Here is a 56,559-nt window from a genome sequence, read left to right on the forward strand (position 1 = left end):
TTGTCTCGCCCCGACCCTTTGGGACCATTGAGGTGCCCCTGCTGCTACGTCATCTGCTCGACGCCGTCTCCGGCGGGAGGCAGCCCGCAGGCTAGTCCTCTTCGCGAAGCCAGGCAGGGATGTCTCTCTGGTCATGCAGCACGCGCCAGACATCGATGTGGTCGTCCTTATCGACGTAGAACAGCAGATAGGGGTAGCGCTTGACCGGCCATGACCGAAGGCCTGGCAGATCCAACGCGTGGACATGGCGCGTGGAGCCCGACGCGGGGTGACTAGCGACGTGCAGGAACGCCCGCTCCAGCGCATCGACAAACGCCAATGCGACTCTCTCGCCTGCCTCGCGCAGGTAGTAATCGACGGCTTCCCGGACGTCCTGATCGGCCCTCGTACGCAAGATGACCGGTTTGCGCTTCACCTCTACGGGTGCTGGTGGATATGCGTGCGCAGACCGTCGAAGTACGCCGCGTCCGCCTCACCGGCCGGAGCGGAAACCGCGCCCTCCAGCAGCAGCTCGCGCAGTCGCATGCGGTCCTGATCCTTGCGAATCAACTCGCGTACATACTCGCTGTTGGTGCCGTACCCGCGCGCGGACACCTGCTCGTCCACAAAGGACTTGAGTGAATCGGGGAGGGAAATGTTCATCGTGCTCATAACCTGATACTAGTCATCTTGGCAAAATTTGGCAAGATGCACCTATCCATGGGTCTGTCTCGATTGATATTCCGGGAGGCATCACCCAGCTTTTAGTGATGGAGGCGATACCATCATCCGGGGCAAATATCACATCCCGGTTGTTGCGGCTTGGTTACAGGACCCATTATTTTCATCATTACCGCCGCGAATTCGTGAAGACCCCCTTGTTGGAGAAAAACCCGCCAAGCTCGGTCAGGGCCCGATCTGGGACATCGGCCATCGGACAACCCTGTAGCAACTTCAACCCCGGCACACTACACTTGCCCTACCTGTTCAATAGCCAGACTGCCACAGCGGTCCGCTAACCTATCGCAAGAGATCCGCAATGCCGCGACACCCCAGGGCGCTGAAGGGAATTCAGGCCATTGCACTGGCCTTCTCGCTTTATCCCCTGACCGGCGGGAGCGCCCCCGCCGCCGCGACAGAACACGACCGGCGGAGCCTGTCCGACAGCCCGACCATTACCCTGGTAACGGCCCACCTGCTACCCTACAGCATCCAGGAGGGGCGGGAGCAAGGCTTCATGGTGGAGCTGGTGCGGGAGATCGAGCGGCGCCTGGGCAGCAACCGGCCGGTGCGCTTCCTGCCCTGGTCACGGGCGATCCGCAACACCCGGCTGTCTCCGAATCACGTCATCTTCCCCCTTACCCGCACCCCCGAACGGGAACCCCATTTCGACTGGGCCATTGAGGTGGCCCCGGTTCACCTGGTATTCGTCACCCTGAACGGCCGGCGCCTGGACCTGGCCCAAGCGCGCCGGCTCAGCGCCATCGCCGTGCAGCAGGACACCCCGTTCGAGCAGTATCTGCGGCAGCAGGGTTTCACCAACCTGGTGGTCACTTCCAGCGCCGCGCCGATCCCGATCCGCATGCTGCGGGCCGGCCGGGTGGAGGCCTGGTTCACCGCCCGTGACCTGGCCGCCTATTCGCTGCGCGAGCAGTTCGTCACGGAACCTGTCAGCTACAGCGACCCCATCACCTCGGGCAGCGTCTATATCGCCCTCTCCCGGGAGTTCCCGGCCGCGCTCCGGCGGGCCTACCGGGACACCTTCAGCGCCATGCGGCAGGAAGGCACCTACCAGCGCATCATGGATCGTTACCTGCGCAACTGATTCCCATCCGATAATCGCACCATCGGCGTTTCTTTACGCCGAAACCGCTTTTTTTACACCAAACCCCCGATTCAACTCCCGCAGCACCCACCACCGGCCCGGCCCGCGGCAATTTATCGTCGGCATATCATCGACTTACCGATAATACGCCAAGATCTGCCGCAACCAACCCGATTTGGCACAACCCTTGTAACCATTAAGGTGATAAACCGGTCACCCCTGCCGCGGGTGGAATAACACCTACACTCCACAGATCGGAAGTCTATCCCTATTCAGTGACGGAGAGATGCAATGCCGCTTGAACTCGATTTGGAACTCGATTTGCCCGGGACCTTCAATGCCGCGGACTATTTTGTGGACAGAAATGTACGCGAGGGCCACGGCGACAAGGTCGCTGTGCTCTGCGGCGACAGCCGCCTCAGCTATGCCGACATCCAGGCGGGGGTCAACCGCTTCGGCAACACCCTGGGAAGCCTCGGGGTGCGCATGGAGGAGCGCGTTGCCCTGCTGATGCTGGACACCGGCCTCTATCCCCAGGCGTTCTTCGGCACGATCAAGCTGGGCGCCGTTCCGGTCTGCCTCAACACCCTGATGCGCCCCAAGGATTACGAATACTTCCTCAACGACAGCCGCGCCCGGGTGCTGGTGATCGACGCCCACCTGTTGCCGAGCCTGGAGCCGATCCGCGGCAAGCTGCGCTTCGTGCAGCACGTCATCGTGGTCAACGGCGAGGCGCCGGCCGGGGACTTGGCCCTGGACGACCTGTGGGCGAACCAGCCGGAGCAGCTGGAGGCCGCCCCCACCACCCCGGACGACGCCTGTTTCTGGCTCTACAGCTCCGGCTCCACCGGACAGCCCAAGGGCACCGTGCACCTGCAGCGCGACATGGTCTACTCCTGCGAAACCTACGGCAAGCAGGTGCTGGGGGTGAAGGAGGGGGATGTCTGTTTCTCCGCCGCCAAGCTGTTCTTCGCCTACGGCCTGGGCAACGGACTCTACTTCCCGTTCAGCGTCGGCGCCACTGCGATCTATCTCCCGGAGCGTCCGACCCCGGAGGCGGTCTACCGGACCATCCAGGAACAGCAGCCGACCATTTTCTACGGTGTGCCCACCCTGTACGCCTCGATGCTGGAGGCCGAGGGGTCGCTGGAAGGGGTGCGCATCTGCGTCTCCGCCGGCGAGGCGCTGCCGGCCGACATCCTGAAACGCTGGCGCGAACGCTTCGGCGTCGACATCCTCGACGGTATCGGCTCCACCGAGCTGGTGCACATCTTCATCTCCAATTACCCGGACGATATCAACCCCGGCAGTACCGGGCGGCTGGTGCCCGGCCATGAAGCGAAGATCGTTGATGAAAACATGCAGGAGGTGCCTCAGGGCGAGGTCGGCACCCTGCTGGTGAACAGCGGCAGCGCCGCCGCCTATTACTGGAACAAGCGGGAGAAGACCCGCCAGACCATGCTCGGCCCCTGGCTCAACACCGGCGACAAGTTCTTCATGGATGAGAACGGGCTGTTCTTCTATGCCGGGCGCACCGACGACATGCTCAAGGTGGGCGGCATCTGGCTCTCGCCGATCGAGGTCGAGGCCTGCATCATCTCCCACCCGGCGGTGCTGGAGTGTGCCGTGGTGGCCGCCACCGACGTGGAGAACCTGGTCAAGCCCAAGGCCTACGTGGTGCTCAAGAGCGGCCAGCAGGAGAGCGACCAGCTGGCCGAGGAGATCAAGCTGTACGTGAAGAACACCCTGGCACCGTACAAATATCCCCGCTGGCTGGAGTTCATCGACGAACTGCCCAAGACCGCCACCGGCAAGATCAAACGCTTCGAACTGAGGAAGCTGGGGGACTCGTAACTTACCGATGATTTCGTAGGCAACTTGTAGGATGCCGGTGAGCTTGCGAACCGCATCGATCCGAAGGCCGGAGAACGATGCGGTTCGTACCTCACTGGCATCCTACCCCAGAAAACTAGGGGTAGGGGTCGGAGTCAAGCCATGCCATGGCAGAGTAAAAGGGTAAATGGCCGAGTGGCTTGACTCCGACCCCTGTAGATTAAACAGGCACTGAACACCCCGCGTGAGCGGACGTTTCCGGAACCACTCCGGTACGCCAACCACAGCACAAGGTAGCTTTTGCGCTGATGATAATCATAGAGAGGAGAAGCAGATGAGCGATCAGAAAAAACCCGGCATCAGCCGGCGCGACATTATCAAGGGCGGCGCGGCGGCCGCCGGGCTGGTGACGGCCTCCAGTCTCATCCCCACCCGCTTTGCCATCGGCAACACCGCCAAGGTGAAGGTCGGCATCCTGCTGCCCTATACCGGCACCTACGCCAAGCTCGGCAGCAATATCAAGGATGCCCTGCAGTTGCGCATCAACGAGGCTGGCGGCAAGCTGGGCGGACGCGAGGTGGAGTACATCAATATCGACAGCGAGGCGTCGCCCCCCAAGGCCCCCGAGCTGACCAACAAACTGCTGAAGAAGGAGCAGGTGGACTTCCTCATCGGCCCGGTCCACTCGGTGGTGGGCATGGCGATGGTCAAGCTGGCGCGCAACGCCGACGTGATCGCGGTGATCCCCAACGCCGGAGCCAACGGCCTGACCGGCTCGCTGTGCGCGCCCAACATCTTCCGCACCTCCTTCTCCAGCTACCAGCCCGGCTTCCCGGGCGGCACGGCGATGCTGGAGGACGGTCACAAGAACGTGGTGCTGATGTACTGGAACTACGGCTTCGGCAAGGAGACCGCGGCGGCCTTCAAGGAGTCGTTCCTGGCCGGCGGCGGCAACATCGTCAGGGAGATCCCCACCCCCTTCCCCAAGGTGGAGTTCCAGGCCTACCTGACCGAGGTGGCGGCGCTGAAACCGGATGCGGTGTTCACCTTCTACGCCGGCGGCGGCGCGGTGAAATTCGTCAAGGACTACGCCGCGGCGGGCCTGCACAAGAACATCCCGCTGTACGGGGCCGGCTTCCTCACCGAGGGGGTGACCGGCGCCCAGGGCGAGGCCGCCGAGGGCGTCCGCACCACCCTGCACTATGCCGACACCCTGGATCTGCCGGCCAACATCCGCTTCCGCGAGGCGTTCCTCAAGGCCACCGGTAGCCAGGCGGACGTGTACGCGGTGCAGGGCTACGACGCCGGCGATCTGCTGGTGCAGGGCATGGCCGCGGTGGAGGGCGATGTCCGCGCCAAGGCGGAGATGATCAAGGCGATGGAGAGCGCCACCATCGACAGCCCGCGCGGCAAGTTCACCTTCTCCAAGGCACACAACCCGATCCAGGACATCTACCTGCGGGAAGTGGTCAACGGCCAGAACCAGGTGATCCGTACCGTGCAGAAGGCGGTGGAGGACCCGGCCGAAGGGTGCAAGATGGGCTGATACCCGAATGGCACTTACTTAAGGCGAATTACAGGATTTTTTGTCATCCCGGCGCAGGCCGGAGGAGTGGTGCAGGAGGAGTGGTACAGGGATGTACCGTTTACGGACCTAAGGATGGCATCCAGACTGCTTAATGGTGGCGGTATTCCTGGATTCCGGCCTGCGCCGGAATGACGGTGGTTCTTGGCTTAAGTTAAGTACCATTCGGCTAATCTACGGCCGGTTTCATGATCCACCCAATACTTGGCGGCATGGCCGCCAGGCATGTTCCCCTTCACAACCACCAGAGGCCCCATGGAGATCTCTTTCTATCTCATCCAGCTGCTGAACGGGATTCAGTACGGCTTCCTGCTGTTTCTCATGGCCAGCGGGCTGACCCTGATCTTCGGTATCATGGGGATCATCAACCTGGCCCACGGCGCCTTCTACATGATCGGCGCCTATCTCTGTTACTGGCTGACCGGCATTACCGGCAACCTGTTCACCGGCATCCTGCTGGCGATCCCGGTGAGCATCCTGTTCGGTTACGCGGTTGAACGACTGGCCATCTCCTATCTGTACCAGCGCGACCACCTCTACCAGGTGCTGCTCACTTACGCGCTGATCCTGATCGCCAATGAGCTGCAGAGCATCTTCTGGGGCAACGACGTGCACAGCGTGCCGATCCCCGAGCTGCTGCGCGGCTCGATCCAGCTGACCGCGAACCAGGCCTACCCGGTCTACCGACTGTTCATCTCCGGCGCCTGCATCACCCTGGCGGTGGCCATGTACTGGGTGATCCAGAAGACCCGCCTGGGCATGACCATCCGCGCCGGTGCCAGCAACCGCGAGATGGTGCAGGCCCTGGGCATCAACATCAACTGGCTGTTCGCCATTGTCTTCAGCCTGGGCGCCACCCTGGCCGCCTTTGCCGGCATGCTGGCGGCGCCGGTAAACAGCGTCTATCCGGGCATCGGCGACAACATCCTGATCATCTCCTTCGTGGTGGTGGTGATCGGCGGTATCGGCTCGATCAAGGGGGCGTTTATCGGCGCCCTGCTGATCGGACTGGCCGACACCTTCGGCAAGGTGCTGTTACCTGATATGGCGAGCATGGTGGTCTACGCCCTGATGGCCGCGGTTCTGTTCTGGCGCCCGCAGGGGCTGTTCGGCAAGGTTTAGTGCTCCGTCAACGAGGTCATCCATGCATACCGTTACCCGCCCCATTATTGTTTTTCTCTGCCTCGGTCTGCTGCTGTTGCTGCTGTTTCCCGTGGTCGGCAGCTCGTTCTACACCGGCCTGGTGACCAAGATCATGATCCTCTCGATCTTCACCATCAGCCTGGATCTGCTGATCGGTTTCACCGGCCTGGTCAGTTTCGGCCACGCCGCCTTTTTCGGCATCGGCGCCTATCTGCTGGCGATCCTGTTCGGCGACCTGGAGCAGATCAACTACTGGTGGTCCCTGACCCTGACCCTGTCGCTGACCGGACTGGCCGCCCTGCTGGTGGGCTGGCTCTGCATCCGCACCTCCGGCATCTACTTCATCATGCTGACCCTGGCCTTCGCCCAGATGTTCTTCTACTTCTTCTTCGAGTCGCCGCACTTCGGCGGCGACGACGGCATCTTCATGATGAACAAGCCGCAGATTAACCTGGCCACCCGGCAACTGGTGGATCTGGACAACGAGCACCACTTCTACTACTTCGTGCTGGCCTGGCTGGTGGGGGTCTACCTGTTCCTCAGCATGATCCTGCGCGCCCCGTTCGGCCATGTGCTGATCGCCATCAAGGCCAACGAGCAGCGGGTGCGGGCGCTCGGCTACTCCACACCCCACTACAAACTGGTCAGCTTCGTCATCGCCGGCACCATCGCCGGGCTGGCTGGTTTCCTGGAGGCGGCGCACACCAGCTTCATCACCCCCGCCTACCTGGGCTGGCACGAGTCGGGCATGGCCATCATGATGGTCATCCTCGGCGGCATGGGGACCCTGTTCGGGCCGGTGATCGGCACCTTTATCGTGGTGCTGCTGCAGGATTTCCTGCCCGAGTTCACCGAACACTGGAAGCTGATCATGGGCGCCATCATCATCTTTGTGGTGCTGTTCCTGCCCAACGGCATCGCCGGACTCATCTACAGCATCAGCAACCGCTTCTCCTCCAGAGAGCCCGGCGGGAGGGAGGGATAACCATGCCTGAGATCATTCTGCGCACCGAGCACCTGTGCAAAAATTTCGGCGGCCTCAAGGCGACCGACGACGTCTCGCTGGAGTTCGAGCGCGGCAAGGTGCACGCCATTCTCGGTCCCAACGGTGCCGGCAAAACCACCCTGATCAACCTGCTCTCCGGCGAGCTGCAGCCGAGCAGCGGGCGCATCAGTTTCAAGGGCTATGACATCACCGATGCACGGCCGGAGAAAATCTCCCGGATCGGCATCGGCCGCAGCTTCCAGAAGACCAATATCCTGACGGGGTTCACCTGCTTCCAGAACTGCTGGATCGGCGCCCAGTCCTGCCTGATCACCTCGATGCGTTTCTTCCGTCCGGCCAGGCACCTGCGCAGGGTGCACCGGCGGGCCGATCACGCGCTGCAGCTGTGCGGCCTCGCCGCCAAGCGCAACCAGATCGCCGGCACCATGAGTTACGGCGAGCAGCGCCAGCTGGAGATCGCCATGATGCTGGCCACCGAGCCGGAACTGCTGCTGCTGGACGAACCGCTGGCCGGCATGGGCGCTGAGGAGTCGCAACAGGTCACCGCGCTGCTCAGGGAGCTGGCCAGGGAGCAGACCCTGATCCTGATCGAGCACGACATGGACGCGGTGTTCTCGCTGGCCGACCGGATCACGGTGATGGTGGACGGGGCCGAACTGGAGACCGGCAGCGTCGAACAGATACGCAACAGCCAGGCGGTGCAGGATGCCTACCTCGGCCATGACGATGAGGAGGACGCGGCATGACCATGGATTCCGCGGCACCCCTGCTGCAGGCCGAGGGGCTGCACACCTATTACGGCGACAGCCACATCCTGCGCGGTATCGATCTCACCATCGCGGCGGGGGAGACCATCAGCCTGATGGGCCGCAACGGCATGGGCAAGACCACCACCCTGCGCTCGCTGATCGGCCTGACGCCGCCGCGCGAGGGACGCATCCGCATCCGCGGCCGGGAGGCGACCGGACTCAAGCCGCACCAGATCATCCGCCAGGGGATCGCCTTCGTACCCGAGGACCGCGGTATCTTCCCCAACCTGAGCGTGCTGGAGAACCTCACCATGGCGGCGCGCACCGGCCCGGACGGCCGCGACGAATGGACCCTGAAGCGGGTCCTGGAGCTGTTTCCACGTCTCGGCCAACGGCTCACCCACATGGGCAACCAGCTCTCCGGCGGCGAGCAGCAGATGCTGACCATCGCCCGCGCCCTGATGACCAACCCGGACCTGATCATCCTGGACGAGGCCACCGAGGGACTGGCGCCGCTGATCCGCCTGGAGATCTGGGTGGTGATCCGCCACATCAAGTCGACCGGGATCGCCTCCATCATCGTCGACAAGGACATCAACGCCCTGCTGCCGATCTGCGACCGCAACTACATCATCAGCAAGGGCGAGGTGGTGTATCACGGCCGCTCGCGGGAGCTGATGGAGAATCCCGAGCTGCACAAGCAGTACCTGGGGGTGTGATCCAAGGGCCGGCGGCGCGTGTGATGCGGTTCGCAAGCTCACCGGCATCCTGTTTTCGATGTAGGATGCGGTGAGTGAAACGAACCGCATCGTTCGCGAAAGATGGGCACGCAAGCTTCGGCCCCGCTGCCGGTGGCGCGGCAAAAAAAAACCTGTGTAGAATGGCGGTACCGCTATGCACCCGATCAGCCGACTCTTCTCCACCATCACCCTGCGCAAGCCGTTCTGGCTGTGGGTGGCCATCTGCCTGCTGGTGGGGGTCAGCACCGCCGCCCTGATCGGCATCCTGCAGACCACCAATGCGGTCCGCCAGGAGGCGCAGCAGCGCTTCTTCGAACAGTACAACCACCAGCAGCTGATCCTGGCCGAGCAGGCGGCCCACTCCATCGAGGAGACCTTCGCCACCTTCCGCCGCAACCTGAGCCTGGTGGCCAGCCTGTTCGAGGAGGACGGGGTCACCCGGGAGCGGGCGCAACTGCTGAGTGGCAGCCTGCAGCGGATGTACGAGAGCCTGCAGGAGACCGACATCATCGACCTGGTGGTGTTTGACGAGTCGGGAACGGTGATCGCCATCCGCCCCGCCGATGAATACACCCTGGGGCGCAACTACGCCTGGCGCGACTACTTCCGCTGGGCGCGGGACGAGGGCCGGCCGGGCAAGATGTACCTGTCGCCCTTCATGCGCCTGGAAGGGGGGCAGAACCGGGGCGACAAGGCGCTGATCGTGGCCCAGGGGATCTTCAGCAGCCGCGGCACCTTCAACGGCGTGGCCATGTTCACCCTGAACTTCGACAAGCTGGCCCAGCGCCAGGTGCTGTCGGTCACCATCGGCGAGCACGGCTTTGCCTGGCTGGTGGACAATAATCAGCAGACGGTGCTGGTGGACCCGCTGGGCCGGGTCACCGACAAGGGCTTCGAGGAGACCTTCCTGCCGCGCTGGCCGAAACTCTACAACCTGCTGCTCTCCATGCAGGATGGCCAACCGGGGACCGGCAGCTACGATTTCGTCGACCCGGTGGATCCCGACAAGTCGGTCAGCAAACTGGTGGGCTACCAGCCGGTGCGCATCGAGGACCGGCTCTGGACCCTCGGCGTGGCCACTCCGACCCGGGAGGTGGAGTCCCTGCTCTCCTCCTTCATGCAGCAGCAGGAGCGCTACTCCGGTACCCTGGTGGTGATCATATTCACCGGCACCTTCATCCTGCTCAGTGCCCTGCTCTCGTGGAACCACATCCTGGCGATCCAGGTGGACCGCCGCACCCAGGACCTGGCCGACGCGCGCGGACGGCTGGAGTCGACCTTCGACGAACTGCTCTCGTCGCAGAAACTGGCCGCGGTCGGCCACCTGGCGCTCGGCCTGGCCCACGAGATCCGCAATCCCCTCTCGGCCATCCGCATGAATATCCAGATGATTCGCAAGCGCACCCGGCCGGAGGGGCCGCTGCAGGAGCATTTCAGCATTATCGAGGAGGAGATCCTGCGTCTCAACCGGCTGGTCAACGACGTCATGGATTTCGCCCGCGCCCGCCCCCTGCGGCTGGAACATACCAGCCTCAACCCGATCATCCAGCGGGTGATGCAGCTGTTCGCCCAGCGCTTCGAGGAGGCCGGGATCCACACCGAGCTGCAGCTCAGGGAGGAACTCACCGTGGTCTGTGACCCGGAGCAGATCGAGCAGGTGATCCTGAACCTGGTCTCCAATGCCATCGAGGCGCTGGAGGAGTGTGACGGTTTCCGCGAACTGACCCTGATCCTGCGCCGCCACCGCCCCTTCCTGTCATTGCAGGTGATCGATAACGGCCAGGGGATCGCCGCCGCCGACGTGGACAAGATTTTCGACCCCTTCTACACCACCAAGGTCTCCGGTGGCGGCCTGGGGCTGCCGACCCTGCAGGGGATCGTGCTGCGCCACCAGGGGACCATCACCGTGGACAGCGCGCCCGGCGAGAAGACCTGCTTTACCCTGTTGTTGCCCCTGGAAGGCCCACATGAGCGTGGTCCACACGAGCATGACCCACGCGAACGAGACGAGACAGCGAGATGAAAAAAGCCCTGATAGTGGACGATGACCGCGCCATCCGCCGCACCCTGGAACTGCACCTGATCGAGGAGGGTTTCGAGGTGCTGACGGCGGAGGATGGTCTGCGCGGCGTGGAGCTGGCGCTGCAGGAACCGGTGGATATGGTGCTGCTGGACCTGCGGCTGCCGAAACTGGACGGTTTCGAGGCGCTGCAGCGGATCAAGCGCAAAAAGCCGGGCCTGCCGGTGGTGATGATCACCGCCTATGACGATATGCATACCGCCATCGAGGCGATCCGGCTGGGGGCCATCGATCACCTGGGCAAACCGCTGGATCTGGACCAACTGGACGAGGTGATCACCAAGATCAGCGACATGGCCAGCCTGGCGAAGAGCGGCATTCCCTTCTGCGACACCACTGAGTGCACCTTTCAGCCCAACGTCATCGTCGGCCGCAGCAAGAGCATGAAGGCGGTCTACAAGACCATCGGCGCGGTGGCCGACAACCGCGCCTCGGTACTGCTCTATGGCGAGAGCGGCACCGGCAAGGAGATGGTGGCCCGGGCGATCCATTTCAACGGCCAGTACCGCAACCACCCGTTCATCCCCCTGGTCTGCTCCTCGCTCGCCCCCAACGTCCTGGAGAGCGAGCTGTTCGGGCACGAGAAGGGGGCCTTTACCGGCGCCATCAAACAGAAGCTGGGCAAGTTCGAACTGGCCCAGGGCGGCACCCTGTTCCTGGACGAGATCTCGGAGATCTCGCCGGATATCCAGCTCAAGCTGCTGCGCTTCCTGCAGGAGCGTGAATTCGAACGGGTGGGCGGCAACGAGACCATCAAGGCCGATGTGCGCATCATCACCGCCACCAACAAGGACCTGGCGACCCTGGTCAGTGAGGGCGCATTCCGCCAGGACCTCTACTACCGGCTCAAGGTGGTGACCATCGAGCTGCCCACCCTGCGCGAGCGCCAGGAGGATATCCCGCTGCTGGTGCAGTATTTTCTGGAGAAGATCCGCCGCGAGCTGGGGCGCTCGGTGGAGATGATCCCGGAAGAGACCATGCAGCAGTTGAAACGTTACCCCTGGCCGGGCAACGTCCGCGAGCTGGAGAATGCCCTGCGCCGGGCGGTGCTGCTGTCGCCCAGCGACATCCTGCTGCCGGAGACCCTGCAGCTGGAGGAGAGTTCACCGCAGAAACGGCTGCCGCTGCTGATCAAGAGTATCCAGGAGGTGGAGAAGGAGCACATCGAAAACATCCTCCACTTTACCGGTTATGAAAAGAAACGGGCGGCACAGATCCTGAATATATCCCGGCCCACACTGAATGCCCGGATCCGAAGTTATGGTATCGATGTGCCCTAGGAGTGAACCACGGATGGACACGGATAAACACGGATTTCCGGTTGAGTTTCGTGGGGTGGATAAGCCGGTAGGCGCATCCACCGTTGCTTTGCCAGGGATGGACTTATGCTGCGGAGGCTAAGGATGGCCGGGAGCGGCTCACCGCCGCCCCGTGCCGGCGATGTTCGGGAGCATAGGGCGGGCCGTGCCCGCCGACGGCGCCCACGGGACGCCCTATGACCGGTTTTCGGGGTAGGATGCTGGTGAGCTTGCGAACCGCATCATTGGCTGGCCGCCGGACCGATGCGGTTCGTTTTACTCACCGCATCCTACGGGTTGTAGTTTTGAGCCGCGGCCATGGAAGGCCGGGAGCGGTCGCGGAGGATGCGCTGTCGCTTACCCTTCACCCGACAAAAGTACGTTATCAAATTCAAATAGTACTCCGGACCGCCCGCAGCTCATCGCTCAGTTGCCGTTCATCGAGCTGCCGGTAATGCGCCTCGCCCAGCGGCACACAGCCGCCGGCCATCTCGTACCAGCCATAGCCGCCGCTCCATTCCGGCAGCTCCCTGCTGCCCTGGGAGGCGCGCGGCAGGCAGTAGAGCGTACCGGGATAGGCGATCAGGTTGTAGGGGACCTTGCGCCCGTGCAGCTCCCGAATATAGCGCCACGCCTCCTGCAGGTCATCGAACCGGGCGCAGGTCGCCGGATAGTCCTCCTGGCCACCGTTATGCGACCAGTGAGCGGCCGCGATCGGCAACGCCTCGTCGCGCACGAACAGGTGAAAATGGAGATGGTTGACCGAGGCGCAGGCACCGTAACTGTTGTAGCCGACCCCGACCCCGGGTAGCCCCGGCCGCAGCGCGGCCGCCACCCGCCAGATATATTCATGGTCGGCCTGCTGCAGGAACTGCGGCCGCCCCGCACGCGCCTCCGGTACCAACAGGCCCAGCAGCCGGACAAAGGGGAATTTGTTGTAAAGCAGTGACACATCCCGCCCCTCCAACGCACCGCGCCAGAAGATCTCCTTGCGCAGAAAGGGTTTGGCGAAATGGAACTCATCGGGATTGAATGGGGCGGAGAGCCCCGACACCCGACGCTCTGTCATACGCGGCGGGCGCAGCGCACGCAGCGGATTGAGCTGCAGCTCCCAGGGCCCCTCGCGGCGCAGCCGGATCGGCGTTATCGCATCGAACCCGATCTCCATCAACCGGGAAAACACCCGCCGGTCATCCTTCGCATCATCCAGGAAGCCCCCCTGCCGGGAATCGACATGCAGGGCGGAGAGCCGTTCAAACTTCTGTCGCAGCGGCCCGGACAACTCGTCCCAGATCAGCGGATCGATCATGGCATTGGCCAGCACCAGGATGAACACACCCAGTTCATCATAGCCGCTCAGCATCTCCCGCAGTCCGCTGCTGAAGGCCGCCTGGTAGTCCCGGGACGTGGCAAAAAAAGCGTTATTCATGAGGCTCGATAGGATTTGAGTAGAGTGTTAAGGGTTGCGTCCGGCTAACCGCAGCAGCTGCCGTCTTCCCGCACCTTGCCGCGCACCAGGTAACGGCGTAGCGGACGGATCGACAGCACCAGCAGAATCAGCAGACTCGGCATGGAGAGGGCCAGCGGAACGGTATCTTCGCCCTCACCCACCCGCGCGAGTCCGGAGAGCAGATCGACCCCCAGCCCGGCCACCGCCGCATCCAGCGTCAGCCCGAGCAGGATGCTGATACCGCCGATCCCGAACAGGTAGGCCGCCAGGGCCTTGCCGCCCAGCTCACGCCGCACCAGCACCAGTCCGGCTATATTACTGGCCGGCCCGGCCAACAGGAACACCAGCACGGTACCGGGGGAGCCCCCGGCGAACAGCATGGCGTGGGCCAGCGGGGTACTGGCGGTGGCGCAGACATACATCGGCACCGAGATCAGCAGGATCAGCAGCATGGCGAACAAGCCGCTGCCCCATCCGCTCAACAGATTGGGAGGCACCAGGGTCACCACCAGGGCGGCCGCCAGCAGCCCGAGCAACAGCCACAGCGCCAGATCGTCCAGCAGGTCGGTGAAGGCGTAGCGCAAGCCCTCAAGGGTCCGCCGCCAGGCCCCATCCCGCGGTGGCGTGAGCGCTTCCCCGGCCGCGTCCGGTTCAACGCTGCAGCCGCAGCAGGCGGGCGCCGCCGGGGCGGGCGGGATTGGCGGCTGGCTGTCCGCGCCCTCCAGACGACCCACCAGCAGTCCGGCGGTCACCGCCGAGACAATCGCCGCCAGCGGCCGGATGATCGCCAGCACGGGTCCGAGCAGCACCCAGGAGAGGGCCACCGAATCGACACCCGTCTCGGGGGTGGCGATGAGAAAGGAGGTGGTGGATGCCTTGGACGCACCGGCCCGGCGCAGCGACATCGCCGCCGGCAGGGTACTGCAGGAACAGAGGGGTAAGGGGGCACCCACCAGGGCCGCGCGCAGCACCGGGGCAAGCCCCCGGCCGCCCAACACCCGCCCCGCCAGATGCACCGGCAGCCAGGCACGAATCAACCCGGCAGCAATCAGGCCGAACAGGAGCCAGGGGGCTGACTCCAGGGCCAGGGCCAGGCTGTTATCGAAAAAGCTACTCATTACGCTGGATTATAACCCCGTTGCCCGCCCGGAACAGCACCAGAGTAACACCCCGCCCGCTGTTACCTTAGGTAACAAGTAACACCCCAAACACCACGCCGGAACGCTACCTGAGGTAACAGTAAGCCGCCTTTCAAGCGCCTCACCAATTACCCTGCCGTCACTATCCAATTGATAGAAATGGAAATTGTATTTTCTGGCTTGAATCATGCAGCATGAAGCGCGGTCGCCAGGGGAGGATTCCCAAATCTGTAAATCAGATGGAATTCGACCCATCGTGCCACGGTCAGGATGCATCCGTAGTTGACCGGGTCATGGGGGTCGAGCGAGCGCGTACTAAATTAATAATCCGGAGGACTTAAACAATGAGTACAGAAACCACGTCTGGCATGGCCTACTGGAAGGCCAACGTCAGACTCATCTCGATCTCTCTGGTGATCTGGGCCGTATGTTCGTACGGTTTCGGCATCATCCTTCGCCCCGCACTGTCCGGCATCAAGATCGGTGGCACTGACATTGGATTCTGGTTCGCACAACAGGGTTCCATGATCGTATTCCTGGTGTTGATCTTCTTCTACGCCTACAAAATGAATCAGCTGGACCGTCAGTTTGACGTTCACGAAGACTAATAAGGGGTTCGATTAATGGAACTGCAAACATTAACTTTTATCGTCGTCGGTCTGACCTTCGCGCTCTATATCGGCATCGCCATATGGGCCCGCGCAAGTACAACCGGTGAATTCTACGCGGCCGGCCGCGGCGTCCACCCGGTCGCCAACGGCATGGCCACCGCCGCGGACTGGATGTCGGCCGCCTCGTTCATCTCCATGGCGGGACTGATCGCCTTCCAGGGCTATGACGCCTCCCTGTTCCTCATGGGCTGGACCGGTGGCTACGTGCTGCTGGCCATGCTGCTGGCCCCCTACCTGCGTAAGTTCGGCAAGTTCACCGTGCCGGAGTTCATCGGTGACCGCTACTACTCCCAGACCGCGCGCATCGTGGCGGTGATCTGTCTGATCGTGGCTTCACTGACCTACGTAATCGGCCAGATGAAGGGTATCGGCGTGGCCTTCTCCCGCTTCCTCGAAGTGGACTTCGCCACCGGCCTGTTCACGGGTATGGCGATCGTCTTCTTCTACGCCGTACTTGGCGGCATGAAGGGTATCACCTACACCCAGATCGCCCAGTACTGCGTGCTGATCATGGCCTACACCATCCCGGCCATCTTCATCTCCCTGCACTTGACCGGTAACCCGATTCCGCAGTTGGGCATGTTCAGCAGCACCGTGGCCGACGGTACCCCGTTGCTGATGAAGCTGGACCAGACCATCGTGGACCTCGGCTTTACGCAATACACCGCGCAGAAGACCAATACCCTGAACATGGCGCTCTACACCTTCTCCCTGATGATCGGTACCGCGGGTCTGCCCCACGTCATTATCCGCTTCTTCACCGTACCCCGAGTCAAGGATGCCCGCTCATCCGCCGGCTGGGCGCTGGTGTTCATCAGCCTGCTCTATACCACCGCTCCGGCGGTCGGTTCCATGGCCATGCTGAACCTGGCCAACACGGTACAGCCCGGCCCGGTGGCGGCGGCTGACGGCTCCCTGGAGTACGAGAAGCGTCCACAGTGGTTCAAGAACTGGGAGAAGACCGGCTTGCTGAAGTTCGAGGACAAGAACAGCAACGGCCGCGTCGAGTATCGTGGTCCCAAGTTTGCGGGTACCGCAAACGAGCTGACGGTTGACCGCGACATTATGGTACTGGCCAACCCCGAGATCGCTGGTCTGCCGAACTGGGTAATCGCCCTGGTGGCAGCCGGTGGTCTGGCGGCGGCGCTCTCCACCGCGGCCGGCCTGCTGCTGGCCATCGCCTCCTCCATCTCCCATGACCTGTTGAAGGGTATTTTCAACCCCAACATCACGGAGAAGGGCGAGTTGATGGCGGCGCGTATCGCGATGGCGGGCGCCATCGGCGTGGCCGGTTACTTCGGCCTGCACCCCCCCGGCTTCGCGGCCCAGGTGGTGGCACTGGCCTTCGGTCTGGCCGCCTCGTCGATCTTCCCGGCGTTGATGATGGGTATCTTCAACAAGCGCGTCAATAACACCGGCGCGGTCACGGGCATGCTGGTCGGTCTGGGTAGCACGCTGCTCTACATCTTCTGGTTCAAGGGCTGGTTCTTCATCCCGGGCACCGCCATGGCGGCCAACACCGCGGACAACTGGTTCCTGGGCATCTCTCCGGAGGCGTTCGGCGCCGTCGGTGCCATGCTGAACTTCGCCTCGGCGATCCTGGTATCCAAGGTGACCGCGGAGCCACCCGAGCATATCCAGCACATGGTCGAGGACATCCGTACCCCCCGGGGTGCAGGTGCCGCTACTGACCACTAATCACATAAGTTAAATGTGATGTAAGATAGGGCCTGCCTCGTGCAGGCCCTTTTTTTTGTCCAGGGATGGATGTAGGGGCAACCCCCCGTGGTTGCCCGGAGAACAGTTTGCCGATGGAAAAGGGCAGGCACAGGGGCCTGCCCCTGCGTCGACAAGACAGGGTGGATAAGCGCAAACGCATCCACCAGTATTCGCTGACAATCTCCGCCAACCGAGATTGTGGAACGGGAGTAAACATGGAAATCGAACTGATAGAGATACGGGACTTCCTCTCCGCCCATCACCCCTTCAACCAACTGCCGGAACAGGCGATCAACCAGGTGCCGGCGCTGCTGCAGGTGCGTTATTTCCGGCGCGGCACCACCATCCCCGACTCCGGCAGTATCGATGATTTTCTCTACCTGGTGCGTAGCGGCGCGGTGGAGATCCACAACACCCAGGACGAACTGCTGGCCCGGCTGGGTGAAGGCGACCTGTTCGGTTACCGCGCCTCGCACATGGAGGGGCATGCGGAGTTCCAGGGCACCGCCATGGAGGACAGCCTGGTCTATCTGCTGCCGGCCGCGGAGGTGGACCGGTTCTGCAAGGAGCAGCCGCAGTTCTCCTACTTCTTCGAGCCGGCCGGCGGCGGCCGCCTGCGCGATGCCATCAGCAACACCGGTGAGGACGGCAGCTCCCACCTCGGCCTGATGACCACCCAGATCGGCGACATGATCAGCCGTGCGCCGATCAGCATGCCGCCCGACGCATCGATCCAGGATACCGCCACGGTGATGTCCGATGAACGGGTCTCCTCGATCCTGATCACCGAGGGGGAGCGGCTGGTGGGCATCGTCACCGACCGCGACCTGCGACGCCGCGTGGTGGCCAAGGGCCTCGACACCAGCCTGCCGATCAGCCACATCATGACCGCCGATCCGCATACCCTGGAGGCGAACAATTACGCCTTTGAGGCCATGCTGCACATGGCCCGGGACAACTTCCATCACCTGCCAATACTGCGGCAGGGCAAGGTGGCCGGCATGCTGACCGCCACCGATTTTGCCGAGCGTCATACCACCTCGGCGGTCTATCTGGTCAGCTCCGTCTACAAGCAGCATGAGGTGCAGGGACTGGCCTCCATCAGTAGCCGAATCCCCCAACTGCTGCAGAATCTCGCCGCCGCCGATGCCACCGCCAACAGCATCGGCCACGTCATCACTGCGGTGGTCGACGCCATCACCGTGCGTCTGCTGCAGCTGGCGGAGGAGCGGTTCGGCCCGCCGCCGGTACCCTATGCCTGGATCGCCGCCGGTTCCCAGGCGCGCAGCGAGCAGACCGCGAAATCCGACCAGGACAACTGCCTGGTGATGGATGACGCCTATGATCCGAAGGCACACGGCGAGTATTTCAAGGCGCTGACCGGCTTCGTCTGCGATGGCCTCAACGCCTGCGGCTATGTCTACTGCCCGGGGGAGATGATGGCCACCACCGACAAGTGGCGCCAGCCCCTGGCCGGCTGGAAGCGTTACTTCAACCACTGGATCGAGCAGCCGGAACCGAAGGCGCTGATGCTGACCTGCGTCTTTTTCGACCTGCGCTGCATCCATGGTGAAAAAAATCTGTTCCGTCAACTGCGCGAATACCTGCTCGCCAAGACCCGGGGCAACCAGATCTTCCTGGCCTACATGGCCGGCAACGCCCTGAGCTTCAAGCCACCCCTGGGATTCTTCCGCAATTTTGTCCTGATCAGTGGCGGCGAACATGACCACACCTTCGACCTGAAACACAACGGCATCGTACCCATTGTCGATCTGGCCCGGGTCTACGCCCTGGCGGCCGGCAGCCACGCCATCAACACCCAGGACCGGCTCAAGGAGGTCGCCAGCGGCGGCGAGGTCTCCCACGGCGGGGCCCATGACCTGCGCGATGCCCTGGAGTTCGTCGGCTCCCTGCGGATCCGTCATCAGGCCCGGCAGATCAAGGCGGGCGAGGCCCCCAACAACTACATGTCACCCGATGACCTCTCGCACTTCGAGCGCAGCCATCTGAAGGACGCCTTTTCGGTCGTCCGCACCATGCAGAATGTCCTCAGCCAGCGATACCTGAGGTAGTCGGTGTCGATCTGGAAGTACCTCTTCAACCTGGAGGAGCGCAGAAACTGGTGGACCCGCAAGATGCCGGATGGCCCGTTGCGCGACTACTACGCAACCCCCTTCCCCGACCGGGAGATCGACTGGCGCCAGGCGGACTACCTGGCGATCGATTTCGAAACCACCGGACTGGAGGCCAGCCAGGACCAGATCCTGAGTGTCGGCTACGCCACCGTCAGGGGCGACCGCCTGGTGTTGGGCGATGCCACACACATCCTGATCAGACCCACCGTGGACATCCCCGAGGCCTCGGCCGTGGTGCACGGCATCCTCGACGACGAGGCGGCCGAGGCCCAGCCGCTGGAGGAGGTGCTGCCGGTGATTCTGAACGCGCTCAAGGGCAAGGCGCTGCTGGCCCATCACGCCGCCATTGAGTATGAGTTCCTCAATCACGCCTGCCGCAATCTTTATGGGTACCCGTTTCTCTGCCCGGTGGTGGATACCCTGGCACTGGAGGTGCGGCAGTTCAGGATGCGCGACCAGGCGATCCGCTCAGGCGACCTGCGCCTGGCCAAGGCGCGGGCCCGCTACGGGCTGCCGCGCTATCCCGCGCATAACGCCCTGACCGACGCCCTGGCGGCGGGGGAGCTGTTTCTGGCCCAGGTGGCCTATCGCAGCAGCAGCAAACCGCCGCGCCTGAAGGATCTGATCGTAGTTAGCTAGGTCTACCCATTACTCATAAGTGGGCCGGACTGCATCCTGCACACGTCCCGGTCCCGGCCCGGGAAAGGTTCATTACTCTCGCCAAGACGCCAAGCACGCCAGGGTCAATCAGGACTCGGAATTTCGGATGGACGGACAATGTCAAGAAAGGCGTAGGGGCAACCCCCCGTGGTTGCCCGGATCGACGGGCCGCCGATCAGCCAAGGCAGGCACAGGGGCCTGCCCCTACGGCTGGCCATAGCAAGGTCATCAATTACGCCCCTTCCCCAGCGGCTTGCCGCGTTCCTCCTCCATCCCCAACTCCACGGCCAGCACGTTATCGACCATGCGGAACCCGGTACGCCGCGCGGCAAACAGCAGAAACAGGGTCTGGGTGCCGTACAGGAACAGGTAGATGCCGACGATCTGAAACGGGACACCTATGTTGATGATCCAGCCGATCAGGAAGAAGCCGAGGAAATAGAGGCTGAGGATATAGAGGTCCCGCAGCATGTCCCAATGAATCCGGGTATTCAGCACCACCGGCTTGGCGTTATGCCGCCGGTAGGTCTCGAACCACACTTCGGTCTGCACCTTACGGCTGAAGCCGGAATCCTTGACCCGCGGAAACCTGGCCTGCAGATCGTGTGACTCAAAGGGCTGCTTCCGGCTGGTCAGAAAGGCGTCGCTGGCAGGATGGGGATAGAGCTTGCGCGCATACAGCAGGCGATTCTTCCACACCTCCGGCAGGCGTTGCACCAGTACCGCCCCGACCACCGCGAGCAACACACAGACGACCGCCACATAACTGGCAGGAATGCGTACACTTCCAATATCCAAACTTATCTTATCCCAGAGCCCCAGGCTCTTGAGGAATACATCCGCCCCAAAGGGCAGCGTCAACACGAACAGATACAGGATAATGCCGTTAAGCGTGGCGAAAATAATCACCAGTGCAATATGGAACATGGAGAGAAATTTCATGAAGAGGAATTGTCCGCTGAATTTTATCGATATGTGGATCGGCCAAGCAGGCTATTTCACGTGATTTACCCGCAAATGGCAACCATTGGATCAATAACGACATATTAGAATCCACTGCTATTTTGATTGTGGTTCACAAGCGCGGATTTTTCGTTAGTATTGTTAGTGAATCGTGTCGAGACAACCATCACCGGAACCCCAACCGATAACCGGCACGATTTCAGAATGGGTGTAAACCGATGCGCGAGCACAGTTCTCACGGCGGCGGGGAGCCCGACGGGTACGCGATGCCTCAGGAGTAGCGGCATCAGACAATCTATATAGTATCGACAAGGAGTAGATCATGGGGCGAGTAGCATTGGTAACAGGCGGTACCAGGGGCATAGGTGAGGCAATCTGTGTCGCCATGAAAGAGAACGGCTACCAGGTGGTGGCCAACTATGGCGGCAACGAGCAGGCCGCCGCCGATTTCACCGAGCGTACCGGCATACCGGCCTTCAAATTCGATGTGAGCGACTTCGATCAGGTGGCCAGCGGTATCCGTGCGATCGAATCCTCGACCGGACCGGTCGAGGTGCTGGTCAACAACGCGGGCATTACCCGTGACGGCACCTTGCACAAGATGAGCTTTGAGCAGTGGGACAAGGTGGTACAGACCAATCTCGCCTCCTGTTTCAACACTTGCCGCTGTGTGATTGAAGGCATGCGCCAGCGCAATTTCGGACGCATTGTCAATATCGGCTCGGTGAACGGCCAGGCGGGCCAGTACGGACAGGTCAACTATGCCGCCGCCAAATCCGGCATCCACGGCTTCACCAAGGCGCTGGCCCTGGAGGGTGCGACCAAGGGGATTACCGTCAATGCCATCGCACCCGGCTACGTCGAGACCGACATGGTCCGGGCCGTGCCGGAAGAGGTACTGCAGAAGATCATCCGCACCATCCCGGTCGGCCGTCTGGGGCAGCCGGAAGATATCTCACGCGCGGTACTGTTCCTGGTCTCGGACGCCGCCGGTTTCGTCACCGGCTCGACCCTCTCCATCAATGGCGGCCAGCACATGTACTGACCTCCGGGAGTCTCCCACGGGCGCCTGGTGGTTCCAGACGCCCGTGGACACACCCTCCGCTACGGCGACCTGGTGTGATCGATGATCTCATGCACGGCCTGCTCCAACACCGGTGAGGGTGTGACCGTGATCTTGCGTTTGCCCACCTTGGCGCTGTAACGGCGTGCCTCAGCGGCACGCTCGTAGGCATCCCGGAGCTCTTCGATCAGCTGCTCGCTCTTTTCCGGTGTCAGGTGCCGTTCTTCGACCAGATTCTGAAAACTGCTCACCTTGCCGTCATGAATCCAGGCGATTCCGAAGCGCTTCGGCGGCTTGCCGATAAATACGAATGCCTCATGGTCAGCCGGAACCACCTCAAGCGGGTCCCGCACTTCGCCGACCAGCCCCTCCAGTTGCGGACTGATCTCCTCCAGGTGGTGTTGTGCCTCACTGTCCGCGGCCAGCGGCGGGTACTCCTTCATCCCGCCAAACCATCTATCCAACATACCCATATTCATCACTCCTGTGAGGAACCGGTACCTGAACCCGGACCCCACTCCAGTAATTCAGCATACACAGGTTACCCAAGCATAGACCAAACCAGTAAAACCGCGGTGGAACGCCTCCCCACAACAGCATATAAAGGAAAATGAGATGATTAGTACAAACATCCAATTATATTCGCGGATTTTTTCTTTTGCACCGCACAAAGCACGCATTTTCTGCTATGATCCGCGCACACCGCAGTTGTTACCAGGCAGTAAACTCTTCTTTTATCTAAAAAAACGGACTCCTAGAGACGGGGTAGAAATATGAGCTTGAACGCAAGTGAGCAGTACCTGAATGAGTGGAAGGAGCGCCAGAATCTGGCCGAGCAGATGATTCCACTAGTGGGGAAACTGTATCGTGACCAGGGTCTGGTGATCCTGATGTACGGCCGGCGTCTGATGAACGCCACCACCATCGACATCCTCAAGGCGCATCGCTACGCCCGCCAGATGGTCGGCGCGGAGCTGGACATCGCCAAGTCCTTCGAAATGCTCGAAGCGATCGCCGGCATGGACCTGGCACCGGCCCGCCTGGACCTCGGCAAACTCTGCAGCGCCTACCTGGAACACGCGGACCGCCTCGGCATGTCGGCGTTCCTTGAGCAGCAGCTGAGCGACATCAACACCGGCAGGAAGAGCCCCCTGCCCGGCCCCCAGGACGTGGTGCTGTACGGTTTCGGCCGCATCGGCCGGCTACTCGCCCGCCTGCTGATCGAACGCACCGGCGCCGGCAACAAGATGCGCCTGCGCGCCATCGTGGTACGCGGCGGCCGCGAGGGCGACTTGAAGAAACGCGCCAGCCTGCTGCGCCGCGACTCGGTACACGGCCCGTTCAACGGCTCCATCGTCATCGACGAAGAGCACAACGCGATCATCGCCAACGGCAACTACATCCAGGTGATCTACGCCGACTCTCCCGATTCCATCGACTACACCCGCTATGGCATCAACAACGCCCTGGTGGTCGACAACACCGGCATCTGGAAGGACGAGGCCGGCCTGGGGCTGCACCTCAAATCGAAAGGCACCGCCAAGGTGCTGCTGACCGCACCGGCCAAAGGCGAGATCAAAAACATCGTCTACGGTGTAAACCACGACGGGATCAGCCCGGACGACAAAATTCTCTGCGCCGCCTCCTGTACCACCAACGCCATCGTGCCGGTGCTCAAGGTGCTCAACGACACTCTGGGCATCAACAACGGCCACCTGGAAACCATCCACGCCTACACCAACGACCAGAACCTGATCGACAACTACCACAAGGCGGAGCGGCGCGGTCGCAGCGCCCCGCTCAACATGGTGATCACCTCCACCGGTGCCGCCAAGGCGGTAGCCAAGGCGCTGCCGGAGCTGTCTGGCAAGCTGACCGGCAACGCCATCCGCGTGCCCACACCCAACGTCTCCATGGCGCTGATGAACCTGAACCTGGGCCGCGAGACCAGTGTGGAAGAGCTGAACGGCCTGCTGCGGGATGCCTCGCTGAACTCGGCGCTGCGCGAGCAGATCGGCTTCACCACCTCCACCGAACTGGTCTCCAGTGACCTGGTCGGCTCCACCGAGGCCGGTATCGTCGACTCCGCCGCCACCATCGTGGAAGGCAACCGCGCGGTGCTCTATGTCTGGTACGACAACGAGGCCGGCTACAGCAACCAGGTAATCCGTGTGATGCAGGAGATGACCGGACTCAAGCTGATCAATTTACCCGCCTGATCCCCCGCTTCAGGCAACCCTGAGCCGGCCCCCGTGGCCGGCTTTTTTTGTCCAGGGAAGCAGTTATGCTGCGGAGGCCGGGAATGACCGGGAGCGGCTTTGTCCAGGAATGGAGGAGGTAGAGCGAGGCAGAAAGCCGGGGCGAGGGATGGCGGAAATGGCTCTGTCCAGGAATCGACTTATGCCACAATGCAGGAGCCCCACCCCGGGCCGAAATGCATTTGCGACGAAGGCGCAGTCCCTACGGAAAAACTCAATTTGCACAGACTCCTAGCGGTCAGTGGCGCCAACACTGATCTGCTGACATTGATCCCGTACGCGATTTGACGCCAGCCTGGTTGACACGCAGTGAACCGCAGCCATCACCGGCCATCGCGTTTTTCGGCACCGCCTCGAGTGTATAGGTGGTCGTGGTAGCGGTCCCGGCCACGAACTGGAGATCGTAATACTTCGTGCCACCGTCCTTGGGCGACTCAGTAAATGGCAACACCACCTGACTGTTGTCGGTGTTGACAAACCGTGAATTCACGGTAAAGAAGCGTTCCATAAACTGCGTGAGTTCAAGAAGAGCCGCCTGCGCATCGGCGCGCCGTGCCTTGCGCACATACTCCTGGTACGAAGGATAAGCAATAGCCGCGAGAATGCCGATGACCGCAACTACGATCATCAGTTCGATGAGAGTAAAACCACGCGGCAACCACCTTCGTATACTCATATTAAACACCCATGCAACCACTCCCGATCCTGCAACGTTCCGACAATTTCCGGTTTATCGTGGGGTTGCGCGACCATACAGGAGGCGCAGTCCAGCGGCGTTGTTCCCGTCATCGCGCTGACACCAGAACGCTTCCACATCATGACCACTGCCACTATCTTAACTGCCGCCACGACTGGCGACCGGCGGGACCGGAGGCATTGAGTCCGGAACCGATCCTGTCCTGACCGTCGTACATATGGTCCGAGTTCTGATCTTGGTCGCGAATGATGGTCAGCTCCTCACCACTTCCGCCGCTCCGGCCATTGATAATGACCACCCCGTTGACTCTGTCACTGGAGTCAAACTGCCCATCGGAATTGAGATCGAATACCGATTGACTGGTCCGCCCACCCGAACCCAGCAGAATATCCATGATAAAACCTGTACGGCCGGTCCCACAGGGATCATCCTCCGGGATCAGCGTGGTAAAGCGAACCCGATCCTGTATCGGCCCCGAGGGGAAGGTGGGGCTGCTGACCACCCGTTCACCCGCGGCATTGCCCCCGTAGATGAGGTCCAGATACCAACCCTTCTCATTATTGGTTCCGATAGCATTGTCGGAGATTTCGCGCAGAGTGAAGGTCTCTGTACCAAAGGCGTGCTGTCCCTGCCAGGTGATGGTTTGTTCCACCAGCACGACACTACGATCCCCGGTCACCGCCGTGCCATTGGCATCGATGATGCCGTAGAGGCTTTGCACCTGTTTGTTGCCACCGTCCGAACTCCTGAAGTAACTGCCGGTGCCGAACAGCACCATCAGACTGCCGGGATCATTGGGATTGATCGCCACTTCCGGACGGGCGGTAATGGGTTGCGGATCATCGTTTGGATCGCGTGCGGCAAACAAAACGACCCGATTACCGGCGTTGCCCCATTGGCTCGCGTTGCCGGAGGAGACGTCGAATCGCCACAAGTTCCCCTGCAGATCGCCAGCATAGATGGTGCGCGCCATCAGGTCGAGTGCAGGCCAATCGGTCACCTTGGGCACCCCCAGACCGTTTTCCACCGACGCATCGCCGACCCCGGTATCGATCTTGGCCAGCAGCGCGCCATCGCTCAATCGAACGATGAACAGCACCGCATGATGATTGTTGCTGTTATAGCCGTTGCCGAACACCGCAGCCCAATCACCGTTACGCATGCGCACGATAGCAGGCTGGTCAACGCCATAACCCAGATCATCATCGGTAAACTCCCACAGCACTTTACCAGCACCGAAGTTCTGCGGCGCGGTCACGTCCAGTGCAAACACAGTACGCCCGCCGGCGCCCATGGTGCCCACCAGAACTGATTTCCAGCCACTGGTGCTGTCTGCCCAGCTGTTGGCATGAGCATCGCCCACCGTCGCCGTACCATCCACAAAGTAGCGGTGGTAGTAGTCCTGCTGCATCAACCGGTTGACCGGAGCGAAGTCGCTGCCCGCCTCGGGCAACAGTAACTCACTGGGCATGTAAGCAAAGATCTCCGAACCCGTGTCGGCATTGAAGGCGTGTAGCATACCGTCGTTGGCGCCGAGATAAATCATGTCGGGTCGCAATTGATAATCAGAGCCGCTGGTGGTACGGAAGGTGGTATAGCTTGACCCCAGAGTGCTCAGCAGACTGTAGCCGAAGTCCCGTTTGCCCACGAATTGGGGGTTGGAGTTGACGATATCGCCCAGCAGTCGCGAAGTGCCACTGCCCGAGCGGCTGCGGAACGATGCATGCGCCGACTCATCTCCGCGCAACCATCCTATGCGGTTACTTCCGAGCGCGTCGTTGCTGCCGTCTGGGTGGTAATCGAGCGCGCCCTGCTGGGCCGGGCTCAGATCGCTTAACACCAGTGCCACGCCGTTGCCCGTCACACTGTTGCGGGTATAAATATTGCGAGAGGCGGGCGTCCGGGTGTTCAGCTCTGTCTCCGCGTTCCAGGCAGTGGCACCCACTGTTCCATCAGCATTCACATGCTTGGCGGTCAGCATGCCCGACCAGTCGCCGCTGCGGAAGCCCGAGGTAAAGAGCTTTGTATCGGTCTGCAACACCGCCGAACTGGTCGCCGCCGCTGTCGCGGAACTCTCCACCTGCGCCACGATGGCATCAAGGATATCCTGGAACGCGGACGCCAGCTGCGCCTCATTGCCCGCGACCAGGAACTTCCCGCCACTCTGATCCGCAGTATCCTGCATCAGGGGGTCGCTCTTAACCTGATCATCGGCGAAGCCGATCAAGTAGGTAGCGACATTGTTGATCGCCCCTTGCGGGTCGACCAAATCCGGCCGCAGGTCGATTTCATACAGCGCCTGGGCGACATCATCCAGATAGTCACTTCCTGATGACTCGTAATCCCTATTCGATTTCCGGTCGTAGGTAAGACATGCCGGACTGGCCCCATCGCAATCCCCGTCATAATCTGCCAGATGGTTACTGATATTGCGATCACTCTGCGGCCGCCCATCGGTCAGTAGCACGGCAAAACTCTTCTGGCAGGAGTATTGAATGGGGCTCGCAATGGTCTGGCCGCTGTTATTGGCGAAACTGTGATTATTGAACACCTGCGCTACTGTTGCCGTGCTCGGGGATGCCTGGTCAGGATGGAGCGTCAGATTGCCGGTATAGCCGGTGGCGAAATAATGGCCGATGTCGGATAGGGTTTCGGCCAGCGGAGTCGCCCCCGTTGCGGACAAGGCATCGATCTTGGCCTTGATATCCGTCTTCTTCGACGCGGTCAGCTCACCGAGGATCTCACGTAGTGAACCACCATTGCCGCTGTTGTAGCTGGACAATCCGACACGCATCCCACTGCCCATGGAATCGACCAGGCTCTTGCCCGCCGTTTGCGCGATCATCATGCGACTCTCGGTGCAGGGCTTCCTGCCGGAAGACCAGGTGTTGGTACATCCGCCGGGATCCGTTGCTGTTTTGAAATACCAGTTGAGATAGTTACCCGTGTATTGCGCCGCCAGATAGCTGCTGGTGCTGCCGCCGTTCGCGCCGTCGGCGTAGAGCTTGGCCTTGTAATCGGTTGAGGAGACGAAACAACGCTGCCCACTGTTGGTGCCAAACGCGTAATTAGTACCGCTGTAGCGGATCCGGGGATTACCGCTGACGATGCGGGTCTCTACCTGGGTACTGGCGGTCACTCGATTGGAAAAAGGACAACTGGCCAGATAGGTCGTATCGGGATCATAGGGTGAGTCGGGTACGATGTTCTGCATCGAACCCGAGTTGTCGAGCATGAGCATGACATTGGGTGATACGTTCGCCGTGACGAACAAGGGCAAATTGGCGATATCCACGCTGGCGTGGACAGTCGTGCCGACGCTCAGGCCCAGAACGAGGCCAAGGACCAACTCCTTTAGGCGGGATGGTGCGACTAAACCGGCCTGACCGGTGCGGTGGTTAGCTGTGGCATTCATGGCCTTATTCCTCGAAGCCTGGCAATACTCTGTTCCTTACCGGGGCATACCCCCCACATCAAGGCTCGAACATGGACTGGACGACCGTCACCGTCGTGCTCGTGCCGCCTACCCCACGCGCGGTGACCGGATAGATATAGCGAAACTCCGGCGGCGACAAGCCAATGCCGATACGCACCCGCTGGGGAGGGCCGACGTGATACACCGGATCGGAAGCCAGCGGCGGAGAAAAACCGGTCACCGAAGTCCCACCGGAACCATCCCAACCGGCCGGATCGGCCAATTCACTGGCCGCCTCCGCGGTGGCCGTATTGGCAGGCAGCCAGGCTTCCCCTCCGCGCAGTGCCGCCTCGGAGGCCTGAAAGGCGAGATTGAGATCACGCATATTACCGGCCATGCGTTCCTGTAGCAGGGTGGTCTGCATGGCGCTCACGCCAAGTATGGTAAGCAGGATAAGAAAGATCAGGCTGACCAGCAGCACGGCGCCGCCCTGCTGCGTATATTTGTAATGTATAGCCATGGCAAGCGTCCTCATGGCAACCGGTTGCGTAGGCTGACGATGGTGGTGAATACCTGGCGCAGTCGGCGGTCGGCGCCAGCACCGGAGTTGATCACCTCCCCGTCGAAGGTGATCTGCCGCGGGCCATCGGTCACATTATTCTCGATACTGCGCAGCAGCAGACTGACTCGCACGCTGACCACTTCGCCCCAGCGACTGGCCGCCTCGACCTGGCTACCGGACAAGTAGACATCGGTGACGCGATCACCGCTGGTGTCAACACCGTAGGCAAAGCGCATCCGCTCGATCCCCTCCACCAGCTCCTCGGCCGCGGCCAGGTTAACGCGGCGAAACAGCGCCGGCCCACCCCCCACGCCGTTGGCGATGAAGTAGGAACGGGTAGAGACACGCATCACGTCCGCGCCGACAAAATCGCGGCCCAGGGCTCGAGTAGCGTTGCCAGGGGTCCCCACGCCGGTATTGTGGGCCAGCGATCCCGAAGTGTCCGGGTTTGCCGTGGAGACCTGAAATACCGCCGCCGAGGTGCAATCGGCAACCGCCAGAATGTCGAATTGGTCCACGCCGTTGCCGGAGGAAACGCCTAAGGCCGCCGAACCCGGAGGGTTGCCACCAGGGTGGCTCGTAACCTTGACCACCCCCCCATCCATGCCACGCAGGGTTATGACATCACTTCCGCTCAATGCCGCGGCAAGCGCCGTGGGCAACGCGGGCGTCCAACCACTGCCGTTCCATTGATAACCCTGCAACCCGCTACCGAAGTCCCATTCATAGTTGCTGGAGTTATTCAGTGTCACCCGGAAGTAACCGGGCGCCAGATTACCGGTTCCCGTCGGGTTTTCCCGTTGCAGATTCCCGACACAACCCATATTGCCGGCCATGCGGATATCGCGGTTGAGGGCTTCGACCAGATAACGGCCGTTCTCCTGCACCCGGGAATACGCCTCTTGAAAGCGGTAGGTTTGCTTGCTGCCGACGAAGAGCTGGATTATTCCGGCTGTCAGCATCAGACCGAGGACCAGGGCCACCATCAGCTCGACCAGCGAGAGGCCCGCTTGGTGGAAGCATGAGGCACCCGTCGGGCGGCGGCGTTGACGGAAGGATGGCATGGAAGTCCCCAATAACCCGCGCCTGCGTACCGGGACGCTTACCTTTTTATTGGCTCGATTCATAGCTTGGTCGCCACGCAAAAGTCCTGCGGCGTCTCCACACCCCGGCTGTCATCCCAGCGCACGGTGACGGCCAGGATCCCGGCTACATCATTTTGCAGGCAATCCTTATTGATCTGTATGCGGGTATCCGCAGCAGGAAGCAGCCCAATCAAGCGATTACGCCAGGCACTCAGATCGGCCTGCGCGATGCTATCACTTACCGACGGCGCGGTACTCCAGGCAAGAGCGTATCCGCCCGCCAGCGCCACGTCGCGATTGGCGCGCATCGCATCGTCAATCTCATAGGCCAGATAGGTGGCTTGGGTGCGCAGGTAGGCGCTGTGGTTGTTGCGTACCGATACGCCCTGCAAGCCCGCCAGCCCGAGTAGCCCGATCGACAGCACCAGCACGGTGACAAGTACCTCGATCAGGGAGAAGCCACGGCAGGCGGAACACCCCTGCAACCGGGCATTACCGATGTCGAAGGTGCGCTGCGGGATTGTCATGTGCAATTCCCAGCCGTAACACTGGCGCGGCCGGTATTGGCGATATTGATGGTGCGCAGGCGATCCGCGGTGCCCGCCGAGCACCCATCCGGCTGGAGATCAATATTGACTACGCCGTTGGGGACACTCTTGCTACCCCGCGCATCGAAGGTAACGACCGTCACACCACCCGAATCGACGCTGATCTGGTTCATGGCCTCGAATTGCCGCAGGATATCGGTTCCGGCACAGGAGGCTCCCAGATGCACACACCAGCCATCCTCGAAACTGCTCCCCCCGGCCCGCAGAGTAGTGCTGACACCCCTCTTGATCGCCTCGCTGCGCGCCAGGTTTATGGCCGTGACCAACGCATTGGCCTGGGTCGTTAGCCGATTGGCCTGAAAGGCTGATTGGAAAGACGGCACCGCGATAGAGAGCGCGACCACCGCAACGGCCAGGGTGATCATCAGTTCCACCAGGGTGAATCCGTGTAGCAAGATAGTGCGCGTTTTCATGAGCAGGTCAATCCCTTCCCCCTTACCTCATCAGAAACACCGGCAACGATTCTGAAATTTATCCTTCCACTTCATCATTCGGATTAAGCTCCAAACTCTCTATTAAGCGGCATCGAGTCTGAAATCTTGAGGCAAATAAGTTTCCCCTGAAACAATCTTGCCCTTCAGATAAAAACCACCCTCTGTGGCATCCTGTATCCCGGCTAGTGCGAATACCCCAACAGACGAATGAGCGCGCGCCTGATACCGCTTCAAGTAATTACGGGATCAATGACAGCATCGTCCGATTCACAAAATGATAACGTTCGCTTGTTTCCCCAGAATCCTGATACATGTTCTTTGCGCATACAGGTTTTCTTTCGTACCTGATTCGCCGTTGCCGCGCGGACACATCAGAAGAACGATCCTACGTGAAAATGCCATATTCACACAGAATAATCAAGGATATATCTTCCCGGGCAGGAGAATTTGGCTATTCGTGCACAAAATTGAGATATGCCTCACGGCCATACGACGCCCCGGCCTTATTCGACGGCCTTGCAACCACAGACACAACGGTATATCGCCGTTATCTGATATACGCCGTGAACACGGGGATAAAGGGGATAGAGCGGAGCGGGAGCCAGAGCCGAGGATGGCCGAGAGCGGTTTTGTCCAGGGAAGCAGTTATGCCGCGGAGGTTGGGGATGGAAAAATATAAGCCACGAGGAGTGATGCAAGAGGAGTGGTACAGGGATGTACCGTTTACGGACCTAAGGATGGAATGAACGCAAATGAACGCGGATAATTCAATATACCCCCGGTCCGCAGATCCGCCAGGGCAGGCACTGGGGCCTGCCGCTACGACTGGCCATTCAAAATTCCGGGTGGACGGGCAATGCCGGGACGGGCGTAGGGGCAACCCCCCGTGGTTGCCCGGATCGACGGGCCGCCGATCGGTATCAGTGCTTGTGCCGGCACTCCGAGCCGGGCACCGGATCGTAGCCCCCCTCGTGGAACGGGTGGCAGCGCAGGATGCGCCGGGTGCCCAGCCACAGGCCGCGCAGCACGCCGTGGATCTCCACCGCCTCGCGGGTGTAGGCCGAGCAACTGGGGTAGTAGCGGCAGTTGTTGCCCAGCAGCGGACTGATCAGATAGCTGTAGCCCTTGAGCAGTTGCAGCACCAGGCGCTTCAACCTAAAAACCTCGGTTGGATGCGGCGGAGTGTGCGTTTTTTGCGGTGCAGGGCAAGGCGTGAAACGAGGCCAATGGCGCGCCCTTGGTGAGTTTCACAACGCGGCCATGTGCCGCAAAAAATGTGCAATCCGCTGCATAGCGTACTCACCATCAAGGTGAAGCGGGATGTGACTGGAAGTGCGGTCAAAAACATGCGCTTTGATCCTGTGCGTAGCGGTCAACCGAGGTTTTTAGGTTCACGGTGTCTCCTGCTCGCTGCAGCGCAGACAGCGACCGGTCACCTCGACCACCCGGGAGTCGGCCTTGAAACCGCACGCCCGCAGGGCGCTTCCCAGGGTGCGCTCGACACTCTGGCTCTCCAGCTCCCGCACCTCGCCACAGTCACGGCAGATCAGAAACTGGCTGGCGTGGGGATGGTCCGGATGCACGCAGCCGACATAGGCGTTGAGCGATTCGATGCGGTGCACCAGGCCCTGTTGCAACAGGAACTCCAGCGCCCGGTAGACCGTCGGTGGTTTGGCGGCCGGCACACCCTGCTTCAACAGATCCAGGATATCGTAGGCCCCCAGCGGTTTCGGGCTGGCGCAGAGGATCTCCAGGACCTGGCGGCGCTGCGGCGTCAGGCGCGCTCCACGCCCCTCGCAGAGCCGCTCGGCCAGGTGCAGCACCTGTTGACACTCTGTATGACATGAACCCGGTTTCATTGCATCGCCCGTAGCAGCTGTCTGCGCAGCTCCCTGCGCTTCCTGGCCGTGGTAAACAGCAGCGAGACCAGATAGCTGGTCCCGGCCACCAGGATAATCGTCGCGCCGGCCGGCAGATCCGGCGCATAGGAGATGCCCAGGCCCAGCACGGTGAACAGGGCGCCCAGCAGGGTTGCCAACAGCATCATTTTACCGAGGCTGCGCACATAATGCGCGGCAATCGCCGCCGGCAGCGTCAACAGCGCGATCACCAGGATCAGCCCCACCACCTGAATCAGCAGCACCACGGTCACCGCCACCATGCAGAGCAGCAGCAGATAGAAAAAGGTGACCGGCACGCCGCGCAGCCGGGCAAACTCTTCATCGAAGGAGACGGCGAGAAACTGCTGATAGCAGAGCGCAACCGTCAGCAGAATAAGCAGATCGATGCCCGCCATCATCCAGATATCGGCCGGATTCACCATCAGGATATTACCAAAAAGATAGCTCATCAGGCTGACGCTGTAGCCCGGCGTCTTGGAGATGAACAGGATACCGATCGCCATGCCGACCGCCCACAGGGCACCGATCAGGGTATCTTCCTGTTCATGCCAGGTGAGCCGCACCCAGCCGATCAGCAGCGCCGCGACCACGGCAGCGACCAGCGCCCCACCCAGCGGGCTCATGCCGAGGAAAAAGGCGGCCCCCATGCCGCCCAGGACGCTGTGGGAAATCCCCCCCGCCAGGAAACCGATCCGTTTGACCACCACGTAGCTGCCGATGACGCCGCAACCGATGCTCGCCAGCAGGCCACCGATCAGCGCGTGCTGCAGAAAGGGGTGTTCCCAGAGTGCGCTAAAAAATTCCATTATGAGTCGCCCCCTTCAGTGCCGGTGCTCCACCATCTTCACATCGGCATCGTAGAGCGAGCGGATGGTGTCACCGTCGATGGCGGCGGTGTGGTGGCAGATCAGGGTACGGTTGAGGCAGGCGACCCGGTTCACGTAGCCGGAGATGAAACCGATATCATGGGAGACCACGATAATGGTCATGCGCTTGTTGAAGCGCTTCAGCAGGTCGAAAATCTCGGTCTCGACGCGCATATCGATATTCGCCGTCGGCTCATCCAGCATCAGGATGCGCGGTTCACAGGCCAGGGCGCGCGCCACCAGCACCCGCTGCAACTGCCCTCCCGACAAGGTGCAGAGCTGCCGGGCGGCCAGATCCAGCACCTCGGTCTCGGCCATCGCCTGGCGCGCCACCGCGCGATCGCGGCGGCGGTAGTTGCCGAACAGGCCCGACATACCCAACCGGCCCATCATCACAGTCTGTTCCACGGTGATCGGGAAGTCGCGGCTGAACTGCGGGTACTGGGGCACATAGCCGACCTGGGTGCGGCTGCGCTGGGGCGGCTCACCCAGTATCCGTACCTCGCCCCTGAGCGGTTCCAGTAGACCCAGCATCAGTTTCAGCAGGGTGCTCTTGCCTCCCGCGTTGGGGCCGACGATGCCGAGAAACTCATGTTCCTCCACCTCCAGGTTCACTCCGTCCAGCACGCGGGGCCCCCCGTAGGAGAACGAGACATTGCGTAGCGATACCACAGACGGGGCGCTCATCGATAGGCCTCTTCGATGGCCCTGGCGACCTGCCGCAGGTTATCCAGATAGGGCTCGGCCAGCGGATCCAGAGTCACCAGCCGCCCGCCGATGGCGGCGGCCAGCGCCGCGGCCTGACTCTGGGCGAACTGCTCCTGGACAAAGATCACCTTGATTCCCTCGGCCCTGGCCTGGTCGACCAGGCGCTTCAGGGTGCGCGCGCCCGGCTCCTTGCCCTCACTCTCGATGGGCAACTGCTGCAGGCCAAAGGCGTCGGCAAAGTAGCCCCAGGAGGGGTGGAACACCATAAAGCGACGCCCTTTCAGCGGACCCAACAGATCCCGGATCTCCTGCTCAAGGGCGATCAGCTCCTGATCGAAGCGGGCGTGATTCTCCCGGTAGCTGTCGGCGTGCGCCGGATCCAGTGCGATCAGCCGGTCCCGCAAATGCCCGATCATGATCCGCACATTGGCCGGCGCGAGCCAGATATGCGGATCATCCCCGTCTTCCGCATGCCCATGAGCCGCATCATCATGATGTTCACCGGCCGATTCCATCTCACGCAGGGTCACCCCTTCCCGGGCATCCAGCAGGACCATCGCCGGATTGGCGCTCTTGATACTGTCGATCAGGACATCCTCAAACGGGACACCAATGCGGTAAAACAGCGCCGCCCGCGAGAGCACCGCCATCTGCCTGGGCAACGGCTCGTAGGTCTCCGCACTCTGGCCCGGCCCAACCAGTACCGAAACCCGCACATGTTCACCACCAAGCCGCTCCACGATAAATTTCTGCGGCAGGATACTGACATAAATCGACAGGGGTTCGGCGGAGACCGCCGTGGCGAAGATAAGCAACAGCGGCAGCAGCAGGCTTCGTATGGTCAAATGCATGGACGAGACAGGGGGCAGTTGAATAGAAGTGTTATGTTATCACATAACATAAGCAATGAGGACACCCGAGGCCCAATATCCGTTACCATGCAGTCAATAAACGCACTATCAGGGGTCGCTACAACCGATGAATCCCGGTTATCTGATGCTTCATCCCGCCACGGACCAACCGTTGCCGGAAATTCCACCCTTGCTGGCGCGGCTGGCGGAGACCGGTCTCATCGGCCAGGCCGTGCCGGACACGCCCCATTGCTTTCGGGCCGGTGCGGATTTCCTGCAACGCCTCACCTTCCTGGGCTGTTCGCCCAACCTGCCGCTGGACGGCGACCAGCACCCGGGCGAGGCGCTGTGTACCATCCGCCTGCTCGGCCCCTTCCCCTCGGCGGTAATAATAAGTGGCGAGAACTGCCGGCCGCCGCGCTGTCGCGCCTGCCGCCATCCGTTGCCCGAGTGGCGCACCTATCTCGGCAGCGCGAACAACGGCATCCGCTGTCCGGGGTGCGGCCGGGAGAGTGGTTTACGGGATCTCAACTGGCGGCAGATGGGCGGGACCGCCCGGCTGTTCATCGCCATCTCCCAGGTGTTCCCCGGCGAGGCGGTGCCCACCGCCGGGCTAATGCAGACGCTGCAACAGGAGGGGGGCGAGTGGGATTATTTCTATGCCCAGCAACCGCGGTTATGGCAGGACGGGCAAGAGCCCGGCAAGCTCTGACGGCTATCAGTGGCGATCAGTGAACGATGATACGGTCCTTTCCGGTCCGCTTGGCCTCATACAACGCCCGATCCGCCCGGGTAAAGACATCGGCCGGCGTATCCCCCGGGGCAAATCCGCTCATCCCGCAGGAGATGGTGACCTCCACCCGCTTGCCCACCGAATGGATACCGCTCTCTTTCACCTCCCGGCGCACGGTCTCGGCGACATTCATGGCATCTTCACAGTTGGTGCCGGTGAGCAGCATGACGAACTCCTCACCCCCAAAGCGGGCGACGAAGTCGGTTTCGCGCAGGCCCTGCAGCAGGCTCTGGCCGATAATGCGTAGCGCCTTGTCACCGGCGTGGTGGCCGAAGCGGTCATTGATCCGTTTGAAGTCATCGATATCCCAGACCAGCAGGGTAAGCGGCTCACCAAAGCGTTTCCAGCGGGCATACTCCTGCTCCAGCCGGTCCTCGTAGGCCAGTCGATTGGGCAGTCCGGTCACCGTATCGGTCGCTGCCTGGCGGTGCGCCTCGATCATCTTGGCACGCAGTTCGCGACTCTCGCTCTGCACCTCATCCAGGCGCTTGCGCAGCTGGTCTTCCAGCAGGGCCGCCTGCTTATGCCGCTCCCCCTCGTTGGCCACAAACTTCCCGACATGGGTCTCGATTACATCCAACTGCCGGGCGATCTCCAGGCGTAACTGCTGCAGCGTGGTGGCCTCGTTCATATTATTACGCATACCACCCATCCGCTGGCGCATCGCCAACCCCAGCGCCTGCCCCTCGACCATCGATTTCTGCCGCAGCGCCTTGCTGCTGTTAACATGCTTGTCGATCTCCACCAGGCGCTGGGTCAACTCCTTGAGGAAACCACGGGTATCCTGGATCTCCGTCTGCACCTCGCCAACCGACCTGGAGAGCAGAGCCAACAGTGAGGAGAGCACCTCGACCCAGACCGCGCTGTCCTTCTGCCCGACCAGTTCCATTTCCAGGCGTCGGATATCCAGACTGAGCTGGGCCGGCCAATCCAGCCCTTCGAGCAACCGCAACAGCTGCTGATTCGGGGTAACCGCCGCATCGGCAGGGGCGTCGGAAGCCCCGAAAGAGGGAAAAAAACGGCGTAGGAACCCGCTTGCCGAACCCGGGTTATCCCCCTGGGTCAGCAGCCGCAGAAACCGGTCGATCTGCTGATCCGAGGCGGCATCGCCCTCCGCCACCAACTGCTCGGCCAGCTTGTGCAGCTTGCCGGCATTGCGACCGGTCACCCCGGAGCGGCTGATCAACCGGGGGAGCAGGTCGGTCCCGGTAGCGGTGACGGGGGTAGTTTCATCATTGGCCCGGATCAGCGCCTCCGAGATGGCCGACAACTGATCCTTCAGTTCGGGCTGCACACCCTTTCTGACCGCATTGCGCAGTGCCGAGAGATGGGGGTCGATGACGGGATCCAGGCCACTGGTGGCCAGGGTCAGGCGGATGATGATGCGGCAGAGCAGTTTTTCCGTCTCCGCCGCGGCGGACTTCTCCTGGGCCTGCTGCTGCGCCAGTTCCAGGTATTGGATCTTCCAGTCCGGGGCGGCGGTCGTCTCTTGCCCGCTCATGGATCAGGCCGCCAGCCGCATGCCGGAGGGGATTATGACATCGATCCCGATCGGCAAGTGATCTGACAGAGGATATTCGACTACCTTGGCATTCTCCACCTGGAGCGAATCGGAGACCAGGATGTGGTCAATCTTGCGGATCGGGCGCCAACTCGGAAAGGTGTTCATCTGACAGGCCGGTTGAGTGAGCCGGCCGCTCTCGGTCAACACGCGCATCTCCTCGGAGTCACAGCCGAAGTTGAGGTCGCCCATCACCACCACGTGGGGCAGATCGGCCACCAACTCGCGGATGAATGCCACCTGACGCAACCTGGCCCTGCGCCCGAGGGCCAGATGCATGATACAGACGGTCAGTCCGGTAGTGCCGCCGAAGTTGCAAACGATCACCCCCCGTCCAGGCAGACCGGGCAGTTTGTGCTCGGTCACATCCGACGGGCGCAATCGTGACACCAGACCGTTACTGTTCTGCGCCAGTTTCCCGAGGCTCCGGTTGACCTGCCGGTACCAGTAGGGGAACGCCGCCTGGCGAGCCAGATACTGGGTCTGATCCACAAAACCGCTGCGCAGGCTACCGGAATCCACCTCCTGAAGCCCCACAATATCGTACCCGTGAATCACCGCGGCAATGCGATCGAGGTTGAGCAGGCGCTCCCGGTGCGGAAGGACCTGTTTCCAGCTCTGGGTCAGGTACTGCCGGTAACGTTGCGTGTCTATTCCGGACTGTATGTTGTAGCTGAGCAGTTTCAGACGCTGCAGATCACCACTGTCATCCATTGGAGCCCCCCGGTGCACTATTGCAAGTCTACTGCTTTTTTGCACGCTTTTCAGCGATTACCTTGTCAATAAGATAATCAATCGCCTGCATTTGCAGATCGCCTTCAAGCCCACTGGTGCGATACTTGCCGTCCACCACGAAGGCCGGCACACCGCGTATATCAAACCGGCCTGCCAATACCTCGGCACGCCGCGACTGGGTCTGCACGGCAAAGGATTTCATCGCCTTGCGATAGGCCTCGATATCCACCCCCTTGTCGGCCAGAAGCGCTTCCATAGCCTCGGCGTTGGCGAGGCGATTGTTGCGCACATGAATCTCGTCGAAGATCGCCGCGTTCAACTCATCCTCAACCCCCATCAGGGTCAAGGCATAGAAGGTCTTGGCATGCAGCACCACATCCGGCCGCTTGAACATGGCCGGGATACGCACAAACTCGACCCCATCGGGCTTGCGCTCCAGCCATTTACCGAGATGCGGCTCCAGCTTGTAGCAGTGGGGGCAGGCGTACCAGAAAAACTCCACCACCTGCACCTTGTCCCCCTCCGCACCCGGCTGTTCAGGGATGATGGAGAAGTAGTGCACCTCCTCCTCAAAGGGGGTCTGGGCCGGCGCGCCAGCCGCCAGGAACATAAAGACAAACAGAGACAGTACCCGGATAAGCATTTGTTTCTTCATATTTATACCTCCGTGGGGGTATTAAGCGGCCAATCGGCTGAATTATTGAGTCGTGCCCCAAATAAGGACCCGTCTATACGCCCGGGTTCAACTACCGCCACTCGAACAGGGATCGTAACACCCCATGACCGTCGGCGACCATTCCTCCCGGTGCCTGGAAATCCGACCCCAGCGAAATCCCGAATCGAAAAAGGGCAGCGCTCTGGCTGCCCTTTTTGTCCAGGGATGGACTTATGCCACGGAGGCCATGGATGGCCAGGAGCGGCTTTGCCAGGGATGTAGGGGCAACCCCCCGTGGTTGCCCGCCGGGCGAGGCGGTGTCGATAGATCAGCGCAGCCCCTGCACGTATTGGGCGACCGCGGCGATCTCCTTGTCGGTCATGCGGGCAACCACATTACGCATCATCTTGGCGTTGTCGTTGCTGCGATCACCGGAGCGGAAATCCTTCAGCATCTTTTCAAGATAGGCGGCATGCTGCCCGGAGATGCGCGGGAAATCGGCGGCCGGGTTACCCATGCCGGAAGGACCGTGACAAGCCATACAGGCGGCCACATCGGTGGCCGCATTACCGCCCCGGTAGATGGTCTCGCCCAACTCGACCTGATCGGCCGCGGCGCTGCCGGGGGTCTGGGCCTGGCTGCTGAAGTAGGCCGCCAGGTCGTCCATATCCTGCTCGCTGAGCGGCATGGCCATCGGCGACATCAGGTCATTCTTGCGCACACCGCCCTTGAACTCGCGCAACTGTTTCTTTATATAGCTGGGGTGCTGTCCCGCCAGTTTCGGCCAGACCGCATTGGCGCTGTTTCCATCTACACCGTGACAGGCGAGACAGGTGGCGGACTTGGTCTTGCCGGCCTCGGCGTCGCCGGCTGCCTGAGCACTACCGACCACCATAGCCAAAAGGATGGAAACTGAAACTAGCCATTTATTCATGGTCAAACCTGCTGTGTCGACTGACTCACCTCAGTCGTTAATAAACCCCCCGGTCGGCAACATTCGATTACCTCCCGGAAATCAAACCCCCGGATATCGATCAACAAATCGCCCGGGGCCCGAAAAAAGCCGTGCATGTATAGCAGATGCGGCCGCACCGGGTCAAATTCACCCGCCTTATGTGGACCCATAAAAAGCATGCGCAACCGCCACGCAATGGGGCGGCTGGCCAGCGAAATTTCATGATCGATCATGGCGCTTGATAATTGTCATATGCAGCAAAAACAACAGCTGATGAAATGCCTCACGCCAGCGGAATGCAGTATGATCAGCCCTGTCCATTCACACCATGAGGTGGCAAAGCCACATGTCCCATCGGCCATCACCGATCCAGACGATACTGGGCCGCCTCGAAAGCGCCTTGGCCGCGCTGCCGGCCGGGGGACTGGCCAACCGACTGGTCAGCATCACTCTGGCGACCCCGGAGTTGCACCTGCATCGACTGCCACCGTTGAATGGCAACTGGTTTTACTGGGGCGAGCCGAGCCGGCAACGCTATCTGCTCGGCATCGGCGAAGCGCGGCGCCTCACCGCCAGCGGTGAACAGCGACTGCGCCGGCTATCCGCTCAGTTCGAACAGCAGCGTGCCGCCTGGCACCATCTGGATCCGGATGAATCCGGATTCCGCGCCACCGCCTTTACCGGATTTGCCTTCGACCCGGATGATCCGATGCGGCAGAATTGGTCCGGGTTGCCGAATGCCGCCATCTTCTTCCCCGAACTGCTGCTGCACCAGACCCCCGACCGTTGCGCCCTGACCTTCAGCTTCAGCCACGGCTCCCGGAGGTGCGACCGGCAGCGCACCCGGCTGCGCAGCCGGCACCTGTTGCAGGAGCTGACCGACGCCCTGCTGCGGGACCCGCAGCCCCATCCCGGCCGCAACCGGCTCTCCCGCACCGGCACCATGCCCTCCGATGATGAATGGAAACTCCAGGTCAGTGAGGCGACCCAGCAGATTCGCCAGGGTGGCCTGGACAAGGTGGTACCGTTCCGGCGCATCAGTGTACGTGCCGAGCACCCGCTCGATCCGTCTCGCCTGATGGCCTCGCTGGATGACCTCTATCCCAGCAGCCGGCTGTTTTCGATCCGCCTGGACGGCAGCACGTTTGCGGCGGCCACCCCGGAACGGCTGATTAGCCGCAAGCACCGGTTGATCAGCTGCGACGCCATCGGCGGTACCATCCGGCGCGCCCAGGAGCGGGGCGAGGACCGTCAACTGGGGTGGCAACTACTGAACGATCGCAAATCCCGTCACGAACACGCCCTGGTGGTGCAGTGCATTCTGGCCAGTCTCAAGGCCCACTGCGCCGACCTGAGCGCCCCGCCCCGCCCCACCCTGAAACGCTTGCGCAAACTGCAGCACCTCTGGACCGGCATCCACGGCGAGTTGTGCGGGGACGCCACCTTGCTGCGCATTGCCGATGACCTGCACCCGACCGCGGCCGTGAGCGGCTTCCCCAGCGCCAATGCCGGGCGCTGGTTGAGCGATCACCAGAACGCGGCCCGGGGATGGTACACCGGCGCGGCCGGCTGGCTGGATCATCAGGGCGATGGCGAGCTGGCGGTGCTGTTGCGCTGTGCCCTGCTGAACGGTGAGCGCGCCGAGCTCTTTGCCGGGGCCGGGGTGACCAGCGAATCCTGCCCGATTGCCGAATTCCAGGAGACCGAGCTGAAGTTCGGCACCATGCTGGAGGCACTGGAGCATGCCTGAGCAGCGCCCGGGAGCCGGCAACCTGCTGTGGGCCTACGCGCTGATCGACGGCCTGGCCGGCGCCGGGGTAACCCGGGCGGTGATCTCTCCCGGCGCCCGCTCCACCCCGCTGGTACTGGCCTGTGACGCCCACCCGGCCATTGAGATCAGCGTGCAGGTGGATGAGCGTTGCGCCGCCTTCCTGGCCCTGGGACTGGCCCGCGGCGGCGGCCGCCCGGTGATCCTGATCGCCACCTCCGGCAGCGCCCCCGCCCACTGGTATCCGGCGGTAATCGAGGCGAGCCACAGCAATATCCCGCTGATCCTGCTGAGCGCCGACCGCCCCCCCGAACTGCATGGCTGGGGCGCCAACCAGACCACCGACCAGCAACGGCTGTTCGGCAGCCACCTGCGCGCCTTCCACGATCCCGGCCCGGCCGATGCCGATGCCAGGGAGCGGCTGCGGCAGCTGGGCGGCCGCGTCACCCGGCAGGCGCTGCAGCCGCACCCCGGGCCGGTGCAGATCAACCTGCCGTTGCGCGAGCCGCTGATCCCCGAATCGCCGGTCGAACTGCCGCGTCCATCGGCGGTAACAGTGGCCCAACGGCCGCGACCGGTGCCGGAAACGGACCTGCTGGAGGCGGCCCTGGCCCTGGTCTCCGGGCAACCGGGGATGATCATCTGTGGCGCCACGGATCTCGGCGCCCCCTTCGCCGCGGCCGTGACCCGGCTGGCGGCACAACTGCAGTGCCCGATCCTGGCCGACCCCCTGAGCAACCTGCGCTTCGGCAGGCACGACCAGACGGCACTGATCTGTTACTACGACGCCTTTCTCGATGCCTTTCCCGATGCCTTTCCCGATGCTGGCGGCGAGACCCTGAAACCCGGCTGGATCCTGCGCTTCGGTGCCCTGCCGGTCTCCAAACCGTTGCTGCGGTACATGGAGGGCAGCGCCGCCCCGGTGATCCTGTGCGATCCCTACCGGCAGTGGCCGGTTGCCGCGCCCCACACCGAACTCAGCCTGGCGGCCGACCCGGCCCTGCTGTGCACCGCACTTGGCGCCCGTGCCCCTACACCGGGTCCGGCCGATTGGCTGGAGCGGTTCCGGCGGTTCGAGCGGATCAGCCAACAGCGGATGTCGGCGGAGACCCGCGACGACCGACCGTTCGAGGGCTGCCTGATCCGGCAGCTGCTGGAACGCCTGCCCGACGGCAGCCTGCTGTTCAGCGGCAACTCCATGCCGATCCGCCAACTGGACAGCTGGAGCGGCGCGGCGGCGAAACGCCTGCATATCCACGCCAACCGCGGGGTGAGCGGCATCGACGGCAACCTCTCCACCTTCATCGGCCTGGCCGACGGCGACCATCCGCTGGCGGTCGCGCTGCTCGGGGATCTCGCCTTCTACCACGACATGAACGGCCTGCTGGCGGCGGCCGGCCGGGACCTGGTGATCATCCTGCTCAACAACGACGGCGGCGGCATCTTCGGCTACCTGCCGCAGGCGGCGCTGGAGAGTTACCAGCGCTACTGGAATACCGCCACCCACTTGGATTTCCAACACAGTGCGGCGCTCTACGGGTTGGCTTATCAGCGGGTGACCCGCCAGTCCGCCTTCCAGCCGGCGCTGGAGCAGGCGATCGATGCCGGTGGACCGCAGCTGATCGAGGTGATGATCGAGCGGGAGTTCAGCATCGCCCACCACCGCCACTACCGCCAGGCCGTGGCCGAGGCGGTGGCGGGTGAAGTGGGCGACCGCAAACCCTGAGTTGCCGGCCATTATCGCCCGGGGTCGGATTCAGGCTGCCCAATCGCCAGGGGTCGGAGTCAGGCCGTCCACCCATGCCGGCTTCACCACGACGGCGGCCCGGCCTGACTCCGACCCCGTATTGTTACGGCCTGACTCCGACCCCATATCGTCAAATAATCCCCATGGGCATTTTTCATACGCAACCACGGCATTTTGTTTAAAATGCCCGCCTACGTCGAAATCACAAGGGGTCGGAGTCAGGCCACCCATACCGGCTTCACCCCGACGGCGGCCCGGCCTGAATCCGACCCCGTATTGCTAAATATGATCAGACCAGTGGAGTAGTCATGGCCAGCAGCATCGAATGGCAGGTTCCCGAGGGGACGGCATACAGCGACATCCTCTATCACCAGGCCGAGGGGATCGCCAAGATCACCATCAACCGGCCCCGGGTGCATAACGCCTTCCGCCCGGAGACGGTGATGGAGCTGATCCAGGCCTTCCGCCACGCCCACCTGGACCCCGGCATCGGCGCCATCATCCTTACCGGTGCGGGCGAGCGGGCGTTCTGTTCCGGTGGCGACCAGACCGTCCGCGGCGACGGCGGCTACCGCGACAGCAGCGGCGTCGAGCACCTGAACGTGCTGGAGCTGCAGCGCCAGATCCGCACCCTGCCGAAACCGGTGGTGGCCATGGTGGCCGGCTACGCCATCGGCGGTGGCCAGGTACTGCACCTGATCTGCGACCTCAGCATCGCCGCCGACAACGCCCGTTTCGGCCAGACCGGCCCACGCGTGGGCAGCTTCGACGGTGGGCTCGGGGCCGGCCTGCTGGCCCGCACCGTGGGTATGAAGAGGGCCAAGGAGATCTGGTTCCTGTGCCGCCAGTACGACGCCCAACAGGCGCTGGAGATGGGCCTGGTGAACACCGTGGTGCCGCTGGACCAACTGGAGAATGAAACCGTGCAGTGGTGCCGCGAGATGCTGCAGCTCTCCCCCACCGCCCTGCGCATGCTCAAGGCCTCGTTCAACGCCGAGACCGACGGTCTGGCCGGCATCCAGGAGCTGGCGGGCAATGCCACCGGGCTGTTCTACCTGACCCCCGAGGCCCAGGAGGGGCGCGACGCCTTCGTGGAGAAGCGGCCGGCCGATTTCAACAAGTTCCCGCGCCGTCCCTGATCCAGGTACGCACTCGATATGCAGATACAACAGTGGCTGCTCGCCGTCCGCCCCAAGACCCTGGGTATCTCGGTGGTGCCGGTACTGGTGGGCAGCGCCCTGGCCTGGGCCGAGCTGGGCCGGCTGCTGTGGCTGCCGGCGCTGACGGCCCTGGTGGCGGCAATGCTGATCCAGATCGGCACCAACCTGTATAACGACGCCGCCGACTTCGAGCGCGGCGCCGACACCCCCGATCGCCTGGGCCCGGAGCGGGCCACCGCCCAGGGCTGGTTCAGTGCCCGCCAGGTGAAACGGGCGGCCCTGCTGAGCTTCGCCGGCGCCTTTACCCTCGGCATCTACCTCGCCTGGGTCGGCGGCTGGCCGATCGTGATCATCGGCCTGCTCTCCCTGCTGGCCGGCTACGCCTATACCGGCGGCCCGCGCCCCATCGCCTACAGCGCCGGCGGCGAGCTGTTCGTGTTCATCTTCTTCGGCCTGCTGGCGGTCAGCGGCAGCTACTACCTGCAGACCGGCAGCCTCTCCCTGGAGACCCTGTTCTGTGCCACCGCCATCGGCCTGCTCGCCGCCGCGGTGCTGCTGGTGAACAACTACCGCGACCTGGAGACCGACGAACGGGCGGCCAAGCTGACCCTGGTCCACTACCTGGGCCGGGAGCGGGCGCGCCAGCTCTATGTGCTGCTGCTGATCCTGCCCTTTGCCCTGCCGGTGGCGTTCAACAACCGCTTCGACGGCAGCTGGCTGGTGGTGCTCTGCCTGCCGTTTGCCCTCTGGCTGCTGCACCGTTTCACCCGGGAGCCTCCGGGGCGGGTGTTCAACGCCATCCTCGCCGATACCGCCAAACTGCAACTGGCCTACGGCGGGCTGCTGAGTCTCGGGCTGCTGCTCTGATGCGGATTGTCTCTGCCGAGCTGACTGCCTATCGGCTCCCCTTTGCGACCCCCTGGATCTCCGCCGCCGGTCACCTGACCGAGCGCCGCGGCTGGCTGGTGCGCGTCCGCGACCGCTCCGGTCGCTGCGGCCATGGGGATGCCGCCCCGCTGCCGGCCGCCGGCACCGAGACCGCCCCCGAGAGCCGGGCCTGGCTGGAGGAGCGGCTCCCCAGGATGACCGGCCTCTCCCCCGACGCGGCGTGCCGGGCGCTACCGCCGGCAAGCGGCCACCCCGCCGCCCGCTGCGGGCTGGAGACGGCGCTGCTGGATCTGCAGGCCCGCCAACAGGGCGTGCCGCTGTATCGGCTGCTGGGTGGGGAAGCGGGGCACGCGGTGCGGCTCAACGCCGCCCTCGGTGCCCTAAACGAATCGTCGGGCGAGCGGGCAGCGGCGGCCATCGCCGCCGGCTTCAACATCCTCAAACTGAAGCTGGGCAGCGCCCCGATGACCGTTGAACTGCCGCTGCTGGAGCAGCTCTGTGAACGGCTCCCGGCCGGCGTCCAGCTGCGCCTGGATGCCAACCGCGCCTGGCGGGCAGACGAGACCCGGCAGCTGATCGAGCGGCTGAACCAGCTGCCGATCGAATCCCTGGAGGAGCCATTGCGCGATCCGCAGCGTGAAATCCTCAACGAACTGCAGGCCCTGGCCCGCTTCGACCTGGCGCTGGACGAGTCCCTGCCCGGGTATCTCCAGGCCGGGCAGCGATTGCCGCCGCTGCCGGTCAAGCGCCTCGTCATCAAGCCCGCCTGCCTGGGCGGACTGCTCCCCGCGCTGGAGCTGATCCGCCAGGCCCGCCAACAAGGGACTGCCTGCGTCATCACCAGCACCCTGGAGAGCAGCGCCGGCCTCTGGCCGTTGTGCCATCTGGCCGCCGCGGCGGACGCACTGACCACGCCGGCCGTGCATGGCCTGGCCACCAGCGCCTGGTTCACCCGAGACCTGGGCGGCGCGCCCGTGATCCGTGACGGACGAGTGACTCTTGGGCCGGAATCCGGAACTGGCTTTATACTGAGGGCATAATTCTACTTTGTCAGATTCTGGCGCTGATTCCGATATTCGGCGGATAGCTTCCGGGTGAAAGGATTCCAAGACACGCCATAAACCCATCCCTGGGGGCTCGACGGCGGCGTCCCTGCCGCCGACGGTCTTGGAATCCTCCCACCCGAAAGCCCTGAGAAAGCTGATCCGAGCTAATTTGACTAAAGTGGAAATAACCGGACAACAGAGGAGATGGCACAGATGCATTCACTACTGGATCAGCACCCCCGGGCATCCCTTGGTTTCTTCCCCACGCCGCTGATGAACCTGCAGCGGCTCTCCCAACACCTTGGCGGACCGCGCATCCTGATGAAACGGGACGATCAGAGCGGGCTGGCCCTGGGCGGCAACAAGACCCGCAAGCTGGAGTATCTGGTCGGCGCGGCCATCGCCGCGGGCTGCGACACCCTGATCACCGGCGGGGCCACGCAATCCAACCACTGCCGCCAGACCGCCGCCGCCGCGGCCGCCTCCGGCCTGGAGTGTCATCTGGTGCTGGGCGGGGAGGCGCCGCCGACCGCGCAGGGCAACCTGCTGCTGGACCAGCTGCTCGGTGCCCATATCCACTGGAGCGGTGAGTGGCGCAAGGGCGAGCAGATGCCGCAGATCGCCGACCGGTTGCGCGCCAAGGGACGCAACCCCTATTTCATCCCCTACGGCGGCTCCAGTGCCACCGGCGCCCTGGGCTACGTGCATGCCGCCGCCGAGCTGAAGACCCAGCTGGACAACCTGGATCAGCGGATCAGCCACATGCTGTTCGCCTCCAGCTCCGGCGGCACCCAGGCCGGGCTGATCGTCGGCGCCCATCAGGCGGGACTGAACTGCCAGGTGATCGGCATCCGTATCGACAAGGAGGAGGACGCCGACACCCCCTACGCCGAGCGGTTGCGCACCCTGACCAACGAGACCGCCGCCCTGTTCGGCATCGATCAACGCTTTGATGCCGACGCCATCACCCTCCAGGAGCGGTTTACCGGCCAGGGCTACGGGGTTGTGGGGGACACGGAGCGTAACGCCATCGGCCTGCTGGCCCGCACCGAGGGGATCCTGCTCGATCCGGTCTACACCGGCCGCGCCATGGGTGGGCTGCTGCGGCTGATCGACGAGGGCGTCTTCGGCCCTGACGACACCCTGCTGTTCTGGCATACCGGCGGCGCCCCCACCCTGTTCCCCTATGCCGATGCACTTCTCGACAAACCACATTGAGAGGGCCATGCCGATAGTCACGCCGGCTCTGGGGAACCGGGGCAGCAACGGCCAGCCGGCCAGCGCGCGCCGGGAGCCGGCATGAGTGGACCGGTCGAAGTCCGTCTGCCGGCGCTGCCGGAGTGCTGGGAGAGCTGCGGTGCCTGCGCCGACGGGGCGTTGCTGGTGAGCGACATCCTGGTGAACCCGGGCGACCGGGTCTGGCGCGACGAGCCGATCATCTCCCTGGAGACCGACAAGACCACCCTGGATATCCCCGCCCCCTGCTCCGGTCGGGTCCGCGCCCTGCATGTCGAGATCGGCGATCCGATCACCGAGGGGATGCCGATCCTGACCCTGCAGCCGGACTGAAGTGAAGCGGCTGGGTTATGCCTCGCCAGCAGCAATGGTGGATGCGCCTACCGGCTTATCCACCCTACGAAACTGAAGCAGGGTGAGTAAGCTTGCGCATGCCATCCTCCGGTCCGTAAACGGTACTTCCCTATACCACTCCTCACCGCCATCCGATTCATGGTGGATGCGCTGATGCTTATCCACTCGAAACGGGGTTATGCCTGGTCAGCCGGGGGGTGCTGCTCCAGCAGCTCCTGTAGCGCCGCCCGGGAGAGCTTGCCCATGGCATTGCGCGGCAGTTGCTCAATCGGCAGAAACTCCCGCGGCCGCAGGTGGCCGGGCAGGTGCTCGCGGGACCACTCGGCCAGAGCCGCGGCCGCCACCTCGCCGCTGAACAGCGCCACCAGGGTAACCCCCCACACCGGGTCCGCTCGACCGGTGACGCCCACCGCCGTCACCCCGGGACAGGCCAGCAACCGCTCCTCGACCTCGGAGGGATGGATATTCTTGCCGCCGCTGACCAGCAGGTCGTCGGCGCGGCCGATCACGGTCAACCGCCCCTGCCCGTCCAGGCGCCCCAGGTCTCCGGTCTCGAACCAGCCCCGCTCCAGCCCCAGGCCCGCCGCCCCCGCCGGATTGGCGTAGCCGCGCATCACCGCCGGGCCGCGCACCCGGATACGCCCGGCGCTGCCGATCGACACCTGGTATCCCTCCAGCGGCCGGCCGACCCGACCCGGGGTGAGCCCCGCCGTCGGCGAGCAGTCGGTGGCGAACTGGGAGGCGGTCTCGCTCATGCCGTAACTGACACAGAGCGGCCAACCGGCGGCATGGGCGCGTTGCGCCAGTGATCGGGAGAGCGGCCCGCCGCCGATCAGCACCACCCTGAGCGTCGGCGGTGGCGGACGGTCGGCCTGGATCAGCAGCCGCTCCAGCATGGCCGGTACCAGCGACACATGGCTAACCTCACCGGCCGCAATCTGCTGCCACACCTCGGCCACCTCAAACCCCTCCTGCAGCAGCACCCGGGCTCCGGCGGCGAGACAGCGCAGCAGGATCGACAGGCCACCAATATGAAACAGCGGCAAGCAGGCGAGCCAGCAGTCGGTCACGCCCAACCCCAGACGCCGCTCGGAGGCGGCCACGCTGGCGGCCAGGTTGGCCGCGCTCAGCATCACCCCCTTGGGCTCTCCGCTGGTGCCGCTGGTGGCAATGATCAGCTGGATCTGGTCACCACTTAAGGATCGCCCACCCAGCGGGTTCACCCCGGCTGGCGCCACCCCCGCCGGAGGCGCGGCGAACAACTCGTGCGGCACAATCCAGCCCATCCCGGGGGCCGCCGGGGGCTGATGACTCACCAGAAAGTCACAACCGACACCGGCCAGCAACCGCTCACGGCGGGCCGGCTCCATGGCCGGGTCCAGTGGCAACAGGGTCACGCCCAGACGCAGGGCGGCGTAGAGCAGCCCGGCCAGCTGCTGTGCCGAAGCGAGCTGAACCACAACCAGTTGGCCACGGCAGACGCCCCGCGCGACCAGTCGGGCGCCCAACCCGTCCGCCTCGGCGACCAGCTGTCCATAGTCACGCGCACACACGCCTGCCAGTGCAGGAGCCTGGGGATGTCGTTCGCTGGCGGCGACGAGCCAGCCGCCTGGGGAGGGGAAATCGGTCACTGGGGCGGTCCGTGATGGCGGCAGCAAGGGGCACGCAATGGTAATAAAACCGGGAAAAATGCGCTAGCTTGACCAAGATCAAAAGAACCGCAACCTGTTTTCTGTTCCAATACGGCAAAATTTCGGGTTACCGCACCCGTCTGTGTGCCAAACGTTTTTTCGAGATGTCGATGTCCATGTTTCATCCCAAAACCCTATTCCCGTTTTCAGCGTTGCTGATGCTGTGTCTGGCCCAGCCGCTGCAGGCGCAAACCTATGATTATGATCCCGACAATGCCGAGGAGATCAACGAACTGTGCGCCGGCTGTCATGGCGAATACGGACAGGGTGGCAAGGAGGGTGAGTATCCCCGTATCGCTTCCCAACCGATCGAGTTCACCATCAACCAGCTGCGCCTGTTCCGCGACCGCAAGCGCAAGAACCTGGCCATGGTGGAGTATATCGATGATCGGCAGATGCCGGAATCTGACATCTACGATATTGCCCGTTACCTGTCAGAGATCACCCTCAAGACCCGGCTCTCACCGATGGATGAGAACGCCCCCGACTTTGACGCCTACGCGCGCCTGCTGGAATCGAAAATGATCATGCAGATCCCCAAGGCGGAAGGGGATATCGAACGGGGTGGCAAGATCTACAACAAGGAGTGCGACACCTGCCACGGCAAGGAGGGCTGGGGCGACCACAAGAAGGCGGTGCCGATGCTCGCCGGCCAGTACACCAACTACCTGTGGCGTCAGGTGGAACAGCTGCGCAGCAAGCGGCGAATCCATGACGAGGACTCGCCCGATAGTGAATTGCTGGACGAGTTCACCGACCAGGAGCTGACCGATATCTTCGCCTACCTTTCGGTCATGGACGACTGAAATCATCCATCACCACCCCGTAGGGGCAGGCCCCCGTGCCTGCCCGGATTGCCGAGTCCCGGGGACACCGGGCAACCACAGAGGGTTGCCCCTACAATCGCTCAGAAACGCCGCCCCGGCACGAACTCTTCCGGTGTCAGGCGACCGTCGCCGTTGGCATCGAACGATTCAAAGCCGGGGGCCGACCCGGCGTTACGCATGGGATAACCCTGCGCGGCCTTCTCACCCTGGCGGGCGGCACGGGTCCGGGCAAACTCTTCCGCCGTTACCACACCGTCTCCATTGCTGTCGAAATCGGCAAACCCCGCCGCCTGCCGGTTGGCACCCCCCTTGGGGGCCATCGGCCGGTTCAGCTGCTGCCGCGTCTGGGAGAGCTGGCCTTTCAGCAACTCGTTTTCGCTGAGATAGCCGTCGCGGTCGCCGTCAAACGCCTCAAAGGCCGGCGCGTTGCCCAAGTTCCTCATCAACCGCCCCTCCCTGGCCCGTTCGCCGATGCGGGCATTGCGCGCCGCATAAAACTCGTCGGCACTCACCCGGCCATCGCCGTTGCTGTCATAGGTGGCGAAGGGGATTGGTCCCGGTGGGACCGCGAGCAGGCTGCCGGCGGCCAACAGGGCGCCGATCGCCAAGCTGAGTAACAGTGTGCGTTTGTGGGTTTTCATGATCTTCTCCTTCAATCTGCTGCCTTTCCCTGATTAAAAGAGTAATCCCGGCAGCTGAAACTAGGCTGAAAATCACCGCGTAGCTTGAAAAAACTGTAAATATTCGGCCAAATGCTCTACAAAAGGGCCCACACAAACGATCACCCAACCCACAGCCAGTCGAACTCAGCCGCCATGCGCATCTACATGCAGACCCTGCACTCACCCGAGCAGCCGCTCCGCTATTACCACCTGCACCTGCAGCCCGATCTGCTGGGCGGTTGGAGCCTGGTGCGTGAAACGGGTATTCAGGGTACCCGTGGACAGGTGACCAAGGAGCACTTCGAGGGGCGTGAAGAGGCCGAGCGCACCCTGATCAAACGACGGGATATGCAGCTCAAGCGGGGCTATCGGGTGGTGTATCGCGAGGGCACCCCGCGCGAGTCAGGCAGTTAGGGCAATTACGCAGTTTGTTGTTTGTAGGGTGGGCACGTTTTTTGTGCCCACGCGGATACCCCAAACCAGATGACAGCCGGGCGCGGACGACGTGCCGATCACAGCGGCAGAGTGACCCGGACCTTGAGCCCGCCCAGCTCAGGCGCCGGCATAAACTCGATCCCGCCGCCATAGAGCTGCACCATGTCCTTGGTGATTGCCAGACCCAGGCCATGCCCGTCCACCGACTCGTCGATCCGCACCCCGCGCCCCGTCAGCCGGGCCAGCGCCTCCGCTGAGACACCGGGACCGTCATCTTCCACCTCAATCACTAGCGCATCGTGCTGAGCGATGACACAGCGCACCCGGCCCCGGGCCCACTTGCAGGCGTTATCCAGCAGGTTACCCAACAGCTCCAGCATATCTTCCCGGTCCACCGCAAGCTGACCCGCCTCGGGAACCCTGGTCTCGATGGCTAACTGCTTTTCATGGTAAATCTGTCGCAGCACGCGTAGCAGCGCGGGCATCTCCCGGCCGGCATTGAAACGCCCTCCGGAGATCCCGGAACCGGCCAGACGCGCCCGCTTCATCTCCCGTTCCATCAGCTGGCGGATGCGCGAGAGCTGTTGCTGCATGGCGGCCTTCAGCTCGGGATGGGCCGCCAGCTCATCGCTCTCCAGTTGCTGCTGCAGCAGATTGATCGGTCCCTTGAAGGCGTGTGACAGGTTACCCAGCCCCTTGCGCGAGTGTTCCAAGCGCTGCTGAAACAGTCCCAGCAGATGATTGAACTGTACCACCAGCGGTGCCACCTCGGTCGGAACCTGGGTGGTCAGCGCCCTGACCTCCCCCCGCTCCAGCCGCGCCATCTCCTCCCGCACCCGTTCCAGCCTGACCAGGGCCGCGCGCACGATCAACTGTTGCCCGGCGAACAGCAGCAGGGTACCAACCAGGATCAGCGCCACGAACCACCACTCGAACTGCGTCAGCCGCTGGTTGAGCGGCGTCATATCCTCCGCCACCGCGATGGAGAAGATCTTCCCCTGCTTGTTGTAGCCGGCGGCCCAGACCAGCAGCTCCTGGCCCGCCGGGCCCGGCATGCGCCACTGGCCCCGGGTGCCGGGATCGAAGGCGGGAATCTCCAGCCGCTGATCCCACTGGGAGCGGGAGACGACCTGTTCGCCGTCCCGGAAGTTGATCTGGTAGTAGTGACCGGAGAGCGGCTGGTTGTAGATGGCATCGATGCGCCGCCAGCGCACCTGGGGCCGGCCGGAGTCATCCAGGCGCATTGCCGCCAGCACCGACTCGGCGTCGTGCTCCAGTCGGGAGGCGACGAAATGTTCGGTCAGGCTGTGGATCGCCTGGATACCACCCCACCAGACCAGCCCGAACAACAGCACCAGGCCGGCGCCCAGGCCCAGCCGCAACTGCTGGCCCAGGGACATCAATTGTCATCTCCACGGAACAGGTAACCCTGACCGCGTCGGGTCTCGATGCGCTCCCGGCCGATGCGTTCGCGCAGGCGCCGAATGTAGACCTCGATCAGATTGCTGTCCCGATCGAAATCCTGTTCGTAGACATGCTCGGTGAGTCGGGTCTTGGAGAGAATCTGCCCGGGATGGAGCATGAAATAACGCAGCAACCGGAACTCGGTGCCGGTCAGCTCCACCGGGCGGCCATCGGCCAGTATCACCCGCTGGTGGTCCTCATCCAGCTGCAGCCCGCCCTGCTTCAGTTCGTGGGCGGGCTGTCCCGCGCTGCGGCGCACCAGCGCCAGCAGCCGGGCCACCAGCTCCTCCACGTGGAACGGTTTGCCCAGGTAGTCATCTGCCCCGGCGCGGAATCCGTCCACCCGCTCATGCCAGGCATCCCGGGCGGTCAGCACCAGCACCGGCAGCGGATTCTCCCGCGCCCGCCAGTGCGCCAGCACCTCCAGACCGGGACGTTGCGGCAGTCCCAGGTCGAGTACCGCCACGTCGTAGGGTTCCACCTCGCCCATGAATTCGCCATCGACCCCGTTATCCGCCACATCCACGGCAAAGCCGGCCCGCTTCAGGGCCGGCTTCAGCCGGGCCACCAGTTCGGCGTCATCCTCTACCAGCAGCAGGCGCATCCCAGTGCTCCGTCAATGTGATAATTACGCAGCACTAATCTTCCCGCTCGCGTTTCAGCAGTTCCCCAGTTACCGCATCCAGCTTCAGTTCCCACACCTTGCCGTCGTCATCCAGCAGTTCGATTTCGTAGATCAGGGCATCCTTTTTCTGTTCCAGCTTGACCTCCAGCGGCCGTCCCGGATACTCGGCGCGGACATTGGCCAGGATCTGTTCCAGCGACAGGATCTCGCCCGACTCCAGCAGCGCCCGCGCCCGTTCGTGGTCACGCTCGGCCATTACCAGCAGCGGCACCAGCAGTGCAACAAGCAATAAATAACGTTTTTTCATGGTAACCCTTATCCTGCACCCTGGGCCGGCGCGAGACAATCCTCATTCGGGTGCTTCAGTGTCCGCAGGAGTTCCCACCGGCCAGTTACAGGGTACGCATGGAGAGATGAATTGAAGCTGAAATCCGCCGACCGACGGACGGACGCGGGGGTTTGCTTCCCGGTAAGGCGGATACTACCACCCGACCGACCTTGCCGCCCCTCCGGGCGCCACCGTGTACCCTGTCGGGGTGCTAGACTTAAGGTATAAGGCATTCCCCGATCAACCCCGGAGCACATCACTCGACGATGTAACACGATGATGTAGCCCTCTCACCCCGAGAAGGAGCCATACCATGACAACCACAATTACCGGTGCATTCACCTCCATGGATACGATCCGCAACGCCATGGACGACCTGCTCGCCAGCGGCATCGACCGGGAGAAGATGTTTGCCGACAGCGAGCATACCGAACTCAAGGTCATGATCCCGGATGATATAGAGAGCGAGGTCACCGAGATCATTCAGCGCCACAAACCGGTGGAGCTGGCCTCGCATCACCGCTGATTCCGAAGTTCGGTCCTTCAGCCACAACCGATGGCTGGCCGGTCATCTCCCCGGCCAGCCATCCCCACACCGCCCCGCCGCTCCATGCATGGATCAATCCTGACAAATCCCCTCGGCTGAGCCGGTGGTTGGCTCGGTGATTCAATCGAGCAGCTTGGCCAGTGTCCTCTCCAGCGATACCAGATCCCGCTCCGTCAGGCGCGCCTCGAAGCGCTCCCGGATGGTGCCGCCGTAAACAGCCCACATGCGTTTGAGCAGCCGGCGTCCGCCGGGGGTGAGGGTGATCACCGCACCCCGCCTGTCCTCGGGGCAGGCCTCGCGATTGAGCAGGGCCTCGTTCTGCAGCCGGTCCAGCAGGCGCGACAGATTGTATTTGGGCAGCAGCACCTTCTGTCCCAGTTCAAACTGACGAATCCGCTGTCCGGGTGCATCGTGCACCTCCAGCAGCACGTCATACCAACTCAGCGGCGGCAGGTCGGCGCGCTTGAGCTCCTGCTCGCTCTGTTCCAGCAGGGTCTTGTAGACGCGGAACAGGTGCGCCCAGGCCGCCACGCTCTCTTTTTTGGGGGGTATTTTCATAACGCAAGTATCCGTGAATCTGGTTGCAATTACAACCTCATTATGCTTCACTTTAGTCGCTGGTTGTAATTGCAACCAGATTGACCAACACAAGGAGAAGCGAAATGATCGAGAAAATCAGCCGTCAGGAGATCCTGGAAAACCTGCGCGACAATCGCCCCATGACCCTGGTCGAGGCGCTGCCGCTGCGATACTTCGCGGATGCCCACCTGCCGGGGGCCATCAATATCAATTTTGACGAGGTGGAGCAGCTGGCGCCCAAGGTGCTGCCCGACCGGGAGGCGTTGATCGTGGTCTACTGCGCCAACGCCGCCTGCCAGAACTCGGCCAAGGCCGCGTTCAAACTGAAGACACTGGGTTACCGCAATGTCAGGCAATACGCCGAGGGCAAGGAGGACTGGGTCAACGCCGGCCTGGAAACGGTCGGTTCCAGGGCCGCGGCCTGACGTAATTTGAAAAAATCCGTAGGGGCAACCCCTCGTGGTTGCCTGGAGGACGGACCTTCGATCGGTCAGGGCAGGCACAGGGGCTTGCCCCTACGGTTGGCCAGTCGGAGGTCCGGGTGGATGGCAATGCCAAGGCAGGCACAGGGGCGGCTCCGCCCTAGTCCGTCAACTGACGGTAGACCCACTCCCGCAACCCGTCCGCCGCCCGCCCCTGCGGCCCCTGCTTCAGCAGCTGACGGCACTGCTTCAGCAGTCGCACCTGGGTCTTCAGCTCCAGGGAGCGCATGCGGCGAATCCCCTCCTCACCGATCACCAGCCGCTCGCGGTCGGCGTGGCTGCGGGCGAGCATGGCCCGGGCATGGCTCAGGGCGCGCCCCAGGATGACGAAGGCGAAGTTGGGATCCTTGACCGGTCCCAGCCGGTGCCTTTCGGCGCTGACCTGGAGCCAGGAGGGAATCCGCTGTTTCACCCAGTCCGCCCCGAACCAGCCGGAAAGCCCGCCCAGCACGCCGCCGCTAATGACGCCGGTCAGCAGCGATGCGCCCCCCAGACCGGCGTCCGCCAGCAGGCCGATGGCCGCGCCGGCCCCGGCGCTGACCAGCGCCAACTGGTGTTTCCCGAGCCCCCAGAGCGTCCACTGGGAGGTGTCCATCAA

General features: G+C 62.8%; 55 protein-coding genes (1 of these 55 only partly in view). 27 read left to right on the forward strand and 28 right to left on the reverse strand.

Annotated features, from left to right (window positions below; genetic code table 11):
• Nucleotides 1-91: 91 nt before the first annotated feature.
• Nucleotides 92-415: a type II toxin-antitoxin system RelE/ParE family toxin gene (locus tag O9K64_RS09970; RefSeq protein ID WP_275097915.1), complete on the reverse strand. Its 324-nt coding sequence runs from the start codon at nt 413-415 to the stop codon at nt 92-94.
• A 2-nt stretch (nt 416-417) separates the two neighbouring features.
• The gene (locus O9K64_RS09975; protein WP_420493165.1) at nt 418-642 is read right to left on the reverse strand and encodes a type II toxin-antitoxin system ParD family antitoxin; all 225 of its coding nucleotides are present in this window, start codon (nt 640-642) and stop codon (nt 418-420) included.
• Nucleotides 643-1,018: 376 nt separating this feature from the next.
• Here O9K64_RS09975 and O9K64_RS09980 point away from each other — a divergent pair, with 376 nt between their 5' ends.
• The 9 genes from O9K64_RS09980 to O9K64_RS10020 all read left to right on the forward strand — a co-directional run bounded on the left by O9K64_RS09980 (nt 1,019) and on the right by O9K64_RS10020 (nt 12,220).
• Nucleotides 1,019-1,804: a substrate-binding periplasmic protein gene (locus O9K64_RS09980; RefSeq protein WP_275097917.1), complete on the forward strand. Its 786-nt coding sequence runs from the start codon at nt 1,019-1,021 to the stop codon at nt 1,802-1,804.
• 291 nt (nt 1,805-2,095) lie between these two features.
• Nucleotides 2,096-3,658, forward strand: coding sequence for a benzoate-CoA ligase family protein (locus tag O9K64_RS09985; RefSeq protein ID WP_275097918.1), 1,563 nt, complete (start codon nt 2,096-2,098; stop codon nt 3,656-3,658).
• A gap of 313 nt (nt 3,659-3,971) precedes the next feature.
• Nucleotides 3,972-5,183: an ABC transporter substrate-binding protein gene (locus O9K64_RS09990; RefSeq protein ID WP_275097919.1), complete on the forward strand. Its 1,212-nt coding sequence runs from the start codon at nt 3,972-3,974 to the stop codon at nt 5,181-5,183.
• Nucleotides 5,184-5,477: 294 nt separating this feature from the next.
• Nucleotides 5,478-6,344 (forward strand): branched-chain amino acid ABC transporter permease, encoded by an 867-nt coding sequence (locus O9K64_RS09995; protein ID WP_275097920.1) that lies wholly within the window; start codon nt 5,478-5,480, stop codon nt 6,342-6,344.
• Between the two features lie 22 nt (nt 6,345-6,366).
• Nucleotides 6,367-7,350 carry a branched-chain amino acid ABC transporter permease gene (locus O9K64_RS10000; protein WP_275097921.1) on the forward strand — a complete coding sequence of 328 codons (984 nt, stop codon included), beginning with the start codon at nt 6,367-6,369 and terminating at the stop codon, nt 7,348-7,350.
• A gap of 2 nt (nt 7,351-7,352) precedes the next feature.
• On the forward strand, nt 7,353-8,117 hold the full coding sequence (locus tag O9K64_RS10005) for an ABC transporter ATP-binding protein (protein ID WP_275097922.1): 765 nt from the start codon (nt 7,353-7,355) through the stop codon (nt 8,115-8,117).
• Nucleotides 8,114-8,839: an ABC transporter ATP-binding protein gene (locus O9K64_RS10010; RefSeq protein ID WP_335342270.1), complete on the forward strand. Its 726-nt coding sequence runs from the start codon at nt 8,114-8,116 to the stop codon at nt 8,837-8,839. The genes O9K64_RS10005 and O9K64_RS10010 overlap by 4 nt, the downstream gene beginning before the upstream one ends.
• A 175-nt stretch (nt 8,840-9,014) precedes the next feature.
• Nucleotides 9,015-10,883, forward strand: a complete 1,869-nt coding sequence (locus O9K64_RS10015; RefSeq protein ID WP_275097923.1) for a cache domain-containing protein — start codon at nt 9,015-9,017, stop codon at nt 10,881-10,883.
• A complete protein-coding gene (locus O9K64_RS10020) occupies nt 10,880-12,220 on the forward strand; it encodes a sigma-54-dependent transcriptional regulator (RefSeq protein WP_275097924.1) in 1,341 nt (446 codons plus the stop codon). Before O9K64_RS10015 ends, O9K64_RS10020 begins: the two co-directional genes overlap by 4 nt.
• A gap of 409 nt (nt 12,221-12,629) precedes the next feature.
• Here the strand turns inward: O9K64_RS10020 and O9K64_RS10025 are convergent, their stop codons facing one another.
• Nucleotides 12,630-13,667, reverse strand: coding sequence for a hypothetical protein (locus tag O9K64_RS10025; RefSeq protein WP_275097925.1), 1,038 nt, complete (start codon nt 13,665-13,667; stop codon nt 12,630-12,632).
• A 44-nt stretch (nt 13,668-13,711) separates the two neighbouring features.
• Entirely contained in the window at nt 13,712-14,806 is a 1,095-nt protein-coding gene (locus O9K64_RS10030) for an SO_0444 family Cu/Zn efflux transporter (protein WP_275097926.1), read from the reverse strand.
• A 365-nt stretch (nt 14,807-15,171) separates the two neighbouring features.
• On the opposite strand from O9K64_RS10030, the gene O9K64_RS10035 reads away from it, so the two are divergent.
• The 4 genes from O9K64_RS10035 (at nt 15,172) to O9K64_RS10050 (ending at nt 19,991) form a co-directional block, all read left to right on the forward strand.
• Entirely contained in the window at nt 15,172-15,435 is a 264-nt protein-coding gene (locus O9K64_RS10035) for a DUF4212 domain-containing protein (protein WP_275097927.1), read from the forward strand.
• A 15-nt stretch (nt 15,436-15,450) separates the two neighbouring features.
• Nucleotides 15,451-17,196: a sodium:solute symporter family protein gene (locus O9K64_RS10040; RefSeq protein WP_275097928.1), complete on the forward strand. Its 1,746-nt coding sequence runs from the start codon at nt 15,451-15,453 to the stop codon at nt 17,194-17,196.
• Between the two features lie 236 nt (nt 17,197-17,432).
• Complete coding sequence (locus tag O9K64_RS10045; RefSeq protein WP_275097929.1) at nt 17,433-19,289, forward strand: putative nucleotidyltransferase substrate binding domain-containing protein; 1,857 nt, start codon at nt 17,433-17,435, stop codon at nt 19,287-19,289.
• A gap of 3 nt (nt 19,290-19,292) precedes the next feature.
• Nucleotides 19,293-19,991: an exonuclease domain-containing protein gene (locus O9K64_RS10050; RefSeq protein WP_275097930.1), complete on the forward strand. Its 699-nt coding sequence runs from the start codon at nt 19,293-19,295 to the stop codon at nt 19,989-19,991.
• Between the two features lie 249 nt (nt 19,992-20,240).
• Here O9K64_RS10050 and O9K64_RS10055 read toward each other — a convergent pair whose 3' ends face one another.
• A complete protein-coding gene (locus O9K64_RS10055; RefSeq protein ID WP_275097931.1) occupies nt 20,241-20,954 on the reverse strand; it encodes a hypothetical protein in 714 nt (237 codons plus the stop codon).
• Between the two features lie 343 nt (nt 20,955-21,297).
• On the opposite strand from O9K64_RS10055, the gene phbB reads away from it, so the two are divergent.
• Nucleotides 21,298-22,020, forward strand: coding sequence for an acetoacetyl-CoA reductase (gene phbB, locus O9K64_RS10060; RefSeq protein WP_275097932.1), 723 nt, complete (start codon nt 21,298-21,300; stop codon nt 22,018-22,020).
• 59 nt (nt 22,021-22,079) lie between these two features.
• Here the strand turns inward: phbB and O9K64_RS10065 are convergent, their stop codons facing one another.
• A complete protein-coding gene (locus tag O9K64_RS10065; RefSeq protein WP_275097933.1) occupies nt 22,080-22,505 on the reverse strand; it encodes a hypothetical protein in 426 nt (141 codons plus the stop codon).
• Between the two features lie 306 nt (nt 22,506-22,811).
• Between O9K64_RS10065 and O9K64_RS10070 the strand changes: the two genes are divergently transcribed.
• Nucleotides 22,812-24,257: a glyceraldehyde-3-phosphate dehydrogenase gene (locus O9K64_RS10070; RefSeq protein ID WP_275097934.1), complete on the forward strand. Its 1,446-nt coding sequence runs from the start codon at nt 22,812-22,814 to the stop codon at nt 24,255-24,257.
• 277 nt (nt 24,258-24,534) lie between these two features.
• Here O9K64_RS10070 and O9K64_RS10075 read toward each other — a convergent pair whose 3' ends face one another.
• The 11 genes from O9K64_RS10075 to O9K64_RS10125 form a co-directional block, all read right to left on the reverse strand.
• Nucleotides 24,535-24,972, reverse strand: a complete 438-nt coding sequence (locus O9K64_RS10075; protein ID WP_275097935.1) for a type IV pilin protein — start codon at nt 24,970-24,972, stop codon at nt 24,535-24,537.
• A 154-nt stretch (nt 24,973-25,126) separates the two neighbouring features.
• Entirely contained in the window at nt 25,127-28,408 is a 3,282-nt protein-coding gene (locus O9K64_RS10080; RefSeq protein WP_275097936.1) for a pilus assembly protein, read from the reverse strand.
• A gap of 58 nt (nt 28,409-28,466) precedes the next feature.
• The gene (locus O9K64_RS10085) at nt 28,467-28,928 is read right to left on the reverse strand and encodes a pilus assembly PilX family protein (protein ID WP_275097937.1); all 462 of its coding nucleotides are present in this window, start codon (nt 28,926-28,928) and stop codon (nt 28,467-28,469) included.
• 11 nt (nt 28,929-28,939) lie between these two features.
• Nucleotides 28,940-30,034: a PilW family protein gene (locus O9K64_RS10090; RefSeq protein ID WP_275097938.1), complete on the reverse strand. Its 1,095-nt coding sequence runs from the start codon at nt 30,032-30,034 to the stop codon at nt 28,940-28,942.
• A gap of 59 nt (nt 30,035-30,093) precedes the next feature.
• Nucleotides 30,094-30,582, reverse strand: coding sequence for a type IV pilus modification protein PilV (gene pilV / locus O9K64_RS10095; RefSeq protein ID WP_275097939.1), 489 nt, complete (start codon nt 30,580-30,582; stop codon nt 30,094-30,096).
• On the reverse strand, nt 30,579-31,076 hold the full coding sequence (locus tag O9K64_RS10100) for a GspH/FimT family pseudopilin (RefSeq protein WP_275097940.1): 498 nt from the start codon (nt 31,074-31,076) through the stop codon (nt 30,579-30,581). Before O9K64_RS10100 ends, pilV begins: the two co-directional genes overlap by 4 nt.
• A 941-nt stretch (nt 31,077-32,017) precedes the next feature.
• Complete coding sequence (yidD, locus tag O9K64_RS10105) at nt 32,018-32,251, reverse strand: membrane protein insertion efficiency factor YidD (RefSeq protein ID WP_275097941.1); 234 nt, start codon at nt 32,249-32,251, stop codon at nt 32,018-32,020.
• Between the two features lie 237 nt (nt 32,252-32,488).
• Nucleotides 32,489-32,956: a transcriptional repressor gene (locus tag O9K64_RS10110; protein ID WP_275097942.1), complete on the reverse strand. Its 468-nt coding sequence runs from the start codon at nt 32,954-32,956 to the stop codon at nt 32,489-32,491.
• Nucleotides 32,953-33,804: a metal ABC transporter permease gene (locus O9K64_RS10115; RefSeq protein WP_305793098.1), complete on the reverse strand. Its 852-nt coding sequence runs from the start codon at nt 33,802-33,804 to the stop codon at nt 32,953-32,955. The genes O9K64_RS10110 and O9K64_RS10115 overlap by 4 nt, the downstream gene beginning before the upstream one ends.
• 15 nt (nt 33,805-33,819) lie before the next feature.
• Nucleotides 33,820-34,551 carry a metal ABC transporter ATP-binding protein gene (locus O9K64_RS10120; protein ID WP_275097943.1) on the reverse strand — a complete coding sequence of 244 codons (732 nt, stop codon included), beginning with the start codon at nt 34,549-34,551 and terminating at the stop codon, nt 33,820-33,822.
• Nucleotides 34,548-35,423 carry a metal ABC transporter solute-binding protein, Zn/Mn family gene (locus O9K64_RS10125; RefSeq protein ID WP_275097944.1) on the reverse strand — a complete coding sequence of 292 codons (876 nt, stop codon included), beginning with the start codon at nt 35,421-35,423 and terminating at the stop codon, nt 34,548-34,550. The genes O9K64_RS10120 and O9K64_RS10125 overlap by 4 nt, the downstream gene beginning before the upstream one ends.
• 127 nt (nt 35,424-35,550) lie before the next feature.
• Between O9K64_RS10125 and O9K64_RS10130 the strand changes: the two genes are divergently transcribed.
• Nucleotides 35,551-36,135, forward strand: coding sequence for a hypothetical protein (locus O9K64_RS10130; RefSeq protein WP_275097945.1), 585 nt, complete (start codon nt 35,551-35,553; stop codon nt 36,133-36,135).
• 16 nt (nt 36,136-36,151) lie between these two features.
• Here the strand turns inward: O9K64_RS10130 and O9K64_RS10135 are convergent, their stop codons facing one another.
• The 4 genes from O9K64_RS10135 to O9K64_RS10150 form a co-directional block, all read right to left on the reverse strand.
• Nucleotides 36,152-37,717: a GGDEF domain-containing protein gene (locus tag O9K64_RS10135; protein WP_275097946.1), complete on the reverse strand. Its 1,566-nt coding sequence runs from the start codon at nt 37,715-37,717 to the stop codon at nt 36,152-36,154.
• 3 nt (nt 37,718-37,720) lie between these two features.
• Nucleotides 37,721-38,491 (reverse strand): endonuclease/exonuclease/phosphatase family protein, encoded by a 771-nt coding sequence (locus O9K64_RS10140; RefSeq protein ID WP_275097947.1) that lies wholly within the window; start codon nt 38,489-38,491, stop codon nt 37,721-37,723.
• A 28-nt stretch (nt 38,492-38,519) separates the two neighbouring features.
• Entirely contained in the window at nt 38,520-39,167 is a 648-nt protein-coding gene (locus O9K64_RS10145; protein ID WP_275097948.1) for a thiol:disulfide interchange protein DsbA/DsbL, read from the reverse strand.
• Between the two features lie 328 nt (nt 39,168-39,495).
• Nucleotides 39,496-40,101: a c-type cytochrome gene (locus tag O9K64_RS10150; protein WP_275097949.1), complete on the reverse strand. Its 606-nt coding sequence runs from the start codon at nt 40,099-40,101 to the stop codon at nt 39,496-39,498.
• 367 nt (nt 40,102-40,468) lie between these two features.
• Between O9K64_RS10150 and O9K64_RS10155 the strand changes: the two genes are divergently transcribed.
• The 7 genes from O9K64_RS10155 (at nt 40,469) to O9K64_RS10185 (ending at nt 48,300) form a co-directional block, all read left to right on the forward strand.
• Entirely contained in the window at nt 40,469-41,872 is a 1,404-nt protein-coding gene (locus tag O9K64_RS10155) for an isochorismate synthase (RefSeq protein ID WP_275097950.1), read from the forward strand.
• Entirely contained in the window at nt 41,865-43,616 is a 1,752-nt protein-coding gene (gene menD, locus O9K64_RS10160) for a 2-succinyl-5-enolpyruvyl-6-hydroxy-3-cyclohexene-1-carboxylic-acid synthase (RefSeq protein WP_275097951.1), read from the forward strand. Before O9K64_RS10155 ends, menD begins: the two co-directional genes overlap by 8 nt.
• Nucleotides 43,617-43,945: 329 nt before the next feature.
• Nucleotides 43,946-44,776, forward strand: coding sequence for a 1,4-dihydroxy-2-naphthoyl-CoA synthase (menB, locus tag O9K64_RS10165; protein WP_275097952.1), 831 nt, complete (start codon nt 43,946-43,948; stop codon nt 44,774-44,776).
• Between the two features lie 18 nt (nt 44,777-44,794).
• Complete coding sequence (locus O9K64_RS10170; RefSeq protein ID WP_275097953.1) at nt 44,795-45,664, forward strand: 1,4-dihydroxy-2-naphthoate polyprenyltransferase; 870 nt, start codon at nt 44,795-44,797, stop codon at nt 45,662-45,664.
• On the forward strand, nt 45,664-46,725 hold the full coding sequence (gene menC, locus O9K64_RS10175) for an o-succinylbenzoate synthase (protein ID WP_275097954.1): 1,062 nt from the start codon (nt 45,664-45,666) through the stop codon (nt 46,723-46,725). The genes O9K64_RS10170 and menC overlap by 1 nt, the downstream gene beginning before the upstream one ends.
• Before the next feature lie 219 nt (nt 46,726-46,944).
• Nucleotides 46,945-47,949 carry a D-cysteine desulfhydrase family protein gene (locus O9K64_RS10180; RefSeq protein WP_275097955.1) on the forward strand — a complete coding sequence of 335 codons (1,005 nt, stop codon included), beginning with the start codon at nt 46,945-46,947 and terminating at the stop codon, nt 47,947-47,949.
• Nucleotides 47,950-48,030: 81 nt separating this feature from the next.
• Nucleotides 48,031-48,300 carry a lipoyl domain-containing protein gene (locus tag O9K64_RS10185; protein WP_275097956.1) on the forward strand — a complete coding sequence of 90 codons (270 nt, stop codon included), beginning with the start codon at nt 48,031-48,033 and terminating at the stop codon, nt 48,298-48,300.
• Nucleotides 48,301-48,497: 197 nt separating this feature from the next.
• Here O9K64_RS10185 and O9K64_RS10190 read toward each other — a convergent pair whose 3' ends face one another.
• Nucleotides 48,498-49,952: a class I adenylate-forming enzyme family protein gene (locus O9K64_RS10190; RefSeq protein WP_275097957.1), complete on the reverse strand. Its 1,455-nt coding sequence runs from the start codon at nt 49,950-49,952 to the stop codon at nt 48,498-48,500.
• Nucleotides 49,953-50,020: 68 nt separating this feature from the next.
• Here O9K64_RS10190 and O9K64_RS10195 point away from each other — a divergent pair, with 68 nt between their 5' ends.
• Nucleotides 50,021-50,818 (forward strand): c-type cytochrome, encoded by a 798-nt coding sequence (locus O9K64_RS10195; RefSeq protein ID WP_275097958.1) that lies wholly within the window; start codon nt 50,021-50,023, stop codon nt 50,816-50,818.
• 101 nt (nt 50,819-50,919) lie between these two features.
• Here the strand turns inward: O9K64_RS10195 and O9K64_RS10200 are convergent, their stop codons facing one another.
• Nucleotides 50,920-51,480, reverse strand: a complete 561-nt coding sequence (locus O9K64_RS10200) for an EF-hand domain-containing protein (RefSeq protein WP_275097959.1) — start codon at nt 51,478-51,480, stop codon at nt 50,920-50,922.
• 174 nt (nt 51,481-51,654) lie between these two features.
• Here O9K64_RS10200 and O9K64_RS10205 point away from each other — a divergent pair, with 174 nt between their 5' ends.
• Nucleotides 51,655-51,915, forward strand: coding sequence for a WGR domain-containing protein (locus tag O9K64_RS10205; protein WP_275097960.1), 261 nt, complete (start codon nt 51,655-51,657; stop codon nt 51,913-51,915).
• Between the two features lie 98 nt (nt 51,916-52,013).
• Here the strand turns inward: O9K64_RS10205 and O9K64_RS10210 are convergent, their stop codons facing one another.
• From O9K64_RS10210 to O9K64_RS10220, 3 genes are read right to left on the reverse strand one after another with little or no spacing between them, the layout of a single operon-like run.
• On the reverse strand, nt 52,014-53,336 hold the full coding sequence (locus O9K64_RS10210; RefSeq protein WP_275097961.1) for a sensor histidine kinase: 1,323 nt from the start codon (nt 53,334-53,336) through the stop codon (nt 52,014-52,016).
• The gene (locus tag O9K64_RS10215) at nt 53,336-54,004 is read right to left on the reverse strand and encodes a response regulator transcription factor (RefSeq protein ID WP_275097962.1); all 669 of its coding nucleotides are present in this window, start codon (nt 54,002-54,004) and stop codon (nt 53,336-53,338) included. The genes O9K64_RS10210 and O9K64_RS10215 overlap by 1 nt, the downstream gene beginning before the upstream one ends.
• A gap of 34 nt (nt 54,005-54,038) precedes the next feature.
• Nucleotides 54,039-54,332 carry a PepSY domain-containing protein gene (locus tag O9K64_RS10220; RefSeq protein ID WP_275097963.1) on the reverse strand — a complete coding sequence of 98 codons (294 nt, stop codon included), beginning with the start codon at nt 54,330-54,332 and terminating at the stop codon, nt 54,039-54,041.
• A 334-nt stretch (nt 54,333-54,666) separates the two neighbouring features.
• Here O9K64_RS10220 and O9K64_RS10225 point away from each other — a divergent pair, with 334 nt between their 5' ends.
• A complete protein-coding gene (locus O9K64_RS10225) occupies nt 54,667-54,879 on the forward strand; it encodes a hypothetical protein (RefSeq protein WP_275097964.1) in 213 nt (70 codons plus the stop codon).
• A gap of 141 nt (nt 54,880-55,020) precedes the next feature.
• Here O9K64_RS10225 and O9K64_RS10230 read toward each other — a convergent pair whose 3' ends face one another.
• A complete protein-coding gene (locus tag O9K64_RS10230) occupies nt 55,021-55,458 on the reverse strand; it encodes a MarR family winged helix-turn-helix transcriptional regulator (protein ID WP_275097965.1) in 438 nt (145 codons plus the stop codon).
• 104 nt (nt 55,459-55,562) lie between these two features.
• On the opposite strand from O9K64_RS10230, the gene O9K64_RS10235 reads away from it, so the two are divergent.
• Complete coding sequence (locus tag O9K64_RS10235; protein WP_275097966.1) at nt 55,563-55,904, forward strand: rhodanese-like domain-containing protein; 342 nt, start codon at nt 55,563-55,565, stop codon at nt 55,902-55,904.
• A 157-nt stretch (nt 55,905-56,061) separates the two neighbouring features.
• On the opposite strand, the gene O9K64_RS10240 is transcribed toward O9K64_RS10235, so the two are convergent.
• On the reverse strand, nt 56,062-56,559 hold the 3' portion of the coding sequence (locus tag O9K64_RS10240; protein ID WP_275097967.1) for a DUF3482 domain-containing protein. 891 nt of this gene lie beyond the right edge of the window; 498 of the gene's 1,389 nt are visible here — the last part of the coding sequence; its start codon lies off the right edge, out of view; it ends in the stop codon at nt 56,062-56,064.

Origin of the sequence: Sedimenticola hydrogenitrophicus, from assembly GCF_029017505.1 — a bacterium.
Lineage (GTDB): Bacteria > Pseudomonadota > Gammaproteobacteria > Chromatiales > Chromatiaceae > Sedimenticola > Sedimenticola hydrogenitrophicus_A.

Coding starts and splice junctions, on each gene's coding strand:
- menC (WP_275097954.1), top strand. CDS start 45,664: ATGCGGATTGTCTCTGCCGAGCTGACTGCCTATCGGCTCCCCTTTGCG.
- O9K64_RS10180 (WP_275097955.1), top strand. CDS start 46,945: ATGCATTCACTACTGGATCAGCACCCCCGGGCATCCCTTGGTTTCTTC.
- O9K64_RS10115 (WP_305793098.1), bottom strand. CDS start 33,804: ATGGAATTTTTTAGCGCACTCTGGGAACACCCCTTTCTGCAGCACGCG.
- O9K64_RS10030 (WP_275097926.1), bottom strand. CDS start 14,806: ATGAGTAGCTTTTTCGATAACAGCCTGGCCCTGGCCCTGGAGTCAGCC.
- O9K64_RS10215 (WP_275097962.1), bottom strand. CDS start 54,004: ATGCGCCTGCTGCTGGTAGAGGATGACGCCGAACTGGTGGCCCGGCTG.
- O9K64_RS10150 (WP_275097949.1), bottom strand. CDS start 40,101: ATGAATAAATGGCTAGTTTCAGTTTCCATCCTTTTGGCTATGGTGGTC.
- O9K64_RS10035 (WP_275097927.1), top strand. CDS start 15,172: ATGAGTACAGAAACCACGTCTGGCATGGCCTACTGGAAGGCCAACGTC.
- O9K64_RS09975 (WP_420493165.1), bottom strand. CDS start 642: ATGAACATTTCCCTCCCCGATTCACTCAAGTCCTTTGTGGACGAGCAG.
- O9K64_RS09990 (WP_275097919.1), top strand. CDS start 3,972: ATGAGCGATCAGAAAAAACCCGGCATCAGCCGGCGCGACATTATCAAG.
- O9K64_RS10135 (WP_275097946.1), bottom strand. CDS start 37,717: ATGAGCGGGCAAGAGACGACCGCCGCCCCGGACTGGAAGATCCAATAC.
- O9K64_RS09980 (WP_275097917.1), top strand. CDS start 1,019: ATGCCGCGACACCCCAGGGCGCTGAAGGGAATTCAGGCCATTGCACTG.
- O9K64_RS10230 (WP_275097965.1), bottom strand. CDS start 55,458: ATGAAAATACCCCCCAAAAAAGAGAGCGTGGCGGCCTGGGCGCACCTG.
- O9K64_RS10110 (WP_275097942.1), bottom strand. CDS start 32,956: ATGAAACCGGGTTCATGTCATACAGAGTGTCAACAGGTGCTGCACCTG.
- O9K64_RS10205 (WP_275097960.1), top strand. CDS start 51,655: ATGCGCATCTACATGCAGACCCTGCACTCACCCGAGCAGCCGCTCCGC.
- O9K64_RS10210 (WP_275097961.1), bottom strand. CDS start 53,336: ATGTCCCTGGGCCAGCAGTTGCGGCTGGGCCTGGGCGCCGGCCTGGTG.
- menB (WP_275097952.1), top strand. CDS start 43,946: ATGGCCAGCAGCATCGAATGGCAGGTTCCCGAGGGGACGGCATACAGC.
- menD (WP_275097951.1), top strand. CDS start 41,865: ATGCCTGAGCAGCGCCCGGGAGCCGGCAACCTGCTGTGGGCCTACGCG.
- O9K64_RS10085 (WP_275097937.1), bottom strand. CDS start 28,928: ATGGCTATACATTACAAATATACGCAGCAGGGCGGCGCCGTGCTGCTG.
- O9K64_RS10065 (WP_275097933.1), bottom strand. CDS start 22,505: ATGTTGGATAGATGGTTTGGCGGGATGAAGGAGTACCCGCCGCTGGCC.
- O9K64_RS10005 (WP_275097922.1), top strand. CDS start 7,353: ATGCCTGAGATCATTCTGCGCACCGAGCACCTGTGCAAAAATTTCGGC.
- O9K64_RS10200 (WP_275097959.1), bottom strand. CDS start 51,480: ATGAAAACCCACAAACGCACACTGTTACTCAGCTTGGCGATCGGCGCC.
- O9K64_RS10000 (WP_275097921.1), top strand. CDS start 6,367: ATGCATACCGTTACCCGCCCCATTATTGTTTTTCTCTGCCTCGGTCTG.
- O9K64_RS10235 (WP_275097966.1), top strand. CDS start 55,563: ATGATCGAGAAAATCAGCCGTCAGGAGATCCTGGAAAACCTGCGCGAC.
- O9K64_RS10055 (WP_275097931.1), bottom strand. CDS start 20,954: ATGAAATTTCTCTCCATGTTCCATATTGCACTGGTGATTATTTTCGCC.
- phbB (WP_275097932.1), top strand. CDS start 21,298: ATGGGGCGAGTAGCATTGGTAACAGGCGGTACCAGGGGCATAGGTGAG.
- O9K64_RS10010 (WP_335342270.1), top strand. CDS start 8,114: ATGACCATGGATTCCGCGGCACCCCTGCTGCAGGCCGAGGGGCTGCAC.
- O9K64_RS10185 (WP_275097956.1), top strand. CDS start 48,031: ATGAGTGGACCGGTCGAAGTCCGTCTGCCGGCGCTGCCGGAGTGCTGG.
- O9K64_RS10220 (WP_275097963.1), bottom strand. CDS start 54,332: ATGAAAAAACGTTATTTATTGCTTGTTGCACTGCTGGTGCCGCTGCTG.
- O9K64_RS09995 (WP_275097920.1), top strand. CDS start 5,478: ATGGAGATCTCTTTCTATCTCATCCAGCTGCTGAACGGGATTCAGTAC.
- O9K64_RS10155 (WP_275097950.1), top strand. CDS start 40,469: ATGTCCCATCGGCCATCACCGATCCAGACGATACTGGGCCGCCTCGAA.
- O9K64_RS10020 (WP_275097924.1), top strand. CDS start 10,880: ATGAAAAAAGCCCTGATAGTGGACGATGACCGCGCCATCCGCCGCACC.
- O9K64_RS10025 (WP_275097925.1), bottom strand. CDS start 13,667: ATGAATAACGCTTTTTTTGCCACGTCCCGGGACTACCAGGCGGCCTTC.
- O9K64_RS10170 (WP_275097953.1), top strand. CDS start 44,795: ATGCAGATACAACAGTGGCTGCTCGCCGTCCGCCCCAAGACCCTGGGT.
- O9K64_RS10225 (WP_275097964.1), top strand. CDS start 54,667: ATGACAACCACAATTACCGGTGCATTCACCTCCATGGATACGATCCGC.
- pilV (WP_275097939.1), bottom strand. CDS start 30,582: ATGACAATCCCGCAGCGCACCTTCGACATCGGTAATGCCCGGTTGCAG.
- O9K64_RS10075 (WP_275097935.1), bottom strand. CDS start 24,972: ATGAGTATACGAAGGTGGTTGCCGCGTGGTTTTACTCTCATCGAACTG.
- O9K64_RS10145 (WP_275097948.1), bottom strand. CDS start 39,167: ATGAAGAAACAAATGCTTATCCGGGTACTGTCTCTGTTTGTCTTTATG.
- O9K64_RS09985 (WP_275097918.1), top strand. CDS start 2,096: ATGCCGCTTGAACTCGATTTGGAACTCGATTTGCCCGGGACCTTCAAT.
- O9K64_RS10040 (WP_275097928.1), top strand. CDS start 15,451: ATGGAACTGCAAACATTAACTTTTATCGTCGTCGGTCTGACCTTCGCG.
- O9K64_RS10125 (WP_275097944.1), bottom strand. CDS start 35,423: ATGCATTTGACCATACGAAGCCTGCTGCTGCCGCTGTTGCTTATCTTC.
- O9K64_RS10070 (WP_275097934.1), top strand. CDS start 22,812: ATGAGCTTGAACGCAAGTGAGCAGTACCTGAATGAGTGGAAGGAGCGC.
- O9K64_RS10045 (WP_275097929.1), top strand. CDS start 17,433: ATGGAAATCGAACTGATAGAGATACGGGACTTCCTCTCCGCCCATCAC.
- O9K64_RS10120 (WP_275097943.1), bottom strand. CDS start 34,551: ATGAGCGCCCCGTCTGTGGTATCGCTACGCAATGTCTCGTTCTCCTAC.
- O9K64_RS10015 (WP_275097923.1), top strand. CDS start 9,015: ATGCACCCGATCAGCCGACTCTTCTCCACCATCACCCTGCGCAAGCCG.
- O9K64_RS10140 (WP_275097947.1), bottom strand. CDS start 38,491: ATGGATGACAGTGGTGATCTGCAGCGTCTGAAACTGCTCAGCTACAAC.
- O9K64_RS10090 (WP_275097938.1), bottom strand. CDS start 30,034: ATGCCATCCTTCCGTCAACGCCGCCGCCCGACGGGTGCCTCATGCTTC.
- O9K64_RS10130 (WP_275097945.1), top strand. CDS start 35,551: ATGAATCCCGGTTATCTGATGCTTCATCCCGCCACGGACCAACCGTTG.
- O9K64_RS10080 (WP_275097936.1), bottom strand. CDS start 28,408: ATGAATGCCACAGCTAACCACCGCACCGGTCAGGCCGGTTTAGTCGCA.
- O9K64_RS10100 (WP_275097940.1), bottom strand. CDS start 31,076: ATGAAAACGCGCACTATCTTGCTACACGGATTCACCCTGGTGGAACTG.